This is a genomic window from Stenotrophomonas sp. SrG (assembly GCF_050031795.1).
Classification (GTDB): domain Bacteria; phylum Pseudomonadota; class Gammaproteobacteria; order Xanthomonadales; family Xanthomonadaceae; genus Stenotrophomonas; species Stenotrophomonas rhizophila_A.
The window spans coordinates 29,105-72,366 of the sequence record NZ_JBNBBE010000020.1 but is presented as its reverse complement, the minus strand read 5'-3'; the positions used below and the strand labels follow the sequence as shown (position 1 = coordinate 72,366).

The 43,262-nt window shown below is 66.5% G+C and carries 38 protein-coding genes and 1 tRNA gene; 18 read left to right on the top strand and 21 right to left on the bottom strand.

Features of this window, described 5'->3' with window-relative positions:
* Positions 1–122 precede the first annotated feature (122 nt).
* From ACQG3P_RS16795 to yidD, 3 genes are read right to left on the bottom strand one after another with little or no spacing between them, the layout of a single operon-like run.
* Positions 123–968, bottom strand: coding sequence for a M23 family metallopeptidase (locus tag ACQG3P_RS16795; protein WP_306988072.1), 846 nt, complete (start codon positions 966–968; stop codon positions 123–125).
* Entirely contained in the window at positions 968–2,314 is a 1,347-nt protein-coding gene (locus ACQG3P_RS16790; protein ID WP_426805684.1) for a dihydroorotase, read from the bottom strand. The genes ACQG3P_RS16795 and ACQG3P_RS16790 overlap by 1 nt, the downstream gene beginning before the upstream one ends.
* 1 nt (position 2,315) lies before the next feature.
* Entirely contained in the window at positions 2,316–2,570 is a 255-nt protein-coding gene (yidD, locus tag ACQG3P_RS16785; RefSeq protein WP_426805683.1) for a membrane protein insertion efficiency factor YidD, read from the bottom strand.
* 271 nt (positions 2,571–2,841) lie between these two features.
* On the opposite strand from yidD, the gene dksA reads away from it, so the two are divergent.
* On the top strand, positions 2,842–4,077 hold the full coding sequence (dksA, locus tag ACQG3P_RS16780) for an RNA polymerase-binding protein DksA (protein WP_426805682.1): 1,236 nt from the start codon (positions 2,842–2,844) through the stop codon (positions 4,075–4,077).
* Between the two features lie 63 nt (positions 4,078–4,140).
* Here dksA and ACQG3P_RS16775 read toward each other — a convergent pair whose 3' ends face one another.
* The 3 genes from ACQG3P_RS16775 to cysS all read right to left on the bottom strand — a co-directional run bounded on the left by ACQG3P_RS16775 (position 4,141) and on the right by cysS (position 7,278).
* A complete protein-coding gene (locus tag ACQG3P_RS16775) occupies positions 4,141–5,394 on the bottom strand; it encodes an MFS transporter (protein WP_093532457.1) in 1,254 nt (417 codons plus the stop codon).
* Complete coding sequence (locus ACQG3P_RS16770; RefSeq protein WP_093532579.1) at positions 5,391–5,834, bottom strand: SufE family protein; 444 nt, start codon at positions 5,832–5,834, stop codon at positions 5,391–5,393. Before ACQG3P_RS16770 ends, ACQG3P_RS16775 begins: the two co-directional genes overlap by 4 nt.
* Before the next feature lie 73 nt (positions 5,835–5,907).
* Positions 5,908–7,278: a cysteine--tRNA ligase gene (cysS, locus tag ACQG3P_RS16765; protein WP_426805681.1), complete on the bottom strand. Its 1,371-nt coding sequence runs from the start codon at positions 7,276–7,278 to the stop codon at positions 5,908–5,910.
* 208 nt (positions 7,279–7,486) lie between these two features.
* Here cysS and ACQG3P_RS16760 point away from each other — a divergent pair, with 208 nt between their 5' ends.
* The 11 genes from ACQG3P_RS16760 to ACQG3P_RS16710 all read left to right on the top strand — a co-directional run bounded on the left by ACQG3P_RS16760 (position 7,487) and on the right by ACQG3P_RS16710 (position 18,745).
* Positions 7,487–8,047 carry a hypothetical protein gene (locus ACQG3P_RS16760; RefSeq protein ID WP_184126593.1) on the top strand — a complete coding sequence of 187 codons (561 nt, stop codon included), beginning with the start codon at positions 7,487–7,489 and terminating at the stop codon, positions 8,045–8,047.
* 278 nt (positions 8,048–8,325) lie between these two features.
* Positions 8,326–9,336 carry an N-acetylornithine carbamoyltransferase gene (locus ACQG3P_RS16755; RefSeq protein WP_068853217.1) on the top strand — a complete coding sequence of 337 codons (1,011 nt, stop codon included), beginning with the start codon at positions 8,326–8,328 and terminating at the stop codon, positions 9,334–9,336.
* Positions 9,337–9,389: 53 nt separating this feature from the next.
* Positions 9,390–10,583, top strand: coding sequence for an argininosuccinate synthase (locus ACQG3P_RS16750; RefSeq protein WP_426805680.1), 1,194 nt, complete (start codon positions 9,390–9,392; stop codon positions 10,581–10,583).
* 8 nt (positions 10,584–10,591) lie between these two features.
* Entirely contained in the window at positions 10,592–11,680 is a 1,089-nt protein-coding gene (locus ACQG3P_RS16745) for an acetylornithine deacetylase (protein ID WP_320457300.1), read from the top strand.
* 73 nt (positions 11,681–11,753) lie between these two features.
* Positions 11,754–13,082 carry an acetylglutamate kinase gene (locus tag ACQG3P_RS16740; RefSeq protein ID WP_093532462.1) on the top strand — a complete coding sequence of 443 codons (1,329 nt, stop codon included), beginning with the start codon at positions 11,754–11,756 and terminating at the stop codon, positions 13,080–13,082.
* Between the two features lie 5 nt (positions 13,083–13,087).
* Positions 13,088–13,687, top strand: a complete 600-nt coding sequence (locus ACQG3P_RS16735; RefSeq protein WP_210130683.1) for a GNAT family N-acetyltransferase — start codon at positions 13,088–13,090, stop codon at positions 13,685–13,687.
* Positions 13,684–14,643, top strand: a complete 960-nt coding sequence (gene argC / locus ACQG3P_RS16730; RefSeq protein WP_426805679.1) for an N-acetyl-gamma-glutamyl-phosphate reductase — start codon at positions 13,684–13,686, stop codon at positions 14,641–14,643. The genes ACQG3P_RS16735 and argC overlap by 4 nt, the downstream gene beginning before the upstream one ends.
* A gap of 12 nt (positions 14,644–14,655) precedes the next feature.
* Complete coding sequence (gene argH / locus ACQG3P_RS16725) at positions 14,656–15,951, top strand: argininosuccinate lyase (RefSeq protein WP_068853201.1); 1,296 nt, start codon at positions 14,656–14,658, stop codon at positions 15,949–15,951.
* 59 nt (positions 15,952–16,010) lie between these two features.
* Positions 16,011–16,271 carry a YciI family protein gene (locus ACQG3P_RS16720; protein WP_426805678.1) on the top strand — a complete coding sequence of 87 codons (261 nt, stop codon included), beginning with the start codon at positions 16,011–16,013 and terminating at the stop codon, positions 16,269–16,271.
* A 13-nt stretch (positions 16,272–16,284) separates the two neighbouring features.
* The gene (proB, locus tag ACQG3P_RS16715) at positions 16,285–17,436 is read left to right on the top strand and encodes a glutamate 5-kinase (protein ID WP_426805677.1); all 1,152 of its coding nucleotides are present in this window, start codon (positions 16,285–16,287) and stop codon (positions 17,434–17,436) included.
* A gap of 61 nt (positions 17,437–17,497) precedes the next feature.
* Complete coding sequence (locus ACQG3P_RS16710) at positions 17,498–18,745, top strand: glutamate-5-semialdehyde dehydrogenase (protein ID WP_426805676.1); 1,248 nt, start codon at positions 17,498–17,500, stop codon at positions 18,743–18,745.
* 37 nt (positions 18,746–18,782) lie between these two features.
* Here the strand turns inward: ACQG3P_RS16710 and ACQG3P_RS16705 are convergent, their stop codons facing one another.
* From ACQG3P_RS16705 to ACQG3P_RS16660, 10 genes are all read right to left on the bottom strand, one after another.
* Positions 18,783–20,066, bottom strand: coding sequence for an OmpA family protein (locus ACQG3P_RS16705; RefSeq protein WP_426805675.1), 1,284 nt, complete (start codon positions 20,064–20,066; stop codon positions 18,783–18,785).
* Positions 20,067–20,187: 121 nt separating this feature from the next.
* Entirely contained in the window at positions 20,188–20,667 is a 480-nt protein-coding gene (gene pgaD / locus ACQG3P_RS16700) for a poly-beta-1,6-N-acetyl-D-glucosamine biosynthesis protein PgaD (protein ID WP_426805674.1), read from the bottom strand.
* A complete protein-coding gene (gene pgaC / locus ACQG3P_RS16695; RefSeq protein ID WP_426805673.1) occupies positions 20,664–21,911 on the bottom strand; it encodes a poly-beta-1,6-N-acetyl-D-glucosamine synthase in 1,248 nt (415 codons plus the stop codon). Before pgaC ends, pgaD begins: the two co-directional genes overlap by 4 nt.
* 7 nt (positions 21,912–21,918) lie before the next feature.
* Complete coding sequence (pgaB, locus tag ACQG3P_RS16690; RefSeq protein WP_426805688.1) at positions 21,919–23,802, bottom strand: poly-beta-1,6-N-acetyl-D-glucosamine N-deacetylase PgaB; 1,884 nt, start codon at positions 23,800–23,802, stop codon at positions 21,919–21,921.
* Positions 23,803–23,818: 16 nt separating this feature from the next.
* On the bottom strand, positions 23,819–25,855 hold the full coding sequence (gene pgaA, locus ACQG3P_RS16685; protein ID WP_184126604.1) for a poly-beta-1,6 N-acetyl-D-glucosamine export porin PgaA: 2,037 nt from the start codon (positions 25,853–25,855) through the stop codon (positions 23,819–23,821).
* A 381-nt stretch (positions 25,856–26,236) separates the two neighbouring features.
* Positions 26,237–27,448 (bottom strand): CynX/NimT family MFS transporter, encoded by a 1,212-nt coding sequence (locus ACQG3P_RS16680; protein WP_426805672.1) that lies wholly within the window; start codon positions 27,446–27,448, stop codon positions 26,237–26,239.
* A 195-nt stretch (positions 27,449–27,643) separates the two neighbouring features.
* Positions 27,644–27,720: transfer RNA gene (locus tag ACQG3P_RS16675), tRNA-Pro, on the bottom strand.
* Between the two features lie 78 nt (positions 27,721–27,798).
* Positions 27,799–27,912, bottom strand: coding sequence for a cytochrome bd-I oxidase subunit CydX (cydX, locus tag ACQG3P_RS16670; protein ID WP_426805671.1), 114 nt, complete (start codon positions 27,910–27,912; stop codon positions 27,799–27,801).
* Positions 27,913–27,972: 60 nt separating this feature from the next.
* Positions 27,973–29,127 carry a cytochrome d ubiquinol oxidase subunit II gene (gene cydB, locus ACQG3P_RS16665; RefSeq protein WP_068853172.1) on the bottom strand — a complete coding sequence of 385 codons (1,155 nt, stop codon included), beginning with the start codon at positions 29,125–29,127 and terminating at the stop codon, positions 27,973–27,975.
* 15 nt (positions 29,128–29,142) lie between these two features.
* Positions 29,143–30,732 carry a cytochrome ubiquinol oxidase subunit I gene (locus tag ACQG3P_RS16660; protein ID WP_068853169.1) on the bottom strand — a complete coding sequence of 530 codons (1,590 nt, stop codon included), beginning with the start codon at positions 30,730–30,732 and terminating at the stop codon, positions 29,143–29,145.
* 225 nt (positions 30,733–30,957) lie between these two features.
* Between ACQG3P_RS16660 and cydD the strand changes: the two genes are divergently transcribed.
* The 3 genes from cydD (at position 30,958) to ACQG3P_RS16645 (ending at position 35,303) form a co-directional block, all read left to right on the top strand.
* Positions 30,958–32,685, top strand: a complete 1,728-nt coding sequence (cydD, locus tag ACQG3P_RS16655) for a thiol reductant ABC exporter subunit CydD (protein WP_426805670.1) — start codon at positions 30,958–30,960, stop codon at positions 32,683–32,685.
* Positions 32,682–34,352, top strand: coding sequence for a thiol reductant ABC exporter subunit CydC (cydC, locus tag ACQG3P_RS16650; protein ID WP_426805669.1), 1,671 nt, complete (start codon positions 32,682–32,684; stop codon positions 34,350–34,352). The genes cydD and cydC overlap by 4 nt, the downstream gene beginning before the upstream one ends.
* A 618-nt stretch (positions 34,353–34,970) precedes the next feature.
* On the top strand, positions 34,971–35,303 hold the full coding sequence (locus ACQG3P_RS16645; protein ID WP_426805668.1) for a hypothetical protein: 333 nt from the start codon (positions 34,971–34,973) through the stop codon (positions 35,301–35,303).
* A 413-nt stretch (positions 35,304–35,716) separates the two neighbouring features.
* On the opposite strand, the gene ACQG3P_RS16640 is transcribed toward ACQG3P_RS16645, so the two are convergent.
* Together ACQG3P_RS16640 and ACQG3P_RS16635 are read right to left on the bottom strand one after the other, a co-directional pair.
* Entirely contained in the window at positions 35,717–35,995 is a 279-nt protein-coding gene (locus tag ACQG3P_RS16640; protein WP_217536269.1) for a hypothetical protein, read from the bottom strand.
* A 261-nt stretch (positions 35,996–36,256) separates the two neighbouring features.
* Positions 36,257–36,895 carry a DUF6766 family protein gene (locus ACQG3P_RS16635; RefSeq protein WP_217536267.1) on the bottom strand — a complete coding sequence of 213 codons (639 nt, stop codon included), beginning with the start codon at positions 36,893–36,895 and terminating at the stop codon, positions 36,257–36,259.
* 182 nt (positions 36,896–37,077) lie between these two features.
* On the opposite strand from ACQG3P_RS16635, the gene ACQG3P_RS16630 reads away from it, so the two are divergent.
* The 3 genes from ACQG3P_RS16630 to ACQG3P_RS16620 all read left to right on the top strand — a co-directional run bounded on the left by ACQG3P_RS16630 (position 37,078) and on the right by ACQG3P_RS16620 (position 41,133).
* The gene (locus ACQG3P_RS16630; protein ID WP_254621976.1) at positions 37,078–37,866 is read left to right on the top strand and encodes an OBAP family protein; all 789 of its coding nucleotides are present in this window, start codon (positions 37,078–37,080) and stop codon (positions 37,864–37,866) included.
* A 200-nt stretch (positions 37,867–38,066) separates the two neighbouring features.
* Positions 38,067–39,239 carry a BamA/TamA family outer membrane protein gene (locus ACQG3P_RS16625; RefSeq protein WP_426805667.1) on the top strand — a complete coding sequence of 391 codons (1,173 nt, stop codon included), beginning with the start codon at positions 38,067–38,069 and terminating at the stop codon, positions 39,237–39,239.
* A gap of 343 nt (positions 39,240–39,582) precedes the next feature.
* Positions 39,583–41,133 (top strand): arylsulfatase, encoded by a 1,551-nt coding sequence (locus ACQG3P_RS16620; protein ID WP_426805666.1) that lies wholly within the window; start codon positions 39,583–39,585, stop codon positions 41,131–41,133.
* Between the two features lie 58 nt (positions 41,134–41,191).
* On the opposite strand, the gene ACQG3P_RS16615 is transcribed toward ACQG3P_RS16620, so the two are convergent.
* The 3 genes from ACQG3P_RS16615 to ACQG3P_RS16605 form a co-directional block, all read right to left on the bottom strand.
* Entirely contained in the window at positions 41,192–41,806 is a 615-nt protein-coding gene (locus ACQG3P_RS16615) for a DUF1294 domain-containing protein (RefSeq protein WP_426805665.1), read from the bottom strand.
* Positions 41,807–41,809: 3 nt separating this feature from the next.
* Positions 41,810–42,922, bottom strand: a complete 1,113-nt coding sequence (gene metX, locus ACQG3P_RS16610; protein ID WP_426805664.1) for a homoserine O-acetyltransferase MetX — start codon at positions 42,920–42,922, stop codon at positions 41,810–41,812.
* Positions 42,923–42,990: 68 nt separating this feature from the next.
* Positions 42,991–43,262 (bottom strand): c-type cytochrome biogenesis protein CcmI/CycH (locus ACQG3P_RS16605; RefSeq protein ID WP_426805663.1); only part of this gene is annotated, 272 nt, incomplete at its 5' end.

Here is a 43,262-nt window from a genome sequence, read left to right as displayed (position 1 = left end):
TCGCTGGGACGCATGACCTGTGCCGGAGAGGCGCCTTCGTTTCAGGTCATGCGTTACCGGATGTTGCTTCGTCTCGCATCATCAGGTCACCGGCCATCAGCCGGTCACTCCCGCGTTTCAGGTTACTTCCCGCGTTCGAGCACCAGCAGCGGATCGATCCGCGTGTCGAACCAGTTCATGCCCCAATGCAGGTGCGGGCCGGTCGCGCGACCGGTGGCGCCAACCGCGGCAATCACCTGGCCCTGCTCGACGCGGTCGCCGACCTTTACGTCGATCCGCGACAGGTGCAGGAAGTTCGAGCTGATCCCGAACCCGTGATCCAGCAGTAACGTGCCGCCGGTGAGGTACAGATCCGGTCCGGCAAACGTCACCACGCCAGCGGCCGGCGCCTTCACCGGGGTGCCGGTCGGCACCGCGATATCCATTCCCGAATGCCCGGAACCGGGCTGCCCGTTGTACACCCGCGCATTGCCGAAGCGGCCGCTGATGCGGCCCTGCACCGGCCAGATGAAGGCCTGCGCGAAATCGGCGCGGTTGTCATCGCGCGCCCGCGCCGCGGTCACCTGCGCCTGCTCGCGCTTGATCCGCTCGGCAATCGCCGGCGGCGGGTTCACGGTCTTGGGCGGCACGCCGTTGACGCGCTCCACCGGCCAGTCACGCGGGGTCACCGCGATGCTCACCGTTTCGCTGCCGCCATCGGGGCGCTGCACCTGGACCTGCAACGGCCCTTTCTCATCGCGCCCGATCCCGAACACCACGCTGCCGTAACCGCTCACCCGCAGCGTGCGGCCGGCGTACTGCACCACGCTGCCGGCCGGCACCTTGCCGATCACCATCGCACCCTGCGACGCGCTGGCCGGGAACACCACGCGCGCGTCGGCCTGGGCCTGGGCGGGCGAGGGCAACAGGCCGATCACGGCCACCGGGGCCAGGGCCAGCAGGCCCAGGCCCAACACGGTTGCCCGCATCAGCGGTCGTAGCTCATGCGCTGGCCATTCGGCGCGCCCACCAGCTGGGTGCCATCCCATGCCAGCTGGCCGTTGACCCAGGTCGAGGCCACGCGCGAACGGAAGGTCATGCCCTCAAACGGCGACCACGCGCACTTGGACAGCACGTCTTCGCGCTTCACGGTGAACGGCACGTCTTCCACCAGCACCAGGTCGGCCCAGTAGCCTTCGCGCAGGTAGCCGCGCTGGCTCACATCGAACAGCTGTGCCGGGGCGTGCGCGAACTTCTGCACCACCTGGGTGATCTCCAGCTTCCCTTCGTGCACCAGCTCCAGCGCAGCCACCAGCGCGTACTGCACCAGCGGCAGGCCGGACGGCGCCTGCGCATAAGGCTTCTGCTTTTCTTCCCAGGTGTGCGGGGCGTGGTCGGTGGCCAGCACGTCGATCACGTTGTCGGCCACGGCCTGCGTCAGCGCCTCGCGGTCGCTCACTTCCTTGATCGCCGGGTTGCACTTGATCAGGTTGCCCAACCGCGCGTAATCGGTGCGGTCAAAGCGCAGGAAGTGGATGCAGGTTTCGGCGGTGATCTGCTTGCGGCTGCCATCGGCACGGATCAGCGGGCCCTTCTCGAACAGCTTCAGCTCATCGGCGGTGGAAATGTGCAGCACGTGCAGGCGGGTGCCGTGCTTCTTCGCCAGCGCCACTGCCAGCTCCGACGACTTCAGGCAAGCTTCGCGCGACCGGATGTCCGGGTGCTGCTCGGCGCTCAGCGCATCGCCGTACTTTTCGGCGTATTCCTTCGCCTTGGCGTCGATCATCGGGGTGTCTTCGCAGTGCGTGATGATCGGCGTGGGGGCGTACTTGAAGATCGCGTCCAGCGTTTCCGGGTTGTCCACCAGCATGTTGCCGGTGGAGGCGCCCATGAACACCTTGATGCCGGGCGAGGTCTTGGGATCCACCAGTTTGATGTCGGCCAGGTTGTCGTTGCTGGCGCCCATGTAGAAGCCGTAGTTGGCGCGCGCGCGACCGGCGGCACTGTCGTACTTGGCCTGCAGGGCCGCCGCGTTGAGCGTCGGCGGATTGGTGTTGGGCATGTCCATGAAGCTGGTCAGGCCACCGGCCACCGCGGCCGCCGATTCGGTGGCGATGTCGCCCTTGTGGGTCAGGCCGGGTTCGCGGAAGTGCACCTGGTCGTCGATCATCCCGGGCAGCAGCCAGCGGCCGGCGGCATCGACCACCGTATCGCCGTCCTGCGGCTGCAGGCCGTTTCCGATCTGCGCGATGCGGCCGTTGTCGATGCGCAGGTCGCCGTCGAAGATGCGGCCTTCGTTGACCATGCGGGCGTTGACGATGAGCGTGGAGGGCATTTCAGTGTTTTCCTGTGCAGCGGCAATCGGCGTGGCCGGTGCGCGGCGGCACCTCGTCCACGCCACCGGGATGGAAGGGGTGGCAGCGCCCCAGCCGGCGCGCGGCCAGCCAGCTGCCACGCGCAGGGCCATACGTGGCGATGGCTTGCATGGCGTATTCAGAACAGCTCGGCATGAACCGGCAGCGCGGCCCAAGCAGGGGGCTGATGAAGCGCTTGTAGAAGCGCAACAGGGCAATGAGCAGGTGGGAGATCACCCCCCAATCTTAGAGCAGTTGGCATGAAGGCCGCATTTGTCGCAGGATGGGGTGTTGGACCCGTCCGCGCTGGTGCGCGGCGGGGCCGCCCCGGCGCCATCGCCGGGTCAGGTTCCGAACTGCGCAGGTCGTTCCGCCCCGGCGGGGGAACGGCCACACACCGCTGTGTTCTCCAACTGAACGGAGTAGGCGGAGTGGTTGCTGCTGCTGGTCGGGTAGGCTATAAAGGCCCGCTTTCCCGGGCCCCGGGGAAACCAAGGAAGAGCGTTTCGTGGCTGCTAAAAAAACTGCAAAGAAGGCCGTCCAGGCCGCCAAGAAAACCGCCAAGCCTGTTGCTAAGAAGTTGGCGGCCAAGACCGTTGCCAAGAAACCGGCCGCAAAGCCGGCGGGCAAGCCTGCATCCAAACAACCGGCGGCCAGGACGGCACCCGTGAAGAAAGCGGCGGCCAAGAAAGCCCCCGCCAAGAAGGTGGTCGCCAAGGCGCCGGTGAAAGCGCCGGTAAAAAAGGCGGCAACCAAGCCGGTGGCCAAGAAGGCCGTGGCCAAGAAGCCCGTCGCTAAAGCTGCACAGCAGCCGAAGGCTGCCCAGGCGCCGGTGAAGAGAGCCGCGCCCGCCAGCAAGCCTGTGGCCAAGAAATCCGTAACGCCGGCGGCCAAGACCGCGCCGGCGAAAAAAGCGGTTGCCAAGCCTGCACCGGCCAAGCCGGCAAAGGCCGCCAAGCCGGCAACCAAGCCGGCAGCAACCAAGCCGGCTGCCAAGCCGGTTGCAGCACCCGTAGTGAAGTCCGCACCGAAGCCGGCACCGCCGGCACCGGCCAAGTCTGTCCCGGCCAAGGCCGCGGCCAAGCCTGCTCCAGCTCCGGCGCCCGCGCCGAAGCCGGTGGCGGCAGCCCCCGCGCCAAAAGCCCCGCAAAACAAGAATCCCGTGCCCGTTTCGAAATCGCCTGCAAAAACTCCCGTGAAATCCGAATCCGCCCCCAAGCCCGTGTCGCGTCCGGTTGGCAAGGTCGCCGTTGCCGTGGCAGCGCGTTCGTCCGCCCCGGCCCCGCGCACCAAGGTCAAGGTGGTCGAGTACAAGACTGACGAAGCCACCGGTCGTCCGATCCTGCCCGACGGCTACAAGCCGAGCGCGGAAGAGGAGTACATGAGCCCGCTGCAGCTGGAGTATTTCCGCCAGCGCCTGCAGCACTGGCGCAATGAACTGGTCGAGGAATCCAAGCAGACCATCGCCAACCTGCAGGAAGAAGTGCGTGACATCGGCGACGAAGCCGAGCGCGCCACCCGCGAGACCGAGAACTCGCTGGAACTGCGTACCCGCGACCGCTACCGCAAGCTGATCGGCAAGATCAACAGCACGCTCAAGCGCCTGGAAGACGGTGACTACGGCTTCTGCGTGGACACCGGCGAAGAAATCGGCCTGGACCGCCTCGAAGCGCGCCTGACCGCCGAACGCACCATCGATGCCCAGGAGCGTTGGGAGCACCTGCAGAAGCAGCAGGGCGACTGATCCCAAGTCGTCGATCCAATCAAAAAACCCGGCCAAGGCCGGGTTTTTTGTTGCCGTTTGCGGTTACTGCAGATCGCGCAGATTCAACCGGCGCAGGGTCGGGTTCTTCCAGGCGGTGATCCCGGCAACGCTCAACACCGCGAACCCGCCCAGCACCACTGCCGGCACCAGGCCCAGCAGCTTGGCCATCGTGCCCGCGTAGAACGCGCCCAGCTCGTTGGACGAGCTGATGAAAATGCCGTTGATCGATGACACCCGCCCGCGCATTTCTTCCGGCGTGGCCAGCTGCAGGATGGTCGAACGGATCACCACCGACACCCCGTCGAAGGCCCCGTAGAACAGCAGGATCACCGCCGACAGCCAGAAACTGTGCGACAGCCCGAAGCCAATCACGCACAACCCGAATCCGGCCACCGCGAACAGCAGCACCCGCCCCGCATGCCGCTGCAGCGGCCGGCGCGCCAGCCACAGGCCCACGCATACCGAGCCCAGTGCCGGTGCCGCGCGCAGGATGCCCAGCCCTTCCGGCCCGTGGTGCAGGATCTCGTGCAGGAACGCCGGCAGCATCGCCACCACCCCGCCCAGCAGCACCGAAAACATGTCCAGCGCCATCGCGCCGACCATGATGCGGTTGCCCAGCACGAAGCGGCCGCCCTCGGCGATGCTCTTGAAGATCGGTGCCGCCGGCCCGGTGTGCACCGGCTCGGATACCCGCAGCATGGCCAGGCAGCCCAGCGCGCCCAGCGCCGCCGCCACCGCCACCCCGTAGGACAGGCTCTTGCCGCCCCAGGCCACCAGCCCGCCGCCCAGCGCCGGGCCCACCACCATGCCCGCCTGGAACACCACCGACCCCAGCCCCGCGCCACGCGCGAACTGGTGGCGTTCCAGCACACGCGCGAACAGCGCGTTGTAGATCGGCGACAGGAACGCCCTCACCATGCCCGTCATCGCCACGGCCGCATAGATCGGCCACACCCCGTGGAACGGCAGCCAGCCCTCCGCCACTGCCGTCAGCACCACCGCCGTCAGCACCAGCCCGCTGCACGCCACCATGCCCAGCCGGCGGCGTGGCAGGTGGTCCACCAGGTAGCCGGCGAACGGCGCCACGCAGAAGAACGGCAGCACCTCGGCCAGCCCGACCAGTCCCAGCGAGAACGGGTTGCGGGTGACTTCGTAGATATGCCAGCCCACCGTGACCGCCACGATCTGGTAGGACAGCATCGCCAGGATGCGGTACGCCAGCAGCAGCGAAAAACCCGGCCGCGTGAGCAGGCCCAGCGCGCTCTCGGCGGCTTCGGAAGGGGCAGGCGAACTCACGGCGCCGACTGCGCCTGCGCGGTCTCACGGATGAAGGCCAGCATCGCCGCCACCCCGTTGCTGCGGGTCGGCGACAGGTGCCGCGACAGCCCGATGTCCTGGATGTAGGTCGGCTCGGTGGCCAGGATCTCGGCCGCCGAACGCCCCGAATACACCCGCAGCGCCAGGTAGATCAGGCCCGAGACGATCGCCGAATCACTGATCGCATGGAAGCGCAGCGTATCGGCGTTGCCCTCCGGCACGATCCACACCATCGACTGGCAACCCAGCAGGCGGTGTTCCTCGGTTTTCCATGCGTCCGGGAACACCGGCAGCTTGCGACCCAGGTCGATGAGGTACTGGTAACGCTCGGACCAGTCGCCGAAGAACGCGAATTCCTCGGCAATGGCGGCCTGCGCGTCGGCAGCGGTGGGTTCAATCGGGAACGGGGAATCGATCACAGCCATCTCTACAGTTGTTACGGAACGTCGGGCCAACCCGACGGTAGCGCCCGACCGTTGGTCGGGCGGCCTTTCAACGCTTGCGTGACCAGCGCACGCCCTGCGCGGTGTCTTCCAGCACGATGCCCGCTGCGGCCAGCTGGTCACGGATCGCATCGGAATGGGCGAAATCGCGGGCCTGCTTGGCCGCGGCGCGCTCGTCGATCAGCGCCTGGATGCGCGCGTCATCATCGGCGTCGCCGCCGCTGGTGCCGAACCACGCAGCCGGGTCCTGCTGCAGCAGCCCCAGCGCCTGCCCAGCGCCCAGCAGGGCCGATTTCCAGCCCGCCTTGTCGGCCGGTTCGGCGCGGCGCGCTTCCGCGCCCAGCCGGGCCAGCTCGGCCAGCGCCTGCGGGGTGTTCAGGTCATCGTCCAGCGCCGCCTCGATCTCGGCCGGGATGGCCGGGGTCGCGGCCACGTCGGCCAGGTCGCGCAGGGTGCCGTACAGGCGGTCCAGGGTACGCACCGACTGCTCGATCAGCGCATCGGACCAGTCCAGCGGCTGCCGGTAATGGGCCGACAGCAGGGCCAGCCGCAGCGCCTCCGGGGCGTGCTGGCGGACCAGGTCGTGGACCCGCTCGATGTTGCCGATCGACTTGCTCATCTTGGCACCGCCGAAATTGAGCATGCCGTTGTGCAGCCAGAACCGGGCGAAGGTCTGCCCGCCGTGGGCGCACTCGCTCTGCGCGATCTCGTTTTCGTGGTGCGGGAACTGCAGGTCCACGCCACCGGCATGGATGTCGATGGTCGGCCCCAGGTGCGCGGCGGCCATCGCCGAGCACTCGATGTGCCAGCCCGGACGGCCCCGGCCCCAGGGCGATTCCCAGCCCGGCAGGTCGTCGCTGGAGGGCTTCCACAGCACGAAGTCGCCCGGGTCGCGCTTGTACGGGGCCACGTCCACCCGCGCCCCGGCCAGCATCTCGTCCGGGTCGCGGCGCGACAGCTTGCCGTAGTCGGCGTAGGAGGGCACCGAGAACAGCACGTGGCCCTCGGCCGCGTAGGCGTGGCCGGCCGCGATCAGCTGCTCGATCATGGTGATGATGTGCGGGATGTGCGCGGTGGCTTCCGGCTCGATGTCCGGCGGCACCACGCCCAGCGCGGCCATGTCTTCACGGTAGGCGGCGGCGAAGCGGTCGGTGATGGCCGAAATCGGCACCCCCTGCTCGCGCGCGGCCGTGTTGATCTTGTCGTCCACGTCGGTGATGTTGCGGGCGTAGCGCAGCCCGCCGAAGCGGCGCCGCAGCAGGTCGGCCAGCACCCCGAACACCACCGGGCCCCGGGCGTTGCCGATATGGACGTAGTTGTAGACCGTGGGGCCGCACACATACAGGGTCGGACAGGTCGGATCGAGCGGGGTGAACGGTTCGAGCTGGCGTGTCAGGTTGTTGTGCAGGCGCAGGGTCATGGGGGCGTAGGGCCGGGCGGAGTAGGGGCAAGCCTTCGATTTTAGATCACAACGGCCCCCAGCGCCGGCCCCGGCACGCCGCCCGTTGCCCCCTGATTTCGCAAACGACACGGTTCGGTATGGGCAGAAGCGTCGCGGAAGGGTAATGTTCAGCCCCTTGTGCCACGCACTGCCTACACTATCCGCCTTGTCCTCTTTCCTGTTGCCAATGAAATCCGCTTCGTTGCTGACGCTGACCTGCCTGCTGGGGAGCGCCGCTTTCATGGCGTGCGCCCAGGACGCCGAAGTCCGTAACCGGGTGGTGATCGTGGAGAACGTGAAGTTCGACTACGCGCAGGTGCTCAACGTGGAGCCGGTGTTCCAGACCCTGCGGGCCACCCGCACCGAGGAACATTGCGAACCGGTATCCACCCGGACCCTGGCCCCGGTCAACGTCACCGGCGAAGAGCCGCAGGAAGAGAAGGGCCGGTTCGGCCGTTTCATGGATTCGGTCCGCTCCATCTTCAAGCGTGAAGACGGCAGCACCGAAGACATGGCCCCCGTCGTGGAAGCCCCGGCCGCCAACAACGGCCCGCTGCTGACCCGCGATTGCCGCATCATCCCGGTCGGCCGCGAGTTCCGCCGGCCCATCGCCTATGACGTGGATTACGTCTACAAGGGCACCAAGTACCGCTCGCGCCTGCCCGAAGACCCCGGCAACCGGCTCAAGATCCGCGTCTCCATCACCCCGTGGGTGGGAGCGGAGCAGGGCAGCGCGGCAAATCCCTGAACCGTCGGTTCAGGCCTTGCGCCGTGCCCGATCACATGCAAAGATGGGCGGCCATGAAACTCACCGACTTCCAGCACGACACCAGCGCCGCCCGTATGGCTACGGGCATGACGTCGCGTGCCCGCCGACCGGAACCCCACATTTTCGCTGGGTAACCGGAGCTTCGTGCTGTCTGTTCGGAAAACCCAGCCCCCGCGCTGGGTTTTTTCGTTTCTACGATTTGAAAAGTTGCATTTGTACCCTTTCTTCCATTGAAACCCGCCTCAAAGGATCGATCGATGTCCCTGAAGCACTTCCTGAACACCCAGGATTGGAGCCGTACCGAGCTGGATGCCCTGCTGACCCAGGCCGCGTTGTTCAAGCGCAACAAGCTGGGCGACGAGCTCAAGGGCAAATCGATTGCCCTGGTGTTCTTCAACCCGTCCATGCGCACCCGCACCAGCTTCGAACTGGGCGCCTTCCAGCTGGGTGGGCACGCGATCGTGCTGCAGCCGGGCAAGGATGCATGGCCGATCGAGTTCAACCTCGGCACGGTGATGGACGGCGACACCGAAGAGCACATCGCCGAAGTGGCCAAGGTGCTGGGCCGCTATGTCGACCTGATCGGCGTGCGCGCGTTCCCGAAGTTCATCGACTGGGCGCAGGACCGTGAGGACATCGTGCTCAAGGCGTTCGCGAAGTACTCGCCGGTGCCGGTGATCAACATGGAAACCATCACCCACCCGTGCCAGGAACTGGCCCACGTGATGGCGCTGCAGGAACACTTCGGCACCCAGGACCTGCGCGGCAAGAAGTACGTGCTGACCTGGACCTACCACCCCAAGCCGCTCAACACGGCCGTGGCCAACTCGGCACTGACCATCGCCACCCGCATGGGCATGGACGTGACCCTGCTGTGCCCGACCGCCGATTACATCCTCGATGACCGCTACATGGGCTGGGCCGAGCAGAACGTGGCCGAGAACGGCGGTTCGCTGAAGATCAGCCACGACATCGCCAGCGCCTACAGCGGCGCCGACGTGGTGTACGCCAAGAGCTGGGGCGCGCTGCCGTTCTTCGGCAACTGGGAACCGGAAAAGCCCATCCGCGATCAGTACAAGCACTTCATCGTCGACGAAGCCAAGATGGCCCTGACCAACAACGGCGTGTTCAGCCACTGCCTGCCGCTGCGCCGCAACGTCAAAGCCACCGACGGCGTGATGGATTCCGCGCAGTGCATCGCCATCAACGAAGCGGAAAACCGCCTGCACGTGCAGAAGGCCATCATGTCGGCGCTGGCCGGCCGGTAATCGCGCGTTTCACCCCATTTTTCCTATAAACCCCCACTTCGGACCCGACCCCCATGAGCAAGAAAGACATCGTCCTGGCCTTCTCCGGCGGACTCGACACCAGCTTCTGCGTGCCCTACCTGCAGGAGCGCGGCTACAACGTGCACACCGTGTTCGCCGACACCGGCGGCGTGGATGACGAAGAGCGTGATTTCATCGAAAAGCGTGCCGCCGAACTGGGCGTGACCAGCCACGTCACCGTCGACGGTGGCCCGGCCATCTGGAAGGGGTTCGTCAAGCCGTTCGTGTGGGCCGGTGAAGGCTACCAGGGCCAGTACCCGCTGCTGGTGTCGGACCGCTACCTGATCGTCGATGCCGCGCTCAAGCGCGCCGCCGAACTGGGCACCAACATCATCGCCCACGGCTGCACCGGCATGGGCAACGACCAGGTCCGCTTCGACCTGGCCGTGAAGGCGCTGGGCGATTACCAGATCGTCGCGCCGATCCGTGAAATCCAGAAGGAACACACCCAGACCCGCGCCTACGAGCAGAAGTACCTGGAAGAACGCGGCTTCGGCGTGCGCGCCAAGCAGCAGGCCTACACCATCAACGAAAACCTGCTGGGCCTGACCATGTCCGGCGGCGAGATCGACCGTTGGGAAGCCCCGGGCGAAGGTGCCCGCGGCTGGTGCGCACCGCGCAGCGAATGGCCGGCAGAAGCGCTGACCGTGACCCTGAAGTTCGTCGAAGGCGAAGCGGTTGAACTCAACGGCAAGGCGCTGCCGGGCGAGCAGATCCTGGCCCAGCTCAACAAGCTGTTCGCGCCGTACGGCGTGGGCCGTGGCGTGTACACCGGCGACACCGTGATCGGCCTGAAAGGCCGCATCGTGTTCGAAGCCCCGGGCCTGGTCTCGCTGCTGGCCGCGCACCGCGCGCTGGAAGATGCGGTGCTGACCAAGCAGCAGAACCGCTTCAAGCCGGACGTGGCGCGCAAGTGGGTGGAGCTGGTGTACGAAGGCTTCTACCACGACCCGCTCAAGACCGACATCGAAGCGTTCCTGGAGTCCTCGCAGGCCAAGGTCAACGGCGAAGTGGTGCTGGAAACCCGTGGCGGCCGCGTCGATGCGGTGGCGGTGAAGTCGCCGCACCTGCTCAACACCAAGGGCGCCACCTATGCGCAGTCGGCCGACTGGGGCGTGGAGGAAGCCGAAGGCTTCATCAAGCTGTTCGGCATGAGCAGCACCCTGTACGCGCAAGTAAACCGCTGAGGCCCGGCATGTTGGAACAGACGCTCCATCACCTGCAGGCGCTGGTGTCTTTTGACACCCGCAACCCGCCGCGTGCGATCACCACCGGTGGCATCTTCGATTACCTGCGCGCGAACCTGCCCGGGTTCAACGTGGAGGTGATCGACCATGGCGACGGCGCGGTCAGCCTGTATGCGGTGCGCGGTACGCCGCGCTATCTGTTCAACGTGCACCTGGACACCGTGCCCGATTCCCCGCATTGGAGCGCCGATCCGCATGTGATGCGGCGTGCCGATGACCGGGTGATCGGGCTCGGCGTGTGCGACATCAAGGGCGCGGCCGCCGCACTGGTGGCCGCGGCCAATGCCAGCGATGGCGATGCCGCGTTCCTGTTCTCCAGCGATGAAGAAGCCAACGATCCGCGTTGCATCGCGGCCTTCCTCGCCCGCGGCATTCCGTATGAAGCGGTGCTGGTGGCCGAACCGACCATGAGCGAAGCGGTGCTGGCGCACCGGGGCATCAGCTCGGTGCTGATGCAGTTCGCCGGCCGCGCCGGGCATGCCTCGGGCAAGCAGGATGCAGCCGCCAGCGCCTTGCACCAGGCCATGCGCTGGGGAAACCGCGCGCTGGACCATGTGGACTCGCTGGCGCATGCCCGTTTCGGCGGACTGACCGGTCTGCGCTTCAACATCGGGCGCGTGGAAGGCGGCATCAAGGCCAACATGATCGCCCCGGCCGCCGAACTGCGCTTCGGCTTCCGCCCGCTGCCGTCGATGGACATCGACGCGCTGCTGGCCACTTTCGCCGGTTTTGCCGAACCGGAAGCGGCGCTGTTCACCGAAACCTTCCGCGGCCCCAGCCTGCCGGCCGGCGACATCGCCGAAGCGGAGAACCGCCGCCTGGCCGCGCGTGACGTGGCCGATGCGCTGGACCTGCCGATCGGCAACGCCGTGGACTTCTGGACCGAAGCCTCGCTGTTCTCGGCCGGTGGCTACACCACCCTGGTGTACGGCCCGGGCGACATCGCCCAGGCCCACACCGCCGACGAGTTCGTGACGCTGGAGCAGCTGCAGCGCTACACCGACGCCGTGCACCGCATCATCAGCGCCGGCGCCTGACCGAATGACGCCGTCGTGGCCCACCACTGACGGATCTCCCACCGCGGCCACGGCCGCCCGTGACGATACTGAAATGCCTTCTTCCCTCCAGCCCCACCGCCAGACCCGCCAGACCATCGTGCGCCTGCTTTCCAGCATGGCCAGCGCGAAGGAGATCAGCCAGTACCTCAAGCGCTTTTCGCAGGTGGATGCCAAGCGCTTCGCCGTGGTTAAGGTCGGCGGCGCCGTGCTGCGCGATGACCTCGACGCGCTGACCTCTTCGCTGTCGTTCCTGCAGGAAGTCGGGCTCACCCCGATCGTGCTGCACGGTGCCGGCCCGCAGCTGGACGCGGAACTGTCGGCGGCCGGCATCGTCAAGCAGACCGTCAACGGCCTGCGCGTGACCTCGCCCGAAGGCCTGGCCATCGTGCGCCGCGTGTTCCAGGCGTCGAACCTGCAGCTGGTGGAAGCACTGCAGCAGAACGGTGCACGTGCCACCTCGATCACCGGTGGCGTGTTCGAAGCCGAATACCTGGACCAGGACACCTACGGCCTGGTCGGCGAAGTGAAGAAGGTCAACCTGGCCCCGATCGAAGCCAGCCTGCGCGCCGGTTCCATTCCGGTGATCACCAGCCTGGGCGAAACCCGCTGCGGCCAGATCCTCAACGTCAACGCCGATTTCGCCGCCAACGAACTGGTGCAGGAACTGCAGCCGTACAAGATCATCTTCCTCACCGGCACCGGCGGCCTGCTCGATGAAGAGGGCAGGGTGATCGACTCGATCAACCTGTCCACCGAGTACGACCAGCTGATGCAGCAGCCGTGGATCCACGGCGGCATGCGGGTCAAGATCGAACAGATCAAGGACCTGCTGGACCGGCTGCCGCTGGAGTCGTCGGTGTCGATCACCCGGCCGGCCGACCTGGCCAAGGAACTGTTCACCCACAAGGGCTCGGGCACGCTGGTGCGCAAGGGCGAGAAGGTGCTGCGCGCCACCGCCTGGAGCGAACTGGACCTGCCGCGCCTGAAGGGCCTGATCGAATCCAGCTTCGGCCGCACCCTGGTGCCCGATTATTTCGACAAGACCCGCCTGCTGCGCGCCTATGTCAGCGAGAACTACCGCGCTGCGGTGATCCTCACCGACGAAGCCGAAGGCGTGTACCTGGACAAGTTCGCCGTGCTCGATGACGCGCAGGGCGAAGGCCTGGGCCGTGCCGTATGGAACGTGATGCTGGAGGAAACCCCGCAGCTGTTCTGGCGCTCGCGCCACGGCAACCCGATCAATCATTTCTACTACGCCGAATCCGATGGCTGCTACAAGCAGGACCACTGGAAGGTGTTCTGGTTCGGTGCCGACGGCTTCGACCGCATCCGGACCTATGTGGACCATTGCGCCAAGCGCACCCCTAGCCTGGAGGGCTGACCCCGATGAATCATGCCGACTGGACCAAGGTCCCCACGCTGGACGGCCGGCATGCACGGCTGGAACCGCTGCAGATGGCGCATATCGACGGCCTGCGCGGTGCGCTGGGCGACGGTTCGCTTTCCGCGCTGTGGTACGCGCACGTGCCCAGCGCCAAGACCATGACCGCCTACGTACAGGCCGCCCTGCAGGACCAGGCCGCCGGCAAGGTGCTGCCGTTCGCCGTGCTCGATGCCGACGGCAACGTGGTGGGCAGCACCCGCTACTACGCGCTGGAAGAAGAGGTGCCGCGCCTGAGCATCGGCTACACCTGGTACGGCCCGCATGCGCAGCGCACCGGGGTGAACACCGAAGCCAAGCTGATGCTGCTCACCCATGCCTTCGAGCGGTTGAAGTGCATCAGCGTGGCGTTTGAAACCAGCTCGCACAACGCCGCCTCGCGCGCGGCCATCGCCCGCCTGGGGGCCACCCAGGAAGGCGTGCTGCGCAACCACAAGCGCCACCCCGATGGCAGCCCGCGCGACACGGTTGTCTTCTCCATCATCGATTCGGAATGGCAGGACGTGAAGCGCACCCTGCAGGACCGCCTGGACGCACACGCATGAGTACTTCCAACAGAACGTTCACCATCGGCATCGTCGGCGCCCGCGGCCACACCGGCGCCGAGCTGGTCAAGCTGATCGCCGCGCACCCGCAGCTGGCGCTGGGCTTCGTGTCCTCGCGCGAGCTGGCCGGGCAGCGCGTGGCCGATACCTATCCCGAGGTTGCCGGCGAGCTGGCGTTTGAAAACCTCGATGCCGACGCCGTGGCCGCCAAAGGCGTGGATGCGGTGATCCTGGCGCTGCCCAACAACCTGTCGGCCCCGTTCGTCGCCGCGCTGGATGCCGCGCGCCCGGAGACGGTGATCGTGGATCTGTCTGCCGACCACCGCTTCGAAGGCAGCTGGTACTACGGCCTGCCCGAACTGACCCGGGGCGATTACACCGGCCAGAAGCACATCAGCAACCCGGGCTGCTACGCCACCGCCATGCAGCTGGCGATCAGCCCGCTGCTGGACCAGCTGGCCGGGCCGCCGCAGTGCTTCGGCGTATCCGGTTACTCCGGCGCCGGCACCAGCCCGTCGGACAAGAACAACCCCGAACTGCTGCGCGACAACCTGATGCCGTACGCGCTCACCAACCACGTGCACGAGCGCGAAGTCACCGCGCACCTGCGCGTGCCGGTGGAGTTCATGCCGCACGTGGCCCCGCATTTCCGTGGCATCACCATGACCGTGAACCTGTGGCTGCAGCAGCCGGTGACACGCGATCAGGTCGTGGAGACCTACCGCCGCTTCTACGCCGATGAGCCGCTGATCGAGATCCTCGACGAAGCACCGTGGGTGAGCCGCATCGCCGGCCGCCATGGCGTGCAGATCGGCGGCTTCGACGTGGCCCCGGGCGGCAAGCGCGTGGTGGTCGTAGCGACCCTGGACAACCTGCTCAAGGGCGCGGCCACCCAGGCCATGCAGAACCTCAACCTGGCCCTGGGCCTGGATGAACTGACCTCGATTCCGCATTGATTGGAGCAACACATGGCAGACCTTCTCTGGCAGAAGCCCGGCGTAGCGGTGGATGCGAAAATCCAGACCTTCCTCGCCGGCGATGACGTCATCCTCGACCGCGAGTTCTTCCTGTACGACGTGCAGGCCAGCAAGGCGCACGCGCAGGGCCTGGAAAACATCGGCATCCTCACCGCCACCGAGCGCAGCGATCTGCAGCGCGAGCTGGACGTGCTGGCCGACGATTTCCGCAGCGGCGCGTTCGTGCTCGATGAGCGCTTCGAGGATTGCCACTCGGCGATCGAAGCGCGCCTGACCGAACGCCTGGGCGATGCCGGCCGCAAGATCCACACCGGCCGCAGCCGCAACGACCAGATCCTGGTCGCCACCCGGCTGTGGCTGAAGGACAAGCTGCTGCAGGTGTCCGCGCTGAGCCGCGAAGTGGCCAAGGTCGCGCTGGACCGCGCCGAAGCCGAGAAAGACCTGCCGGTGCCGGGCTACACCCACATCCAGCGCGCCGTGGTGTCCTCGGCAGGCATGTGGTGGGCCGGCTGGGCCGAAGCCTTCATCGACAACGCGGTGCGCGCGCACGACACCTTCGCGCTGGTCGATGCCAATCCGCTGGGCACGGCGGCCGGTTACGGCGTGAACCTGCCGCTGGACCGCGCCCACACCACCCAGGCACTGGGCTTTGCGCGCATGCAGATCTCGCCGATCTACGCGCAGCTGTCGCGCGGCAAGTTCGAGCTGGCCGCACTGGAAGCGCTCGGCGGTGCCACCCTGGACCTGCGCCGCCTGGCGTGGGACCTGTCGCTGTTCACCAGCGGTGAGTACGGCTTCGTCGCGCTGCCGGCGCAGTACACCACCGGCAGCTCGATCATGCCCAACAAGCGCAACCCGGACGTGATCGAACTGATGCGCGCCACCCACGCCAGCGTGGCTGCGGCGCGTACCGAGATCGAGCAGCTGCTGTCGCTGCCGTCCGGTTACCACCGCGACCTGCAGGGCAGCAAGGGCGCCATCTTCCACGGCTTCGGTCGTGGCCTGGCCGCGCTGGAACTGCTGCCGGCGCTGCTGGCCAACCTGGAATGGCGCGAAGACAAGCTGCGCGTTGCCATCGATTCGGGCATGTACGCCACCGACGTCGCCGTGGAAGCGGCCGTGGCCGGCGTCCCGTTCCGCGAGGCCTACAAAGCGGCCGCGGCGGCATCTGACACTGCCGGGCAGGGACGTACCCCCGAAGGCAGCCTGGCCGCGCGCGTGTCGCCCGGCGCGGCCGCGGACCTGCGGCTCGACGAACTGCGCGCCCGCTGGGCGGCACTGGCGTAACGCAGAACGGCGGCCACTGGCCGCCGTTCCTGTATTGGCATGAATCCACGGAGTTCCGCATGAAGATCTGCTACCTCGTACTCGTTACCCGAACGCCTGAATTCCGCGATGAAGCGGGTGCCGAACACGCACGTTTTCTCGATGAGGTGCGTGCCCGCGACCAGCTGCTCATCACCGGCGGCTTCACCGACAAGACCGGCGGCGCCTACGTGCTGCACAACCTGGCCGACCGCGCCGCCGCGCAGGCCATCGTCGATGCCGATCCCCTGATGACGCTCGGCAGCGCCACCGCCACCGTCCACGAATGGTCCACCCGCTGAGGCAGCCCCCGCGATGACCCCCACGCCCGTGCAGTCCCCGTTCCCCGAACAGCTGCTCCCCGGCTGGAAGCGTGCCGTGCTCAAGGTCGGCAGCAGCCTGTTGGCTGCCGATGGGGGTGGCCTGTCGCCCCGGCATGCACTGGGCCTGGCGCAGTTCGTCTCGGCACACGTGCTGGCGGGGCGCGAAGTGGTGATCGTGTCTTCCGGCGCGGTGGCTGCGGGCCGTGCGATCGTGCCGCGCGCGATCGAGGCCGGCGCCGCCATGGCCGCGCGGCAGGCACTGGCCGCGCTCGGCCAGGCGCAGCTGATCGGGCTGTGGCAGCGCTTCTTCGAGCGCCCGGTGGCGCAGGTACTTCTCACCCACGACGACCTGCGCAACCGCCGCCGTTACCTCAATGCCCGCGCCACGCTCAACGAGCTGCTGCGGCTGGGCGCGCTGCCGGTGGTGAACGAGAACGACACCGTGTCGGTGGACGAGCTTAAGCTGGGCGACAACGACAACCTGGCCGCCACCGTGGCCGCGTTGATCGACGCCGACATCCTGTTCATCGCCACCGACATCGACGGCCTGTACAGCGCCGATCCGCGCCGCGATCCGCAGGCGCGGCCGATCCATGACGTGCCGGAGCTGAGCCTGGAGGTGCTGGCCATGGCCGGCGGTGCGGGCAGCGGTGCGGGCACCGGTGGCATGCACACCAAGCTGGAAGCGGCGGCCAAGGCCGGCCGCGTCGGCATCGATACCTGCCTGTTCAATGGTCGTGATGACGATGTGGTGCGCGCGCTGGCGCAAGGCCGGTTGTTCGGCACCCGCATCCATGCCGGGCAGACCCGTGAAGCCGCGCGCAAGTACTGGCTGCGGCATGCGCCGCTGGAGGCCGGTGCCATCATCGTGGATCAAGGTGCTGCTGCAGCATTGCGCGACAAGGGCGCCTCGTTGCTGCCGGGCGGGGTGACCGCTGCCGAAGGCGATTTCCGCCGCGGCGACATGGTGCAGGTGCGGCTGCGTACCGACAGCGGTGAAGTGATCTTGGCGCGTGGGGTCAGCCAGTATTCGGCCAGCGACATCCGCCGCGTGGCCGGGCGGCATTCGCGCGACATTGAAAGCGTGTTGGGCTACAACTACGGTGGCAATGTGATCCACCGGGATGACCTGGTGCTGGTCTAAGCGAGCGTCGGCCCCGACGAATTCCTGAAACGCGCCAAAACCCTTCGTGATGAGAGATCCCATGGACATCCGTGATCAAGCCCTCCAATGCCGCGACGCCGCCCAGGTACTGGCGCAGCTTTCGTCCGAGGCCAAGGCGGCGCTGCTGGATGCCATGGCAGACGCGCTGGACAGCGACGCGGCCACCATCCTGGCCGCCAACGCGCTGGATCTCGCCGCCGCCGAAGCCAAAGGCACCGGCAGCGCGATGCTCGACCGCCTCGCCCTCAATCCGGCGCGCCTGTCCGGCATCAGCGCTGCCCTCCGCGAAGTGGCCGCACTACCCGACCCGGTCGGCAGCATCACCCGCGACGACATCCGCCCCAACGGCATCCGCGTGCAGAAGGTGCGCGTGCCGCTCGGCGTGATCGCGATGATCTACGAAGCGCGACCGAACGTCACCGCCGACGCCGCAGCGCTGTGCATCAAGGCCGGCAACGGCGTGATCCTGCGCGGCGGCTCCGAAGCCATCCATTCCAACACCGCCATCGCCGCCTCGCTCAAGCGCGCCCTGCGCGCGGCCGGCGTGCCCGATGCGGCGCTGACCCTGGTCGAAGACCTGCGTCGCGAGACCATGCTCACCCTGCTGCAGCTCAACGACCTGATCGACCTGGCCATCCCGCGCGGCGGGGAAGGGCTCATCCGCTTCGTTGCCGAACATGCGCGCGTGCCGGTGATCAAGCACTACAAGGGCGTGTGCCACCTGTACGTGGACCGTGCCGCCGACCCGGCCAAGGCGCTGGCGCTGCTGGTGGATGGCAAATGCAGCCGCCCTTCGGCCTGCAATTCACTCGAAACCCTGCTGGTCCACGCCGAGGTCGCTGAGACGTTCCTGCCGCAGGCTGAAGCCGCCTTGCGGGAACGCGGGGTGGAGGTGCGCGCGGACGCGCGTGCCCGGCAGTGGCTGCCGCAGGCCGCGCCGGCCACGGAGGACGATTTCGCGGCCGAATACCTCGACCTGATCATCGCCGTGCGCGTCGTTGATGACCTCGAACAGGCGTTGTCCCACATCCAGCAGTACAGCTCCGACCACACCGAAGTCATCGCCACCGAAGACGCGGCCGCCGCCCAGCGTTTCATCAGCGCGCTGCGCGCCGCCGTGGTGATGGTCAACGCCTCGTCCCGCTTCTCCGATGGCGGCGAACTCGGCCTGGGCGCGGAAATCGGCATCTCCACCACGCGCCTGCACGCCTACGGTCCGATGGGCCTCGAAGCGCTCACCGTGGAACGCTTCGTGGTCCAGGGCAGCGGCCAGACCCGCGCGCCATGACCGGCGCGCGGTTGCGTCAGGTAACGATGGTGGGTCGTTACAACGCCTTGTAGGCAATCCGCCGGTTCGCCGCGCGCCCTGCCTCGGTGGTGTTGTCGCCCACCGGGCGGTTGGCGCCGAACCCGCGTGCCAGCAGCCGGTCTGCAGGTACGCCACGGGCAGCCAAGGCTGCTGCTACGGCCTTCGCACGCTGCTCGCTGAGCGTCTGGTTGGTCTCGGCGTTGCCCACGTTGTCGGTGTGTCCCTCCACTTCAACGCGCGCCCCTGGCGGCGCCGCCTGGATTGCTTTTGCTGCACCGTCCAGGATCGACGCACTGCTGCGGGTAATCACCGCCGACCCGGTTTCGAAGGTGATCGTGGTCTGGTTCAACGCCTGGGTCAGGTCGTCACTGCTGAAACCCGGCGGTAGCGCACCCAGTGCCGCAGCGCCCTTGTCGAACAGGCCCTCCACCTCCAGGTTGCCCAGCTCCTTCTGGAACAGCTGGCTGACCGCCGTGCGTTCGGCCTCGGGCAGCCTGGAAGTATCCAGTTTGAGCGAGTCACCGTTCAACGCGAACTGCAGCGCGTTCTGTTTCAGGCTGGGGATCAGGTCGGCCAACCGGCCCAGCCAGCTGGCTTGCTTGACGTTGGTATCCACCTGGATGTTGGAGCTGACGTTGATCTGTCCATAGGCGCCCGCAAAGGCCCCCAGCAGCTTCGCCTTGTCGGCCACCGATCCCAATGTGCCGTTCAACGTCACCTTGCCGTCGGTGTTCTGGAAGGACAGGGTGGGGTGGGTGGACACGGCCGCGACGTTGGCGGCCGGCGCGGTAACCGCTGGCGCCTTGGCCACGTGGCGCGATTGCCAGCCGCACCACGCAAGCGCGAGCAATGCCAGCAAGGGCAGCAGCCAACGCCAGAGGCGGAAGGGGGACCGCTTCTTCCCCTTCGTGCCCAGCAGACCCGTGAATGCAGCGGGAAGCGCGGTCGGCATCACCCCGCCGGCGGTCACCGCCCGGACGATCGGCGGCGGGGCGGTTGCCAGCAGCGCGGGTGCCACGGCGGGCGTTACCCCGGCCTTGCTGGCGATGTCCTCGATGCTCTGCCCGCCCAGCGCGCTGCGGATCTGCCCGGCATCGACAGCGCGCATGTTGGGTTGGCCTGAGAACCAGGACTTGAAGACATCGCCAAGCCCGGCGGCGGAGAATCTGTCGGCCAGGCCGGCGAGTCCGCCGGGCTGTTTGAAGATGTACTCGATGACGACGCCGATGAATTTCTGGGCGTTCGGTCCAAGGCCGGTGGCCCGGGCCACTTCAGTGACCAAAGTCTCGATAGACGACATGATGTATCCCCTCACAATGAAGTGCGGGATGTCTCCGAGGCGGAGCGTACGCCTGGGCTGGGTCAGGGATGTGAAGGGTTGTACACATCCAGGGCAGCCACGCAGGGCGTGGCGCTACCCGTCATCTCATCTCGATGTTCTGGTGGGTCAGGCCGATCGGCCTGGCGTGGTCATCCATGTGCAGGGTCACCGCTTTGCCGTTGGCCAGCTGCGCGGCCAACGCGGGGCTGGCGCCCAGGTTGTGCGCGATCTCTTCCAGCGACACATCCGCGCGCGCATTGCGCCGGTCCTTGCCGGCGAAACGCATGCGGTTGTATTCCGCCCAGGCGATCAGCAGCACCGAACAGCACACCAGCATCACCGGCAGCGCGATGACGATGAACGGGTCCACGCTCTGCTTGTACTCGTACAGCTGCAGCCACGCCAGCTGCCCACCGAGCAGCCAGGAAAGGGCGGTGATCAGCGGTGCCCAGAGGTAGAAATAGAACCCCCAGAACGCGATGGTGACAAACCCCCACGCGGTGCGCTGCAGCCGTGGCTGCTGGCGCGTCTTGCGGATCAGGCGGGAGTCGTAGCGGCGGGTCGGCTTGGAAGCGTTCATCGTATACCCCGGTCAGGACTGACCCAGATCGCGCGCTTGCCACGACGCTTCAACAGCGTCTTGGGCAGTGCCACCAGGGTCGTGAACAGACTGATGAGCCAGTACGCCATCGGGTACCAGATCACCCAGAAGTAATTACGTCCAATATGCGTTTCGTAGCGGCGGTCGATGATCAGGCTGCTCGCGAACTGCAGCAGGCACACCAGCGCCAGGATCACGCCGTGCCATTGCGGCAGCAGCGTGGCGATGTACAGGTCCTGCGGCAGCGGGATGAACTTGCCCAGCGCCCACAGCAGGATGATCGCCAGCATCGTGTACGCCCACAGCACGCTGAACATGTATTCCAGCAGCACCCCCCACATGCGCCGCTTGCGCCAGTCGAACAGCGAACGGCCATGCCGCAGCAGCACTTCCACGCCGCCCTGGGCCCAGCGCAGGCGCTGCCGCCACAGCCCCTTGAGCGTTTCCGGCATCAGGATGAAGCACAGCGCGTTCGGCTCGTAGCGGATGTCCCAGTGGTCGATCTGCAGCCGCCAGCTGATGTCGATGTCCTCGGTGATCATGTCATCGGCCCAGTAGCCGATGCGGTGCAGCGCGGTGCGGCGGAACCCGGCGATCACCCCGGAAATGGTGAAGATGCGCCCGTACACGCGCTGCGCACGCTTGATCATGCCGATGATCGAGGAGAACTCGGCCACCTGCAGCCGCCCCAGCAGGGTGGAGCGGTTGCGGATGCGCGGGTTGCCGGTGACGGCGCCGACGCGCGGGCCCGAGGTCAGGTGCCAGACCATCCAGTGGGTGGCGTGTTCTTCCAGCATCGCATCGCCATCGATGCACACCAGGTATTCCGAACGTGCCGCCAGCGCGCCCATGCGCAGTGCATTGGCCTTGCCCAGGTTGCGGTCCAGGTGCACCACGCGCAGGCGCGGGTGTTCGGCGGCCATCGCATCCAGGCGGGCCCCGGTATCGTCGCGGCTGCCGTCGTTGATGGCGATCACCTCGAAATCCGGGTACTTCTGCGCCAGGGCCGCGCCCAGCGTATCGGCCAGGTTGTCGGCCTCGTTGTGGCAGGGGATCAGGATCGACGCGAACGGGTAGCTGTCCATCGGCGGCGGATCGTCGCGCAGCCGCGCCTTCCGCTCGCGGCGGAAGAAGTAATACAACCCCCCGGACATCCAGAAGAACGCCATCACCATCGGGTAGAAGAAGGCGAACTGGAACAGCAGGTAGAGGAGCGGATGCATGGCGGCCTCACTTTTCCTCGTACGGGAAGGTGCGTGCCGACATGGCCGCGCGCGCATCGTAGGTGGACGGCTTCCCGGCAATGAAGTCGTCCGGGTACCAGGCGAAATGACGCACGCCCTGCGCCTGCAGGCGCCGGATCTGGGCGCGCAGCACCGTGCCGGAAATCGGCTTCTGCGTGCGCCAGTCCACCGTCTGCAGCTCGAACATCGTCTGTGACAGCTGCGGGTCGTGCTCACGCACGGCCTGCACCAGCCGGTCCAGCCATTTCTGCGGGTCGCGGCTGCCTTCCATCCACGGCATCGCCATCAGCGCGGTGTGGTCGTAGGCCTTGTTGAACAGGTCCAGGCGCTGGGCGAACCAGCTCGCGCTCTGCGGCTGCAGCACCGGCTGCGCGTACAGGTTGCGCACCGTGGCCAGCTTCGGGCGCCAGCGCTGTGCGGCGCCGCGCAGTTCCAGGGTGAAGTCGATCAGCGCCTGGGTACGCGCGCCGTCGTCGCCTTCCTGCGGCAGGTTGGCCAGTTCGGTGTCGCGCAGGTAGGCATCGTCGTGGAACAGCAGGCCCTCGAAGTACGAGTTGATCGCCAGGTCTTCGTAGATGTCGTCGATGATGTGACGGACCTTCGGGTTGGTGAAATCGAGCCGGAAGATGCCATCGCTTTCCGGGCTCTCGATCGCCAGCGCCTTGCGGATCGCCGGGTCCTTGAGTTCATAGCCCAGCACCGGCAGCCACGCGTACACCTTCACCCCGGCGCGGGTCTTGAGCTGCCAGGCCACGCGGTTGAACAGGTCCGCGCGCATCGGCAGGTGCCGGTTGGGGAAGTACAGCGCATCGGCCGAACCGTTGCCGTCCGGGTCGGCGAAGGCCTGCAGGAACACGTGGGTGGGGCCGATCTTCTTGACCCGTTCGAGCAGCGCGTCCAGGTTCTTCGCCTGCTGGACCGGGTTGGCGTCGTACACCGCGTCCAGGTCGATCTGCAGGGCGCGCATACCGTCGCGTTCGACGTCGCGGCGCAGCTCATAGGCCAGCTGGGTCACCGGCGGGTTGCCGGTCACCAGCAGGCGGGCCAGGCCGTGCAGGTCGCGCGTGACCGGCGTGCTGCGGCCTTCCAGGTCGAACGACACCGGCATGCCCAGTTCTTCGGCGATGCGGTTGCTCATCGCGTTGTAGGCTGCATACGGCCACACGATCGCCTTCGGACTCACGCCTACGTTGTCCTGGATGCGCTTCACGCTCAGGCCCAGGTCGGCACGCAGCCGTGCCTGGTACTCGGCTTCGGTTTCGTAGCGTTGCGTGGCCGGGTCGTAGGTGCGGGTAATCACCGCCGGGGTCGAATTGCCCTGCGGGTTGGACTGCACGCCGTGGTGCAGGTTGTCGGTGTGGCTGGCCAGTTCAACCAGGCCGCTGCGCTGCATCTCGCGCAGCTGTTCCCAGGTGAGGAAGTCGTCGCGGGTGAACGGGCGGTAGCCGTAATCGATCTGGCGACCGGCGGGCATGTCCACGTAATCGGTGATCACCGCCACCAGCGCCGGGTAGTTGTAGGCGCGCAGCAGCGGGAACACCTTGCTGTACACGCTGCGCAGGCCGTCATCGAAGGTCAGCAGCACCGGCTTCGGGGGCAGCGGCGCGCCGCCCTGCGAGGCGGTGATCAGCTGCGACAGCGACACCGGGTGGTAGCCGTGCGCCGAGAGCCAGTCCAGGTGCGCGGCGAAGTTCTGCGTGCTCACCGAGTACGCGTCCGGGTCGCCCTTGGTGGCCACGTCGTCGCGGATGTCGTGGTAGCTGAGCACCAGCAGCCCGTTGTCGGCCGAATCCAGCACCGGCGGGGCGGCGTGCGCACTGCCGCACACGGCCAGCACGGCCAGCAGCAGCCAGGAGGTAAAGCGCTTCAAGTCCATGTGTCGCATCTCATTGTCCCCAGCGCAGGCCGGCATCAAGGCCGATGTGTCGTTCACGGTTGCCGTCGTAGACCGGCCGCGACCAGCTGATCCCGTATTCGAAGATCCGGCCATCGGCCAGCTGCCACTCGTGGCGATACTCGGCCGACGGCACCAGCGCACTGCCAAAGCCCTGCTGCCAGTAATTGCCCAGCGACACGGTCAGGCGGTGGCGGAAATGCCGCTCGTAGTGGCGCCACAACTGCTGGTCCACGCGCAGGCCGATTTCCGCCGAACGGTCTTCGGACGGATTGAAGTAGGGCACGTCGTCGCGGCTGCCGCGGCTGGCGTACAGGCTGCCCAGGCCATCCAGCAACAGGGTGGGGCGGGTGAGCAGGCGCTGTTCGATGCTGGTGCTGAGCGTGTCGCGGCGGTTGCCGTCGTCGTAGCGGAACTGGCTGGCGCCTGCGCTCCAGTGGGTGAGCTCGTTGCGGCGGTAATCCACCGCCAGTGCCACGCTGTCGGCGGTGATGCCGGAAATGCGCGCCTGCAGCGAGGCATCGGCGGCGTTGCGTGCCGCCGTCACGCCGGCGTGCCAGGTATCGCTGAACTGCCAGCCGAACCCGGCGCTGAGGCCGGTATCGCCGATGTGGTCATTGGCGCGGTTGACGAACAGTTCGGCGTCGGCGCGGCCGAAGCGGTAGCGCGTGCCCAGCCCGAACCACAGCGGGCGGATGGTCTGGTCCTGGAAATCCACGCTGCGGCGGTCGGCGAAGGTCACCACGCGCCAGCGGTCATCGATCACCGGCGACTGCAGTTCCACGCCGTAACGCGCATCGTCGTTGCCCAGCGGCGAGGTGCCACCGCCGCCTTCGCTGCGGCCGCCTTCGGCGTACGCATGCAGCTGCCAGCCGCGGTGGGCCTTCCAGCTGCGGTCCATGCGCTGCACCGAGGACTGGTTCGGGTAGCGTTCCAGCAGGGAATCGTGGATCGGCCGGGCCAGGTCATCGCGCTGCAGCTGCACATAGGCGTCGTACTGGCCCAGGCGCGCCGAGACGTCGCGCGGGTCCAGCGTATTGGCCATGCTGTAGCGCTCCAGCGCCCGCCGCGGCCAGCCGCGCATCATGTAGACGTTGCCCAGCGACGACTGGGTGCCGCCGTTGGCCGGGGCCAGTTCCACCATCTTTTCCAGATCGTGCTGGGCGGTGGCCAGGTCACCGCTGTAGGCGCGGATCATCGACAGGTTGAGATCGGCCTCATAACGCGGCCAGTTGGCGTAGGGCGCGCGTGCGCCCTTGGCCCAGCGCCACGCCGGTTCCTGCGCCTGCCACTGGGTGAGCACGTTGATCGCGGTATCGGCGCGCTCGCTTTCCAGGTGCGCATAGGCCAGTTCCGAATGCACTTCGGAGCGGCCCGGATCGGCCTTGAGCGCCGCTTCCAGGACCGGGATGGCTTCGTCGGGATGCTGGCTGGCCATCAGCGAATCGCCTACGGCCGCCATCAGGTAGTTCGGCACCTCATGGCCTTCGGCGAGCAGGGCGCGGTATTCGTCGCGCAGCTGCTCGTGGCGGCCCAACCGGTTGAGCAGGATCAGCCGGTCATAGCGGATGCGCAGCGGTGCGGTCTGCACGGTGAGGCCGTCGCGCTGCAGGTAGCGCTCCATCTGCGCGAGCGCGTCTTCGGCTTCGTCCAGGCGGGTGTCTTCGCTGGCGCCGTAGGCCAGGCTCCAGCCGACCCGCTTGGCCAGGTAATTGGCTTCGAAGCGCTGCTTCTGCGCCTCGTCGAACAGGTCGGGGCGCGCCTGGTACAGCTGCCAAGCACGGTGCGCATTGCCGATGTCGGACAGGGTGAGCACCTGCAGGCGATACAGCAGGTCATCGTTGGGCGCATCCGCCCGGGCGCGCTCGATCGCGCCCAGCGCGTCAAGCCAGCGCGCCTGGTCACGGTAGGTGCTGATTTCCGCCAGGTGATCTTCCCGCGAGGTGGCCGCCGAAGCAGGCAGAGCGGTCAGACAGAGTGTGGCGCATACCAAACCGACGCAGAGCGCCAGCGGCCGATGCTTGTACATGGAACCCCCGGGAGCATCCCTTCAGAGAATCTACTTGTGCGTGGAAATGTGACGCACATCACATGCCAATCGTGCACGACTTCGTCGATGTAGACAAATTGTTAAGGCGCAACACGGCCTCCGCAGCTGTGAAAACAGGCGTGATGGGGACTGCAAGTTGTTGAAAAGCAAGACCATCCGGCCGCCGCCACGGCGCTGTTCCCGGGGTCTGGACACCCTGAAACCATTCATCGGCCCCGGGGCCATGACGCCCCGGGGTTGCTGCCATGCCTGCTGACCCGCAACGCAGGTCAGTTTCCGACACGCTACGTCACTAGGTGCGCACAATCCGTGATGCATTCACCGAAACAGGGCGCCACGCCCTGCGTGTCCGCGCCGACGTCACCACTCGTCTTCCAGCTTCTGCGGCTTGCACGCCACCCACGACGCGGACAGCAACACCACCGCGCACACCAGCAGGAAGCCGAACGGCAGGTACCAGGCGCCGCTGACGGCATGCAGCCAGCCGAAGAGGAACGGGCCCAGGCAGCTGAAAGCATAGCCCACGCCCTGCATGAAGCCGGACAACGCCGCCGAACCGGCCGGCGTGCGGGTGCGCAGGTTGATCAGGGTCAGCGCCAGCGGGAAGGTCGAGGGGCCGATGCCCAGCAGCACCGCCCACAGCCACGGCGCCTTCATCGGCGCGAACAGCAGCCCGGCGAACGCGATCAGGAACGCGCTGAACCCGACAATCACCAGCGGGAAGGGATTGCGCAACCGCACCGCCAACGCCGGCATGGTCAGCGACGGCACCAGGCCCAGGGCCGCAAAGATGGCCACCATGATCCCGCCGAACGCCGGCGTCGCCCCGGCTTCCACCACGATGCGCGGCAGCCAGGTGAACATCGAATAGGTCATCAGCGAGGTCATGCCGAACATCAGCGCCATGCCCCAGGCCAGCGGCGTGCGCCAGACCTTGCCGTGTGGCTGCGCGGCCGGGTCGGCGGCGGTATCCAGCGGGTCCGGGTGCGGGCGGCGGCGGGCCAGCGCGATCCAGGGCAGGGCAGCGGCCACCGCGAAGATGGACCAGATGCCCAGCGACACCCGCCAGCCGGCCTGTTCCGCCAGCGGTACCGCCATCAGCGCCGGCACCATGGTGCCCAGCTGCAGCACCGTTATATAAAGCGTGCTCACCGTGCCCACGCGGTTGGCGAAGTAGCGCTTCACCAGCGGCGGTACCACCACGTTGCCGATGCCCATGCCGGCCAGCGCCACCACCGAGCCAAACAGCAGGCTGCCCACCCCGCCGGCCATCGAGCGCAGCAGCAGGCCCACCGCCGCCAGCACCATCGCCAACAGGGCGGTGCGTTCCAGCCCGATACGGCGGGCCACCATCGGCGTGGTCACCCCGAACAGCGCGAACGAGGCCGTGGGCAGCATGCCCAGCACGCCGGTCATGGTGGTGCCGAACCCGAAGGTCTGGCCCAGCTGGTCCAGCAGCGGGGTGATCGAGGTCACCGCCGTGCGCAGGTTCAGCGCGGCCAGCAGGATGGCGGAAAACGCCAGCACGCGTCCGCGCAGCAGGGACGTGGAATGGGGGTCGGCAGGGGTCATGGCAGGAATCTCTTGCAGGTGGCGCGGCACGTGGGGGTGCAGCGGAGTGCGGGCGCTCGGCGCAGGCCGTGAAGGACAAACGCTGCCGCATTGTACGCGCGGTAGCGCCACGCACTGCGTGGCTGCCTGCGGGCGACAGATACAAAAAAGCCCGGAGGACATGATGTCTTCCAGGCTTCAATGTGACCACTTATATGGTCGGGGAGACAGGATTCGAACCTGCGACCTCTACGTCCCGAACGTAGCGCTCTACCAGACTGAGCTACACCCCGAAGGAGCCGACAAGGATACGGTGTGAAGGGATTATCGGCAACCTTTTTTTGAAAGGTCACACGACCAACGGTCGTGTGCTACCGCGCTTGGCGGTCGGTGGCGCCGACCTCGCGTGCTTCGAACCACATGCCGTTGAGGATGGCGGCGGCCGAGGCCAGGCCGGTGCCGAGGATCCAGGCGAAATACCACATGGCAAAACCTCCAATGTCACTTCGGTAGGTGCCGACCGTGGGTCGGCACGATGGGCAGTATCAATACGCGTTCGGGTTGTCGGCCATGTCTTCGGCCGTGGTCTTGCCCTTCATCACCCGGTAGACCCAGCTGGTGTAGGCAATGATGATCGGCAGGAAGATCACCGTGGCCACCAGCATGATGAACAGCGTGAGCTGGCTGGACGAGGCATCCCACACCGTCAGGCTGCCGCTGGGCTGGCTGGACGAGGGCAGCAGGAACGGGAAGATCGCAAAGCCCACGGTGAGGATGATGCCGGCAATCGACGCGCCCGAGGCCAGGAACGCGGCCATGCCGCGGCGGGCCCGCAGCAGCACCGCGCTGGCCAGTGCACCGGCCAGGCCCAGCAGCGGGAACACCAGGGTCAGCGGCATGCTGCTGTAGTTGCGCAGCCAGCCACCGGCCGCCGTGCCCACCGCAGCGGTCTTCAACAGCGGGTTGGTCGGGCCGTCGGTGACCACCTGCGAGGTGATCTCATAGCCCGGCAGGCCGAAGGCCACCCAGGCACCGCCCGCAGCGAACAGCACGAAGCTGAGCAGCGCGGCAATGCTGCCGTAACGCGCCGAACGCTCGGCCACCGGGCCGTCGGTCTTCAGCACCAGCATGGCCGCACCGTGCGACACCATCATCGCCACGCCCACCAGCCCGGCCAGCAGCGCGAACGGGGTGAGCAGGCCGAAGAACGAACCGGTGTAGAAGATGCGCATGCTGTCATCGAAGTGGTACGGCACGCCCAGCAGCACGTTGCCCACCGCCACGCTGGCAATCAACGCAGGCAGCAGCCCACCCACGAACAGCACCCAGTCCCACGTGTCGCGCCAGCGCTTGCTGGGCATCTTGCTGCGGTACTTGAAGCCCACCGGGCGCAGGATCAGCCCGAACAGCATCGCGAAGATCGCAAGATAGAAGCCGGAGAAGCTCACCGCATACAGCGGCGGCCACGCGGCGAAGATCGCACCGCCACCAAGCACCAGCCATACCTGGTTGCCTTCCCAAACCGGGCCCACGGTGTTGATTACCGTGCGCCGCTCTTCATCAGTTTTGGCCACGAACGGGAGCAGGGTGCCCACGCCCAGGTCGAAGCCGTCCATCACCGCCCAGCCCACCAGCAGGATGCCCAGCAGCAGCCACCAGATCACGCGCAGCGTGGTGTAATCAAGTCCAAGAATGTCCATCTGGAATCTCCTGCCTTATGCCTGGCCGGGGGCCGGCGTGGCGGCATGGTGGGGAAGCGGCGTGCGTGAAGGCTGCAGCGACGGAAGAATGTCGGCCGGCCCGGTGCGGATCGTCTTGAGCATCAGCTTCACCTCGATGATCAGCAGCACCGTATAGGTCAGCGTGAACACCGCCAGCGTGGTCAGGATTTCATGCAGGGCCAGACCGGACGCGGCGTAGAAGGTCGGCAGCACGCCGTCCACCGCCCACGGCTGGCGGCCGTATTCGGCCACGAACCAGCCACACTCGATCGCAATCCACGGCGCCGGAATCGACCACACCGCCAACCGCAGGAACCAGCGCTTCTCATGGAAGGTGTTACGGCAGGAGAAGTAGAAGGCCACCGCGAAGAACGCGATCAGGTAGAAGCCCAGCCCGGCCATGATGCGGAAGGTCCAGAACAACGGCGCCACGCGCGGCACGGTGTCCATCGCTGCCTTGGAAATCTCCTCCGGCGTAGCATTGAGGATGTCATCGCGGTAACGCTTCAGCAGCAGCCCATGGCCCAGGTCCTGCCAGTGGCGGTCGAACATCTCGCGCGCTTCGACGTCATTCTTGTCCTTGCGCACGCGCTCCAGCGCACCGTACGCCAGCTGGCCGCCCTTGATGCGGTGCTCGGCACGTTCTACCAGTTCCAGGATGCCCGGGATGGGCTGGTTGAACGAACGCGTGGCGATCAGGCCCATCAGGTACGGAATCTTGATCGCGAAATCGTTCTGCTGGGTCGTCTGGTTCGGGATGCCGAAGGCGGTGAAATCGGCCGGGGCGCGCTCGGTTTCCCACATCGCCTCGATCGCGGCCAGCTTCATCTTCTGGTGCTCGCTGGCGGCATAACCGCTTTCGTCACCCAGCACCACCACCGACAGCGACGACAGCAGGCCGAACGCCGCGGCCACCGCGAACGAACGGCGCGCCATGTCCTTGTGCTTGTCGCGCAGCAGGTAGAACGCGCTGATGCCCATCACGAAGATCGCGCCGGTCACGTAGCCCGCGCTGACCGTGTGCACGAACTTGGCCTGGGCCACCGGGTTGAACAGCACCGCGGCGAAATCCACCACTTCCATGCGCATCGTGTCCGGGTTGAACACCGCACCGGTGGGGTTCTGCATCCAGCCGTTGGCGATCAGGATCCATACCGCCGACAGGTTGGTGCCGAGCGCCATGAACCAGGTCACCGCCAGGTGCTTGACCGGGGTCAGCCGCTTCCAGCCGAAGAAGAACAGGCCCACCAGCGTGGCTTCCAGGAAGAACGCCATCAGCCCTTCAATGGCCAGCGGGGCACCGAAGATATCGCCCACGTAGTGGCTGTAATACGACCAGTTCATGCCGAACTGGAACTCCATCACCAGGCCGGTGGCCACGCCGATGGCGAAGTTGATGCCGAACAGCGTGCCCCAGAACAGGGTCATCTGGCGCCAGACCGGCTTGCGGGTCATGACGTACACGCTTTCCATGATGGCCACCAGGAACGAGAGGCCAAGCGTGAGGGGAACAAAGAGGAAGTGGTACATCGCGGTCAAAGCGAACTGCAGCCGCGACAGTTCTACGACTGTCGAATCGATCATGGCCTGGCTACCTCGTGGGGTTTTGCCGTTTCAGGTGGCGGGAAGGGGGTCTACGGAGTGAATTCTGTGACCAGCAACTTCTATTAGCCTTGATTCAGATCAATGTACGAACGGGCAGGGAGGGGGATCGTAGGCCTCCGACCTGCGACCGCGCGCCGCACCGGGAGGGTAGGCCGGCGCCCCTTACAATGGTCGGTACCTCCCTGTGGCCGCCAGTGATCCGCTTTGAGCATACCCCCCGACGCGTCCGCCATCGAGACCACCGCCCTGCGCCGGCAGCGCCTGCACTGGCTGAATGGGCTGGCCGCCAGCGCCCGTAGCCGCCAGCGCCTGGCCGCGCTATGCATATGTGTGTCCGGCGCACTGCTGATCGGGCAGGCCGCGGCCATCGCCTGGTTGATCCAGGCGGTGCTGGTCGAGCACCGTCCCGTGGCCGCCGCCACCCCGGTGCTGCTGGGCCTGCTGGCGGTATTGGCGGTGCGGGCCCTGCTGGGCAGCGCCACCCAGGCCGCCGCCGGCGATGTGGCCGATGCGGCCCGGCTGACCCTGCGCGAGCGGGTGTACCGCCGGCTGTTGGGGCTGGGTCCGCTGTGGCTGCGCCAGCAACGTGCCGGCGAGCTCGGCGAACTGATGCTGGCCCATGCCGACGCGGTGGAGAGCTATTACGCCGGTTACCAGCCGGTGCGGATCGAAGTGGTGGTCGTGCCGCTGCTCATCCTGCTGGCCGTGGCCTGGGTGGACTGGGTGGTGGCGCTGATCCTGCTGTTCACCGCACCGCTGGTGCCGTTCTTCATGATGCTGGTGGGCTGGGGCGCGGAAGCCGCCGGCCGTGCGCAGCTTGGTGAGCTGGCGCGGATGAGCGGCCACTTCGCCGACCGCATCAAGGGCCTGGGCCTGCTGCGCCTGTACGGCCGTGGCGAGGCCGAACTGGACGGCGTGGCCGCTGCTGCCGAAGGCGTGCGCGAGCGCACCCTGAAAGTGCTGCGCATCGCGTTCCTGTCCTCCACCGTGCTGGAGTTCTTCGCCTCGGTCAGCGTGGCCATGGTCGCGCTTTACCTGGGCCTGAGCTATCTCGGCCTGATGTCCCTGCATGCCGCCGTGCCTACCTTGGGCGCGGGCATGTTCTGCCTGCTGCTGGCCCCGGAATTCTACGCACCGCTGCGGCGGCTGGCCGCGCATTACCACGATCGCGCCAACGCACTGGCCGCCGCTGCGGAAGTGGAGCGCCTGCTGGGCGAGCTGCCGGCCGCCGTGGCCGTCGAAGAAGCGGCGCCAGCGGCGCGCGCGCCGGAGCTGCTGGAGCAGCATGCGCCGCCGGTGGTGGTGCGCAACCTGGTGCTGCGCCCGTTGGGCGCCTCGCACGATGTGGTGCAGCAGCTCTCCTTCCAGATCGAAGCCGGCCAGCGCCTGGCCCTGGTGGGGCCCAGCGGCAGCGGCAAGAGCACGCTGCTGGAAGCGCTGGCCGGCTGGTTGCCGCCCCGCGAGGGCAGCATCGTGCTGCGCCCAGGGCTGGAGGTCGGTTACGCCGGGCAACGCCCGTACCTGTTCCACGGCAGCATCGCCGACAACCTGCGCCTGGCCGATCCCGGCGTGAGCGACGCACGCCTGCACGCAGTAGCCGAAGCGGCGCAGGTGATGCGCTTCGCGGCGCACCTGCCCGATGGCCTGGATACCGTGATCGGCGAACGCGGCTTCGGGCTGTCCGGTGGCGAAGCACGGCGCATCGGCCTGGCGCGGCTGCTGCTGCGCGACCCGCAGCTGTTGCTGCTGGATGAGCCCACCGCCTTCCTCGATCCGGATACCGAAGCTGCGCTGCTGCAGACCTTGGCCGCGTTCGCGCGCGACCGCGCCGTGGTCATCGCCACCCACAGCGACACCGCGATGCGCTGGGCCGACACGCGGCTGGTGCTCACCGCCAGTGGCCGCGCGCAGACTACGGAGGAAACGGCATGAGCCAGCACCGCGACGATTCGCTCAAGCAGGTGTTCACCCGCCATCGCGGCCGCCTGCTGCTCACCGTGCTGCTGCTGTGGACCACGATGCTGGCCGGCACCGCATTGCTAGGCCTGTCCGGTGGCTTCCTTACCGCAGCCGCCCTGGCCGGTGCGGCCGGGCTGGGCAGCGGGTTCAATTTCTTCTCGCCCTCGGCCGGCATCCGCGGCCTGACCATGGCGCGCATCGTCTCGCGCTATTTCGAAAAACTGGTCGGGCACGACGTCACCCTGCGCATCGCCCGCGACCTGCGGGTGTGGTTTTTCCGCCGCGCGCTGCCGCTGGCACCGGCGCGGCTGGCCGGCATCCGCACCGGCGAGTTGCTGGCGCGGCTGATGTCGGACATCGGCGAAGTGGACGGCCTGCTGGTGCGCGCCATCGGCCCACTGCTGGCGCTGGGCGGCGTCTCGCTGGTGGCCGTGTTCTCCGCCGGCCTGATCTACCCGCCGGCCGCGTTGTTGCTGGCTGTGCTGGCGCTGGCCATCGGCGTGGGCGTGCCGTGGCTCACCGTGCGCGGTGCCGGCGGGCAGGAGCGCGACCGCGCGCTGCACCGTGCACAGCTGCGCACGCAGGCGTTCGAAGGACTGGAAGGCGCGGCCGACCTCACCGCACTGCACGCGCGCGAAGACTGGAACCTGCGCGTGCTGGTCGCGGCCAAACAGCTGCGCTCGCGCGACCGCCGGCGCCGCTGGCGGCTGGTGGGCGGCAACGCGCTGCACGGCCTGTGCGCATCGGTGGGCCTGGTCGGCATGCTGTGGGTGGCGCTGCGCGGATTCGAGCGCGGCGCGATTGATGCGGCCCTGGCGGCCGCGCTGGTGTTCCTCACCGTGGCCCTCATCGAACTGTGGGCCGGCATCGGCCTGGCCTGGCAGTCATGGCTGTCCGGGCGCGTGGCAGCGGCACGGCTGGAAAGCATCGTGGATCAGCCGCCGGGGGTTCAGGATGCAGCGGCACCGGTAGCACTGCCTGCCCAGGCAGCCACGCTGCAGCTGGAACAGGTGGCGTTCCGCTGGCCGGGGCAGGCGAGGGCGCTGCTGGAGGGCGTACAGCTCACCGTGGCGCCGGGTGATCGCATTGCCATCCGCGGTGACAGCGGCAGTGGCAAGACCACCTTGTCCGCGCTGCTGCTGCGGCTATGGGACCCCGATGAAGGGCGCGTGCTATACGGCGGGCAGGACATCCGCAACGTCGCCCAGGACGCGTGGCACAAACAGATTGCGTGGTTGCCGCAGAGCGCGCCGGTATTTGCCGGCAGCATTGCCGACAACCTGCGGGTGGGCGATGCGCAGGCCACTGATGAGCGCTTGTGGCAGGTGCTTGCCGACGTGCGGCTGCAGACCTGGGCAGCGCAGATCGGTGGGCTCGGCGCCTGGGTGGGCGAGAACGGCGCCACGATGTCGGCCGGGCAGGCGCGCCGCTTGGCGCTGGCGCGCGCCCTGCTGCGCGGCTCACCCATCCTGCTGCTGGATGAGCCGACCGAAGGGCTGGATGTGGATACCGCGCATGCCCTGCTGCATGACATGGTGGCTGCGCTGCATGGCAGAAGCCTGGTGATGATCACCCACGACGAGCTGCCGGAAGGCATCGTCCACCGCAGCTACCACTTGCGCGAAGGAAGGCTGTCGTAACGCCGGCTCCAGGCTGGTCGGCGATTGACGCATGGTCGCCAAACGCAACCGCCGTTGCTCCAAACGTCATGCCCCATCGCGCGATGACCCGTCATCGGCGGTCGATAGGGATGCGACCCCACCGCCACACCCGTCCGGCCGACGAATCGGTAGGGTCGGTCGCAAGACGACCGCCGATAACAACGATCGGCCCATTAACGCATGGACACCAGATCAACCGCGCACTCCATGCCAGATGTGACATCCCATTCCGGCGCCAACATCCCCACGACGCCACCCATTGCTCAACGCGCAACGTGATGCGGTTCCATCCGGAACGCGACATGCCGCAAGCAAATGGCGGCGATCAGGCGAATCACGGCATCACGGTAGACAGACTCACTCGAAACACGCCGAACTCAAGAAAGAAACAATTGGCAGTAAGCTTTCTTCCGATGCATGTTGAATGCTCGGAGCCTGAGAAACTCCTAACAAGTGCAACACGCTCGACGTCCTGCGTCGGGAGGGTGACGGAATAAAATACCCTCGTGGGAATACGTCATGCCCGGATCTTGTTACGGTTCTCAGCCTCCCGACTCCCTCGCCATCCGGCGAGGGAGATTCTGTTGGAGGTCCATCATGCAAAGTTCCCGGCCTGACACCGCTTATTCAGAACTCCCCAAACGCAAGCTTCACGTGACCCAGCCCGCCCGCGTCCGCGTCGAGGCCCTGTACCACCCCGGCGGCAACGACGAACACGATGACATCCCCATCCCCTGCGTAAAACTACGTGGCCTCTGGATGCGCAGGGCAGGGTTGAACGTAGGCGCCCGCCTGAAGCTGGAACTCATCCCCGGCGGAATCCAGCTCACCGTAGAGCCCGAACCCGACCCGGCCATCCCAAAAGTCCGCCAAATGGGCCGCCTGCAAAAGGCCCGCCTCGAGAGACAACGCCAGCAACCCAACCCGTAATACCGGGCTGTGTTTTTCAAAGATCCGTCCACCAATCCGACGTACGCACCACACCGTCGCCCACCCCAGCTAAGCTGGGGTGGTCACCAAGACCGGGCCACCCAGTGCGCAACTGCGTATGACCGCGTACGTGACACCGAATCCGACTCGGCCAAGCGGGACTACTATGAACAACGCTCGCAGCAGCTGCGGGGCAGGCTGCCCCCTCCCTTGAGAGCGCGCTGGAGGACCCGACAATTCAGCACGCTGATGGCTACAAAGGCGGCTCCAGGATGAGCTGGATCCAGCGCTCGGCGATGGAAGAGAAGATGGCGAAGTAGTTCTAAGCTGGGAACCCGTCGTGACGGCGTGGGTGTTGGCCGCGGCCGGGCGTGGTCGACTCGCCTGCCAGCTGTGCAATTGCTGGCTTGCGGTCAGTTGTCCGCCGAGAGCTTCCCCTGCCAAGCGTCGAACTGCTCACGAAGCAGCCCAAACACATTAGCGACACTCTTTGCGGGTGCCTGCTGCTCGAACCCCAGGTCGCCGAATTGCGTTAAACGATATGCAGAAATGGCCTGGTATGCATTTCGAACCGCCCGTTGATCAGGGTGTGTTGCTATCAACGCGTCTAGAACAGCATCCTGCGCGATTTCCGCTGCTAGCCGTTCCATCAGGTTTTGTTCGAGAACTGCCAGCCTCGATTCGACGTCCATTTGTTTCCCCGGTAGATGGTAGGTTGCCTCGGCGTGTCAATCCTATGGCAGGAACCTCTTTGGACCCAAGTTGTATATGCGATTCGCATGCGCAAGGTCTGGCAGAGTCTCCGCTCGTGCGAACTGCCGGGACTCGTCGTTTAGAGCGTCTTTCGGGCTGGGCAACTGGTCCACGTTCACCCTCCCCAGGATTTCTCCGCCGTAAGGCCCATTGTAACGATCCGGCAAACGCCGGTTCGCGTGAGTGGGCTGGCCGGGGGTTCAGTCCCCCGTCTGGCTGTGCGGCGCAGCCAAGGGTTTGGACTGGGGCGAATCTTTCTGGCGCAGGAAGATGGTCAGCACTACCAGGGCGAGGACGGCCAGGAACTCGCTCTGCCAGTTCTGGAAGGATTCAAACCAGAAGCTGCTGCTCCACAGGTGCTCCCAGCAGGTAGGGGCGGGCAGGCCCCGGGCGACCTGCTCATCCACCGTCGCGCGCCAGCTCCCGGCGAGGTGCAGGAAGAAGCTCGCCAGGAAAAGGATGGAAAAGACGATGGCCAGCGAGTGACCGTAGAGAAGCTTCCAGATTCCCCCTTTGCGGACTGCCCAGGGAGTGGGCCCCGGCAGAATGCGTTCCTCCTCGTGCTCCCCCTTCAGCGGGCGCGATTCCGCAGAGCCCTTTTGCCGCAGTCTGACCGTGATCAGCACGTACATGCCCATCTGCAGGAACTCGCTTTCCCAGTTCTCGAAGGTCGCGCTGACGAAGTGACCACTGTGCAGGTAGGCCCACAGGTCCAGGCCGGCGCGGTGGGCCTCGTGCAGTTCCTGGTTATGGCTGAGGAAGCCTGTCCATACCTGGCCCACAAGGAAGAAGGCGAGCAATAGGAACAACACAATCGAGAGACCGTTTCTCCGCCACATGACTACACAGCCTCAAATCATCCGTATCGACGTTAGTCCTGCGTGTGGGGCGGGGAGGTGAAGGAAAAGCGAGTTGCGCCTTGGTGGAACCCCTCCGCGCTTTTATCCGGGTCTCACGCTCCCATGCTCCCGACGTTACATCCGAGGGGACACGATGCAGGAGCTTCCCCGGAGGGCCACCCATGCATCGATCCATCATTTGCGGCGTCGTCTCGCTTGCCTTGGCCGGATGCGGGGGCGGCAATACCGAATCCAGCGTCCGGGCACCGGGCGTGGAAGAAACCGCCAAGACCAAGGTGCTCGAAACGGGTGCTGCGGTGTTGCAGGATCGGCCGCCGATCGAGGCAATCAACGCATATCTGGATGGCTTCCATTTCTACAACGGCCAGATGAAGGTGCAGATGGAGGCGCACCACTACTGCTCCATCCTCAATGAGGATGTCATCCAGTGCACGATCTACGACGGCAACGTCAAGGACGCCAAGCTGATGGGGGTGGAGTACATCATCAGCGCCAAGCTGTTTGCCGCCTTGCCCGATCAGGAAAAGGTGCTATGGCACAGCCACGTCCACGAAGTGAAATCGGGGCAGTTGGTTGCGCCCGGCATTCCGGAGGTGGCCGAGCATGCGTTGATGGAGAAGCTCATCCATACCTACGGGAAAACCTGGCACACCTGGCACACCGACCTGGACAAGGACCTGCCGCGTGGCATGCCGCAGCTGATGATGGGATTCACGGCGGATGGGCAGGCTGACCCTCAGATGGTCGCTGCACGGGACGACCGGCTGGGCGTGAGTAGCCAGGACAAGCGCGAGCGCCGCGCTGATATCGTTGCACCGCCGATAGATGCCGGCGCGGATGCCTGGCAGAAGGGGCGGGTCATCCAGATCGAGGATCCGGCCGGTGGGCATGGGCACGCGCCACCGGATGCGGACAAGAACGCGACGTCCGAGAGTGGCCCGGGAAGCTGAAAGGCGCCCGGGAGGGCGGTGCATCAGCCATCTACCGTGTTGCCGCCGACGCTGCGATGTTCCCGCCTGTTCTCGGTAGTTGTACTTAGGGCTGCTACGTAGAACGGCCGTGGCTGGAAGGTGGCCGGGTCTGTCAGTGTTGTCCGGGAACGGGATGAAGCGTCCGGGAGCACGATATGCGTGGATGGAAGGCAGGTTCGGTGGCCGCAGTGCTCCTGCACTGTGTGGTGGCTGCGCCCGCACTGGCGCAGCAGGCAGTGCCTGACACCACGGCGCCGGCCCCGGCCGCATCCCGCCACGGCATGTTCAAGGACCCGCAGGACGGCCATTTCGACATGTCGCGCTGGCTGCTCGACCGCAAGGGCTTCCTGCCGGTGCCGGTGATCATCAGCGACCCCGCCGTGGGCTACGGCGGCGGCGTGGCCCTGGCGTTCTTCCACCGGCCGGAGGGCGCAGCGCTGGAACGCACCGCTGCCGATGGGCGCAAGCAGATGATCCCGCCAAATATCTACGGCGTAGCCGGGATGAAGACCGAGAACGGCAGCACGGCCTACGGCGCCGGCGCCATGCTGCACTTCAAGGACGACCGCTGGCGCTACACCGGTGGCGTCGCCAAGTCCTCGTTCAACCTGGACTTCTACACGCCGGGCAACGTGCTGCCGGAAGTGGGCATCGGCTACAGTTCCGACGGCTACATGGCGTTCCAGAAGATTGCCCGGCGCCTGGGCGACCAGTCGCTGTTCCTGGGCCTGCAATGGGTCTACATGGACCTGGACATCGGCTTCGACGTCGATTCGGACCGGCAGTACTTCAAGCCGCACGAGCTGAACCGGAAAACCTCCGGCCTTGGGCTGTCGCTGCAGTACGACCAGCGCGACAATTCGTTCACCCCCAACAGCGGTTGGCTGGGCATGCTGGAGGGCAACTTCTACGACAATGCCATCGGCAGCGACAACGACTTCCAGAGCTACCGCGCACATGCGTTCGGCTACCTTCCGCTGGCCGACAAGCGCCTTGTCCTGGGCGGGCGCGTGGACGTGCGCTGGGTGGGCGGCGACGTGCCGTTCTATCGGCTGCCCTACATCGATCTGCGCGGCATCGGCTCGGCCCGTTACCAGAACACGCGCGCTGCCACGGTGGAAACCGAACTGCGCTGGAACCTCACCCCGCGCTGGGCGGCCATTGGCTTCGTCGGGGCGGGACGCACCTGGGGCGAGCATGGCAGCTTCTCCGGTGCCTCCAGCCAGGTGGCCAAGGGCGTCGGCGGCCGCTACCTGATCGCGCGCCAACTAGGCCTCTACGTCGGCCTGGACTACGCCTTCGGCCCGGAAGACGACACCGTCTACGTGCAGGTAGGCAGCGCGTGGCATTGACGCCGTACGGACCAACGGTCCGTACCTACCGGCGGCGCCACGCCACGCATCCACGCCACGTACCAACCGTGGGCCGGCACACGGCCCCGGTAGGTACCGACCGTTGGTCGGTACACGGCCCCGGTAGGTACCGACCGTTGGTCGGTACACGGCCCCGGTAGGTACCGCCCGTTGGTCGGCACACGGCCCCGGTAGGTACCGACCGTTGGTCGGTACACGGCATCCGCAGCCGACACACCGACGGGACAGAATTACTTAGCCAACATAAGTAGAAACACGGTGGTCGCCCCCCAGCCCCGCAGGGATCATCCAAGGACCCGCCAAAGCGCTCCCGGAGAACCCGATGGCCACCGCCACCAAGACGAAAAAGCCCAACATCCTGGTCATCTGGGGCGATGACATCGGCATCTCCAACCTGAGCTGCTACTCGCACGGGTTGATGGGCTACCAGACGCCAAACATCGACCGCATCGCCCGCGAAGGCATCATGTTCACCGACTCTTACGGTGAACAATCCTGCACGGCCGGCCGCTCCTCGTTCATCACCGGGCAGAGCGTGCTGCGCACCGGCCTGTCGAAGGTGGGCATACCCGGCGCGCCGATCGGCATGAACGAGAAGATCGTCACCATCGCCGCGTTGCTGAAGAACGAGGGCTACACCACCGGCCAGTTTGGCAAGAACCACCTGGGCGACCTGAACCACATGCTGCCGACCAACCACGGCTTCGATGAGTTCTACGGCAACCTGTACCACCTCAACGCCGAAGAAGAGCCGGAGATGTACGACTACTTCCCGGAAGACGAGTTCGGTGACTTCATCGCCACGGTCAAGCCGCGCGGGGTGATCCACAGCTTCGCCACCGACAAGGACGACACCACGGAGCAGCCGCGCTGGGGCAAGGTCGGCAAGCAGAAGATCGAAGACACCGGCCCGCTCAACCGCGAACGCATGGTGACCTGCGACGACGACTTTGCCGAACGCGCAAAGGGCTTCATCAAGCAGGCCACCGACGACGACACACCGTTCTTCGCCTGGGTGAACTTCACCCACATGCACCTGATCACCCACACCAAGCCCGAAAGCCTGGGCCAGGCCGGTCGCTGGCAGTCGCCGTACCACGACACCATGATCGACCACGACAAGAACGTGGGTTCGCTTCTGGACTACCTGGACGAACTGGGCATCGCCGACGACACGCTGGTGGTGTACTCCACCGACAACGGCCCGCACCGCAATTCGTGGCCGGACGGCGGCATGACCCCGTTCCGCAGCGAGAAGGACACCAATTGGGAAGGCGCTTTCCGCATCCCGCTGGTGGCGCGCTTCCCGGGGAAGATCAAGCCGGGCACCATTTCCACTGAAATCGTGCAGCACCACGACTGGCTGCCAACGTTCCTGGAAGTGGCGGGGAACAAAACCGTGGTGGACGACCTCAAGAAGGGCGTCAAGGCAATCGGGCGCACCTACAAGAACCACATCGACGGCGTGAGCCTGTGGCCCTACCTGACAGGCAAGGCCGAGCATTCGCCGCGCAAACTGTTCGTCTATATCTCAGACGACGGCGACACGCTGGGCATCCGCTACGACAACTGGAAGGTGACCTTCATCGAGCAGCGCTGCAAAGGGACCATGGCGGTCTGGGGCGAACCGTTCACCCCCATGCGCATTCCCAAGATCTACAACCTGCGCACCGACCCGTACGAGTTCGCCGATGTCACCTCGAACACCTACTGGGACTGGTACATCAACCACGTCTACATCGTATACGGCGCCATCGCGTTGCTGACTAAGTTCAACGAGACCTTCAAGGATTTCCCCAAGATCCAGAAGCCCAACACCTTCACCGCCGACCAAGCGATCGAAAAGTTGAACGACGCCGTCGCAGGAAAGTAACCAGCCCGCCGTCGCAAGCCCTCCCGGTAGCGCCGACCGTTGGTCGGCCCCGACCATGTCACCCGGCGATGGACAACCCACCGCCGGCAATCCACGCCACCGCCACCAGATTGACCACCACGGCGACCCAGAAGGTGGTCTGGAAAGAAGCCTTGCGGTTCTTGTGGCGCAGGACAGCCTGCGCCAGCAATGCTCCAGGCCACCCTCCGACTAATGCCATCGCCTGCAGTGTGCTCTCGGGCGTGCGCCGCCGATCGTGCTGGGCGGCGCTCTTGTCGTGCCAGTAAAACAGGAAGGTGAGGGCGCTCAGGCCCAGATACGCCACCACAATCCACGGTGGGCAGTAGCCCGCCAAGCTGGTAGCGGTCACGCCCGCCAGGAACAGCAGTGCGATGGTGAGCCGGGGCAGCCTGTCGGGCCCGCCGTTGCCCTTGGTCGTGGTGCCGGCCCTTAGCCCATCACGCTGCAGCGCGAAACGTACATTGACCGCGTTGAGCCGGCCCTGCTCATCGCGCTGCACGTCGTAGGTGATCACATCATTCAGAGCAGGGCGCCGGTCGCGCGCGGCAAAGGCGCGGATATGCACGAAACAGCGGTCACCCCCACCATTGGGTTGCACGAAGCCGAAGCCGCGCGCGTCGTTCCATTCGCTCAGCCTGCCCTGTTGCCGCATGGATCAGAGCGCATCCAGGAACGTACGCACCGCCGGCCCGAACCGATCGAAATCCACCAGGAACGCGTCGTGGCCCTGCGGCGAGTCCAGCCCGATGAACTGCGCATCGGCACCGCCGGCGCGCAGGCCGTCGGCGATTTGCTGCTGTTGCTGCACCGGGAACAGGATGTCGGTGTTGGCGCCGATGGCCAAGGCCTTGTCCACCTTGATGCTGGCCAAGCCGGCCATGACATCACCGTCGGCGTACTCGGCCAGGTCAAACCAGTCCATCGAGCGGCTCAGGTAGAGATAGCAGTTCGGGTCGAAGAAGCGCACGAAGCGGCGCGCATGGCCTTCGAGGTAGCTCTCGACCTGGAACTCCAGGCCAAACGGATCGTCATCGGCCTGGTCCGAATCCAGCCGCACGCGGCCGAAGCGGCCATCCCACTCGAGCGCGGAGCGGTAGGTGATCACCCCCAGCTTGCGCGCCATGCGCATGCCCGATTCCGGGTACTGCTGGTCAGTGTACTGGCCGCCGTTCCACTGCGGATCGAGGCGGATCGCCTCGCGCTGCAGCGAGCGGATGGCGATGGAGAACGGCAACGCCTGGGCACTGCCGGAGATATTGATGTGGCTGCGCGCGATGCCCGGGTGCAGCAGCAGCACCGCCAGAGCGGTCATGCCGCCCATGGAGTTGCCGATCACACATGCCAGCCGGGAAATGCCCAGCGCCTTCACCACGTCCACGGCGGCGCGGGCGCCATCTTCGATGGACAGTTCCGGGAAATTGAGCCGGTACAGTTCGCCGGTGGCGGGGTTGATGGTGGCCGGGCCCGTTGAGCCCTTGCAGCTGCCGAGCGAGTTCACACACACCACGAACCAGCGGTCGGTATCGATCGCCTTGCCCGGGCCAAGCATGCCTTCCCACCAGCCGGCCGCAAGGTTGCCGTCGTTGGCGGCGGCATGCGCGTCGGGCGACAGGCCGGTGACGATCAGCACGGCATTGCTGGCATCGGCGTTGAGCGTGCCCCAGGTTTCATAGGCCACGTGCGCGCCGTGCAGCTGCCCCCCGCGCTTGAACGCGAAGGGCGAGGGCAGGGCGTGGTAGCGGGTGCCGGGCGGGATGAATTCAGTCATGGGGCCATTCTAACCGGGCAGGTCAACGGCGCCGTGTCACGGCTGGGACGCTTCGTACCGGCGTGGATCTACAGGACCAATCGGATCGTGCCCTTGTGCGGCAACGTCACCCGCACCGCCTCCGAATCCACATCGCCGTCCTGCCGGCTGGCGGTGCCCGAGGCCGAAAGCCGCGCGAATACCTCCACGTCCTTCAGCGAGGACAGCTTCGCCGTCGGCATCGGGCTGTCGGCGTCGTCCAGGCGGATCTTCAATGGCAGGGCCGTCGCCGGATGCTTCTCCACCGCCACCGGCATCGGCGGCCCACCGGGTACTCGCGCGATCACGAATACCTGCGTGA

What these genes read in the sequence shown, in the direction of transcription:
- ACQG3P_RS16705 (WP_426805675.1), bottom strand. Translation starts at nt 20,066, where the DNA reads ATGTCGTCTATCGAGACTTTGGTCACTGAAGTGGCCCGGGCCACCGGC.
- ACQG3P_RS16745 (WP_320457300.1), top strand. Translation starts at nt 10,592, where the DNA reads ATGTTGGAACAGACGCTCCATCACCTGCAGGCGCTGGTGTCTTTTGAC.
- ACQG3P_RS16760 (WP_184126593.1), top strand. Translation starts at nt 7,487, where the DNA reads ATGAAATCCGCTTCGTTGCTGACGCTGACCTGCCTGCTGGGGAGCGCC.
- metX (WP_426805664.1), bottom strand. Translation starts at nt 42,922, where the DNA reads ATGACTGAATTCATCCCGCCCGGCACCCGCTACCACGCCCTGCCCTCG.
- pgaC (WP_426805673.1), bottom strand. Translation starts at nt 21,911, where the DNA reads ATGCATCCGCTCCTCTACCTGCTGTTCCAGTTCGCCTTCTTCTACCCG.
- argH (WP_068853201.1), top strand. Translation starts at nt 14,656, where the DNA reads ATGGCAGACCTTCTCTGGCAGAAGCCCGGCGTAGCGGTGGATGCGAAA.
- ACQG3P_RS16710 (WP_426805676.1), top strand. Translation starts at nt 17,498, where the DNA reads ATGGACATCCGTGATCAAGCCCTCCAATGCCGCGACGCCGCCCAGGTA.
- ACQG3P_RS16620 (WP_426805666.1), top strand. Translation starts at nt 39,583, where the DNA reads ATGGCCACCGCCACCAAGACGAAAAAGCCCAACATCCTGGTCATCTGG.
- pgaD (WP_426805674.1), bottom strand. Translation starts at nt 20,667, where the DNA reads ATGAACGCTTCCAAGCCGACCCGCCGCTACGACTCCCGCCTGATCCGC.
- ACQG3P_RS16615 (WP_426805665.1), bottom strand. Translation starts at nt 41,806, where the DNA reads ATGCGGCAACAGGGCAGGCTGAGCGAATGGAACGACGCGCGCGGCTTC.
- ACQG3P_RS16750 (WP_426805680.1), top strand. Translation starts at nt 9,390, where the DNA reads ATGAGCAAGAAAGACATCGTCCTGGCCTTCTCCGGCGGACTCGACACC.
- ACQG3P_RS16680 (WP_426805672.1), bottom strand. Translation starts at nt 27,448, where the DNA reads ATGACCCCTGCCGACCCCCATTCCACGTCCCTGCTGCGCGGACGCGTG.
- ACQG3P_RS16740 (WP_093532462.1), top strand. Translation starts at nt 11,754, where the DNA reads ATGCCTTCTTCCCTCCAGCCCCACCGCCAGACCCGCCAGACCATCGTG.
- cydX (WP_426805671.1), bottom strand. Translation starts at nt 27,912, where the DNA reads ATGTGGTATTTCGCCTGGATCCTCGGCACCGGCCTGGCCTCGGCCGCC.
- ACQG3P_RS16645 (WP_426805668.1), top strand. Translation starts at nt 34,971, where the DNA reads ATGCAAAGTTCCCGGCCTGACACCGCTTATTCAGAACTCCCCAAACGC.
- pgaA (WP_184126604.1), bottom strand. Translation starts at nt 25,855, where the DNA reads ATGTACAAGCATCGGCCGCTGGCGCTCTGCGTCGGTTTGGTATGCGCC.
- proB (WP_426805677.1), top strand. Translation starts at nt 16,285, where the DNA reads ATGACCCCCACGCCCGTGCAGTCCCCGTTCCCCGAACAGCTGCTCCCC.
- ACQG3P_RS16630 (WP_254621976.1), top strand. Translation starts at nt 37,078, where the DNA reads ATGCATCGATCCATCATTTGCGGCGTCGTCTCGCTTGCCTTGGCCGGA.
- ACQG3P_RS16640 (WP_217536269.1), bottom strand. Translation starts at nt 35,995, where the DNA reads ATGGACGTCGAATCGAGGCTGGCAGTTCTCGAACAAAACCTGATGGAA.
- ACQG3P_RS16755 (WP_068853217.1), top strand. Translation starts at nt 8,326, where the DNA reads ATGTCCCTGAAGCACTTCCTGAACACCCAGGATTGGAGCCGTACCGAG.
- ACQG3P_RS16635 (WP_217536267.1), bottom strand. Translation starts at nt 36,895, where the DNA reads ATGTGGCGGAGAAACGGTCTCTCGATTGTGTTGTTCCTATTGCTCGCC.
- ACQG3P_RS16735 (WP_210130683.1), top strand. Translation starts at nt 13,088, where the DNA reads ATGAATCATGCCGACTGGACCAAGGTCCCCACGCTGGACGGCCGGCAT.
- ACQG3P_RS16790 (WP_426805684.1), bottom strand. Translation starts at nt 2,314, where the DNA reads ATGCCCTCCACGCTCATCGTCAACGCCCGCATGGTCAACGAAGGCCGC.
- ACQG3P_RS16720 (WP_426805678.1), top strand. Translation starts at nt 16,011, where the DNA reads ATGAAGATCTGCTACCTCGTACTCGTTACCCGAACGCCTGAATTCCGC.
- cydB (WP_068853172.1), bottom strand. Translation starts at nt 29,127, where the DNA reads ATGGACATTCTTGGACTTGATTACACCACGCTGCGCGTGATCTGGTGG.
- ACQG3P_RS16660 (WP_068853169.1), bottom strand. Translation starts at nt 30,732, where the DNA reads ATGATCGATTCGACAGTCGTAGAACTGTCGCGGCTGCAGTTCGCTTTG.
- ACQG3P_RS16795 (WP_306988072.1), bottom strand. Translation starts at nt 968, where the DNA reads ATGCGGGCAACCGTGTTGGGCCTGGGCCTGCTGGCCCTGGCCCCGGTG.
- argC (WP_426805679.1), top strand. Translation starts at nt 13,684, where the DNA reads ATGAGTACTTCCAACAGAACGTTCACCATCGGCATCGTCGGCGCCCGC.
- cydC (WP_426805669.1), top strand. Translation starts at nt 32,682, where the DNA reads ATGAGCCAGCACCGCGACGATTCGCTCAAGCAGGTGTTCACCCGCCAT.
- cysS (WP_426805681.1), bottom strand. Translation starts at nt 7,278, where the DNA reads ATGACCCTGCGCCTGCACAACAACCTGACACGCCAGCTCGAACCGTTC.